We start from the raw sequence: 54,709 nt of genomic DNA on the forward strand, positions 1-54,709 counted from the left end.
GTGCACGGCCATCTGGTCGCCGTCGAAGTCTGCGTTGAACGCGGCGCAGACCAGCGGGTGAAGCTGGATCGCCTTGCCCTCGATCAGCACCGGCTCGAACGCCTGGATGCCGAGACGATGCAGCGTCGGCGCGCGGTTCAGCATCACGGGATGTTCGCGGATCACCTCGTCGAGAATATCCCAGACTTCTTTACGCTCTTTCTCGACCCATTTCTTGGCCTGTTTGAGCGTCATGGAGAGGCCCTTGGCGTCGAGACGGGCGTAGATGAATGGCTTGAACAGTTCGAGCGCCATCTTCTTCGGCAGGCCGCACTGGTGCAGCTTGAGTTCCGGACCCGTCACGATGACCGAGCGGCCCGAATAGTCGACGCGCTTGCCCAGCAGGTTCTGGCGGAAGCGGCCCTGCTTACCCTTGAGCATGTCGGACAGCGATTTCAGCGGGCGCTTGTTGGCGCCCGTGATCGTGCGGCCGCGGCGGCCGTTATCGAACAGCGCATCGACCGATTCCTGGAGCATGCGCTTTTCATTACGGACGATGATGTCCGGTGCGCGCAGTTCCATAAGCCTTTTCAGGCGATTGTTCCGGTTGATGACGCGGCGATAGAGATCGTTGAGGTCCGACGTCGCGAAGCGGCCGCCGTCCAGCGGCACCAGCGGGCGCAGCTCGGGCGGGATGACCGGCACGATGTCGAGGATCATCCATTCGGGGCGATTGCCCGATTCAATGAAGCTCTCGACGACCTTGAGGCGCTTGATGATCTTTTTCGGCTTCAGCGTCGATTTGGTCGTCGCCAGTTCCTCGAGCAGGTCTTCCTTTTCCCGCTCAAGATCGAGGTCCATCAGCATCATCTTGACGGCTTCCGCGCCGATCCCGGCGGAGAAGGCGTCTTCGCCATATTCGTCCTGCGCTTCGAGCAGCTCGTCCTCGGTCAGCAGCTGGAACTTCTCCAGCGCGGTCAGGCCGGGCTCGATGACGACATATTGCTCGAAATAGAGGATGCGCTCGAGCTGCTTGAGCTGCATGTCGAGCAGAAGCCCGATGCGCGAGGGCAGGGACTTCAGGAACCAGATATGCGCGACCGGCGCAGCAAGGTCGATATGGCCCATCCGCTCGCGGCGGACCTTGGAAACCGTCACCTCGACACCGCATTTCTCGCAGACGATGCCCTTATATTTCATGCGCTTATACTTGCCGCACAGGCACTCATAATCCTTGATCGGACCGAAGATGCGCGCGCAGAACAGGCCGTCGCGTTCCGGCTTGAACGTGCGGTAGTTGATCGTTTCCGGCTTCTTGATCTCGCCGAAAGACCAGCTGCGGATCTTTTCCGGCGACGCGAGGCCGATCTGGATCTCGTCGAAGGTTTCCGGCTTCTGTACCGGGTTATGGAAGTTGGTCAGTTCGTTCATGTCTGATCCTTGTCTGCCCCGGCCCGCCCGATCCGATCACCGGAGGGCAGGGGACTGATAATCGTGGTTACTCGGCGGCTTCGGAAAGTTCGTCTTCGTCATCCTCGTCGGACAGCGATTTGAGGTCCACGCTGAGGCCGAGGCTGCGCATTTCCTTGACGAGCACGTTGAAGCTCTCCGGCACGCCGGCCTCGAACGTATCATCGCCCTTGACGATCGCCTCATAGACCTTGGTCCGGCCGACGACATCGTCGGACTTCACCGTCAGCATTTCCTGCAAAGTATAGGCCGCACCATAGGCCTGGAGTGCCCAGACCTCCATCTCGCCGAAGCGCTGACCGCCGAACTGCGCCTTGCCGCCAAGCGGCTGCTGGGTAACGAGGCTGTACGGTCCGATCGAGCGGGCGTGGATCTTGTCGTCCACCAGGTGATGCAGCTTGAGCATATAAATATAGCCCACCGTCACCTTGCGGTCGAACTGGTCGCCCGTCCGGCCGTCATAGAGAACGACCTGGCCGCTCTGGTCGAGCCCGGCGAGATCGAGCATGTCGGAGACATCGCTCTCGCGCGCACCGTCGAACACCGGCGTACCCATCGGCACGCCATTGGTGAGCCGGCCCGCCATCTCGACGACGGTATCGTCGTCCAGCGCCTTGATGCTCGCATGATAAGGCTCGCCATAGGCGGTCTTCATCGCATCGCGGACCGCCGCCGGCGCCTTGCCGGCCTTGGCATCCGGGTTGGCATGCCGCCAGTCTTCCAGAGCGCCCCGGATTTGCCGGCCGAGGCCGCGCGCGGCCATGCCGAGATGGGTTTCGAAAATCTGCCCGACATTCATGCGGCTGGGCACGCCCAGTGGGTTGAGCACGATATCGACCGGCGTACCGTCTTCGAGGAACGGCATGTCTTCCTGCGGCAGAATGCGCGAAATCACGCCCTTGTTACCGTGGCGGCCGGCCATCTTGTCACCCGGCTGCAGCTTGCGCTTCACCGCGACGAAGACCTTGACCATCTTGAGTACGCCCGGCGGCAGCTCGTCGCCCCGCTCCAGCTTCTCGCGACGGTCCTCGAACTTGGCTTCGATCTTCTCGGCTGCCTCGTCATATTGCTGCTTGACGACTTCGAGCTCGCCCTGGCGCTTGTCTGTTTTCACCGCAAACTGCCACCATTCGTGCTTCTCGACCTCATCGAGCATCGCGACGGTGATCTTCGAGCCCTTGGTGACGCCCTTCGGCGTCGCGGTTGCCGTCTGACCCGTCAGCATGTCCTTGAGCCGGCCATAGGTGGCGCGGTTGAGGATCGCGCGTTCGTCGTCGGCATCCTTGCGGAGGCGTTCGATTTCCTCGCGTTCGATCGCCAGGGCACGCTCGTCCTTGTCGATGCCGTGGCGATTGAACACCCGGACTTCGACGACCGTCCCCGCGACGCCCGGCGGCAGGCGCAGCGACGTATCGCGGACATCGGACGCTTTCTCGCCGAAGATCGCACGGAGGAGCTTCTCTTCCGGCGTCATCGGGGATTCGCCCTTGGGCGTGATTTTGCCCGCAAGGATATCGCCCGGATGCACTTCGGCGCCGATATAGACGATGCCCGCCTCGTCGAGGTTGCGCAGCGCTTCCTCGCCGACATTCGGAATGTCGCGGGTAATGTCTTCCGGTCCGAGCTTGGTGTCGCGCGCCATGACTTCGAATTCCTCGATATGGATCGAGGTGAATTCGTCGTCTTTCACGATACGCTCGGAGATAAGGATCGAATCCTCATAGTTATAGCCGTTCCACGGCATGAACGCGACGAGCGTGTTCTTGCCGAGCGCCAGTTCGCCATATTCGGTCGACGGCCCGTCGGCGAGCACGTCGCCGGCTTCGACCGTCTCGCCGACCTTCACCAGCGGGCGCTGGTTGATGCAGGTATTCTGGTTCGAGCGCTGGAACTTCATCAGCGTATAGATATCGACGCCGCTTTCATTGGCATCGACCGCACCGGAGGCACGGATCACGATACGCGTCGCATCGACCTGATCGACGATGCCGCCGCGACGGGCGACAACGGCGGCGCCGGAATCCCGCGCCACGGTCGCTTCCATGCCAGTGCCGACCAGCGGCGCTTCGGCTTTCACCAGCGGCACGGCCTGGCGCTGCATGTTCGATCCCATAAGCGCGCGGTTCGCGTCATCATTCTCGAGGAACGGGATGAGCGAGGCGGCGACCGAAACGAGCTGCTTCGGCGACACGTCCATCAGCGTGATCGTATCGCGCGGTGCCATCAGGAATTCGCCGGCCTGACGCGAGGAGACGATTTCCTCGACAAAGCCGCCCTTGGCATCGAGATCGGCATTGGCCTGCGCGACCGTATGCTTCTGCTCTTCCATGGCCGAGAGATAGACGACCTCGTCGGTCACCTTGCCATTCTCGACCTTGCGGTACGGCGTTTCGATGAACCCGTATTTGTTGACGCGGCTGAACGAAGCGAGCGAGTTGATGAGGCCGATATTCGGGCCTTCGGGCGTTTCGATCGGGCAGATCCGGCCATAATGAGTCGGGTGCACGTCTCGGACTTCGAAGCCGGCGCGTTCGCGGGTAAGCCCGCCCGGACCAAGCGCCGAGACGCGGCGCTTATGGGTGACTTCGGACAGCGGGTTGGTCTGGTCCATGAACTGCGAGAGCTGCGACGAACCGAAGAATTCGCGCACGGCGGCCACGGCTGGCTTCGCGTTGATCAGGTCGTTCGGCATGACGGTTGAGACATCGACTGAGCTCATGCGTTCCTTGACCGCGCGCTCCATGCGCAAGAGGCCAACGCGATACTGGTTTTCCAGCAGTTCGCCGACCGAACGTACACGGCGATTGGCGAGGTTGTCGACATCGTCGACTTCGCCCTTGCCGTCTTTGAGGTCGACCAGTTCCTTGACTACGGCAAGGATGTCTTCCTTGCGCAGCGTTGTCAGGTCTTCCGGTGCATCGAGGTCGAGGCGCATATTGAGCTTCCAGCGGCCGACGCCCGACAGGTCGTAGCGTTCGGCGTCGAAGAACAGGCCTTCGAACAGCGCATCGGCGGTTTCGCGCGTCGGCGGTTCACCCGGGCGCATCACGCGATAGATATCGGCCAGCGCCTGGTCCGTATCCTCGGCCTTGTCGGCCTTCAGCGTGTTGCGGATCCACGGGCCGGTCGTGACATGATCGATGTCGAGCAGCACGAGCTCCTTGATTTTCGCGCCATCGAGCTTTTCGAGATTTTCTTCGGAAACCTCGTCGCCGGCCTCGATATAGATCTCGCCGGTCTTCTCGTTGATCAGGTCGAACGCGCTGTAACGGCCGAAAATCTCTTCGGTCGGGATCAGCAGGTTCTTGAGACCGTCTTTCTCGGCCTTCGTCGCCGTGCGCGGCGTGATTTTCTGCCCGGCGGCGAAGACGACTTCACCCGATTTCGCATCGACGATATCGAAGGCCGGCTTCTGGCCGCGCCAATTCTCGCTGACGAACGGGATTTCCCAGCCATCCTTGGCGCGCTTGTACGTTACCGTCTCGTAGAAATGCTGAAGGATTTCCTCGCTGGTCAGGCCAAGTGCGTGCAATAATGCCGTGACCGGCAGTTTGCGCTTCCGGTCGATGCGGACATTGACGATGTCCTTGGCGTCGAATTCGAAATCGAGCCAGGAGCCGCGATAGGGAATCACGCGCGCGGCGAAGAGAAACTTGCCCGAAGCGTGCGTTTTGCCACGGTCATGATCGAACAACACGCCCGGCGAGCGGTGCATCTGCGAAACGATGACGCGCTCGGTGCCGTTGATGAGGAAGGTGCCGTTCTCGGTCATGAGCGGCATATCGCCCATGTAAACATCCTGTTCTTTGATATCGAGGACGGAGCGGGTTTCGGTGTCGGGATCGACTTCGAAGACGATCAGGCGCAGCGTAACGCGCATCGGAGCGGCATAGGTGATGCCCCGCTGGCGGCATTCCTCGGTGTCATATTTCGGCGGTTCGAGTTCATAATGGACGAAATCGAGCTCGGCGGTGCCGGCGAAATCGCGGATCGGGAAGACCGAGCGGAGCGTTTTTTCAAGCCCCGAAACATAGTCGATCTCCGGGTTGGAGCGGAGAAACTGCTCGTAGCTGTCGCGCTGAACCTCAATGAGGTTCGGCATCTGGATCACTTCGTGAATGTCGCCGAAAATCTTGCGGATACGCTTCGTGCGGGTCTGCTGAGCCGCTTTCGCCTTGGTCGCCATGGAATATTTGCCTCGGTGTCTGCTCTAATCTCGCAGCGCGGAGACGACAAAAAGCCGCAAGACTCCCTGTCCTCGGAACCGGGGAATCTGCAGCTTTGAGCGTCTATGAAACCGAAGCCGATCCATTCTTGTGATGCGGCGCGCAAATTCGCATCATTGCTCGAACGGCAGCGGTGATAGCGAGGATATAGGAAGTGAGACTGGACGTGTCAATTTCGCGGGTGCCGGGCGCAACCGCCATTATCCGGTGAGAGGCCGCTATTGGATGATAAACGAGATCGGAATTGTTATTTCGGCGCGCGATCCTCGATAATCTGCAGGCAGCGGATCGACCCGCGTAATCCGCCGGGCAACGCGTTCGATCTCGTGATCGAGCCGCCAGTGGCCGGTCGATTGCACAAGTTCCCACTCGAGAATATCGCCTGCGCGCGCGATGACTATGCGCAGGCGGCCGACACCTTCTTCTCCGATCAACAACGAGCCTTGCGGGTAGACAAGGCGGCTTGAATAGAGCCGTGTCGAAATGCTGGTCAGCCGATTCTCGATTTCTGCCGTGCTGCGTCCTGGCGCTGGCGGTGGCGGATCGCGGCGTATGACAGGCCGTTCCGCGCCACGACCCGAGGAGAGGCGGTCACTGGCCTGCGTCCAGTTGGGCGGCGGCCTTGCATCGGGCGGTGTGGGCGGCGGCGCATCCGGGTCGCGTTCCGTGGCCACGGGCGGCTCCTCGGGCGTTTGTACGTCTTGCGGCACAGGCGGTGCTTCGAGCCGTTGCGGAGGCCCGCCTAGTGATACCACTATCCGTTCCGCCTCTTCCGTTTCTTCGCCGAGCGGCTCTTGCTGTGCGAGCGGCCAGCTCGCCAAAACCAGGATCAGCGTGGCGATGGCGAGCCCCAGCGCCCAGTGCCAATTGGCCGGAATCGGCGGCCGGGCCGGGCTGATCGCGCTGCTCCACGGGATGACGCTCATCCGCCGCCTCCGATCTCACCGCGACCTACTGTCAGCAGCACGATATATTCAGCGCCAGCCTCGCGAATCTCCTCCATGATTTCGATGATCGTCAGGGCGTCGGCGCCACCATCTGGCTTCAGCTGGATGAGGGCGCCGGGTCGCGACTCCAGCGCCGCGCGCACTGCGCCGGTCAGTTCATCACGTTCCAACGGGCGATCGTCCAGCGCGACCTCGCCATTTTCCCCGACCAGAACGACGAAATCCTGAATGTCGCCGCGTTCTTCGCTGGCCGAAGCCGGCGGCGCGACTGCAAATGGGTCTTCGGGTTCGATGGCACCGGCCAGCATGAAGAAAACGAGCAAGATGAAGACGACGTCGATCAGCGGTGTGATGTTGATGAGCTCTCGCTTGGGTCGGGCGCGTTCGAGCTTCATGGCTCAGGATTGCTCCTGTGGCCCGGTGAAACTGACCGCATAGGCGCCGGCGTCCCGCGCAAGCTGAAACACGTCGATGGCTTCCTGCATCGTAACGCCGGGTTCGGGACGGATGAGAAAGGTACGACCCGGGTCGACCGCGATCATCTCGGCCACATTGGCGGATATTTCCTCCAGGCTCGCCGGGTCACCATCATAGCTGAAGGTGCCATCGGCCTCGACGAGGATCACGATTGCGGCGGCGGTATCCTGCGTGACCTCGCGCTCCTGGGGCGTTTCGACGCCGATCAACCGGAACCGGGCAAAATTCGTCGTCAGCATGAAGAAGACGAGCAGTATGAAGACCACGTCGATCAGCGGGGTGACATTGAGCAGCGCCCCCTGATCGTGACGGTGGCGCAGCAGGTTCATGCCGGTGCCGGCTCAGGCTGTGGAGGATCGCCCGGTGCAGGCTGTTCCTCGACTGCATCGTATAGCGAGATCGTGAAAATCTGGGTCGCGGCGTCTTCCATGCGCTGGCCCTCGACATCGACCGTGCGCTGGAGCCAGGTGAAGAATACGGCTGCTGGTATCGCCACGGAGAGCCCTGCCGCGGTTGTCAGCAGCGCTTCCCAGATGCCGCCGGCCAGTACCGCCGGCTCGATGCGGTCGCCGACCGTCTCCATTTCCTGGAACGCTTCGATCATCCCGAGCACGGTGCCGAGCAGACCGAGCAGCGGTGCGATGGTGGCGATCAGGCTGAGCAAGGCGAGGCCGCGCTCCAAAGCATCGAGCTGCGCCTCGGCGACCCGGGCAGTCTCCTCGCGTACCACTTCGTTTGTCATTCTGGGATTGGCCCTGCCGCGCGCCGCGGCCGCCATTACCCGCGCGACCGGATTGCTTCGCGCTTCCAGCGCTTCGATCGCACCGGCGATATCATTCTGCTTGATCGCCTCGACCTGGTCCGCGACGAAACCGGCTCTGCCAACGCCGATACGCCAGAATTGTACGAATTTGACGAGCGTGACGCCCAGCGCGAGCACCGCCAGTATCGCAAGTATCACGATAATCGGGCCGCCGGCATCGAACAGCCTGGCAAGGGGCGAGGAAGGTGCGTCGGTTGCCGCAGCCAATGCAGGGCTGGCCACGCCGGCCAAACCCAACATGATCGACCATCTCAGAATACCGATAGCAAGTCTCCCCTGAAGAAGGACTTTGCCAGATATTCCGCGATTTACCAAGTTTCGCCACAAAAGTGTCATGCCGTTTACACAAATCGCGTCGGTAAACAGGCGAAATGCAACGCCGACCGAATGGGACTGAATCCATGGCGATGGATTTCTGTCGTCAGGAAGCCGGCTCTTCGAAAGACTCCCACGTCATGCCGGTCAGTATCCGGCTTGGCTCGTCATCCGGGCTGTCGAGCTGATCGGCAATATGGCGAATGATCCGGGATATCTTTTCGCCGCTCGGAACATGATTGGCGTGATCGAGTGCAATCGAGGCGCCGGCCAATTCCGCTTGCGCCGCCGCCTGCGCAAGCCTTTGCATATGATCGAACGGTACGACTTCGTCCGCGCGTCCATGGATCAGGAATACGGCCTCGTCCGCGCGATTAACGGCGGTCAGGCTATCATAGGGGTCAGGCACGAGTCCGCGGGCCCAGCCGGGCGCCATGTCCCGCGTCGACGTGAAGGTTCCGATCGTTATCAGCGCATCGAGCCGTTCGCGGCGGGAAAGATCGAAAGCGACCCCGCCGCCGAGACTATGCCCGATAACAATAACCGGCCGGCTTCCCGCCAATTCCTCGGCCAAAGCCAGGAACGCGTCGGCGTCATGCGCGATACCCTCTTGGGTCGGCGTGCCCGGGTTGCCGCTATAACCGCGATATTCGGCCGCCACGATGCCGAAACCGGCTTCCGCCAACGGCGCCAACCATCGCACTATGCCGCTGGCGCTCGCTGCATTGCCATGAAACAGCAATAGGACAGGCCGGTCGCGGCGCCCGGTCGCAACGATGCCCGAAAGCGTGAGACCGTCGGCCGTGTCGACCGTGATCAACTCCGTGCCGGCTGGAAGCCCTTCGAGCGTAAGCGGCGCTTGCGGCGGATGGTAGATGGCATCGCGGGCGAGGCTATCGCATCCGGCAACCGCCACCAGGGCACAGATCGCAATGGCCAACCGAAAGAACATCGCGCCCTGTTACCCGATCGATACCAGGCTGTCAGTCCAAGCGGGGTCTGGAAAGCGTTTCATCTGCCATTGTTGCGTTTGCCTTGACAGGCGGGCCGTGCTTACGCTCGTTTCCGGCCAAAGAGAGGGGTATCGGAATGACGCGTTGGTTGCGAAGCGGATTGGCCGTTTGTGCGGCGCTGCTGATGAGCATGGCGTCCACGCCTGCCACCGCTGAGCCCATCGCGCCCGCATGGATGGAGGAACCACAAGAAGCCGAAACCGCCCCGCGCGTCGTGGCCATCGGCGATGTGCATGGCGATCATGAAGCGTTTCGTGCGATCGTCGAAGCGGCGGGTCTGGTGAACGCAGACGGCGCGTGGATCGGCGGCGATGCGACCTTGCTTCAGGTCGGCGATGTGGCGAACCGCGGCCCCAATTCGATGCCCATCATCCACGATCTGATGCGGCTGCGGGACGAAGCTGCCGCCGCGGACGGCCGCGTGATCGTGCTGATCGGCAATCACGAAGCGATGAACGTGCTCGGTGATATCCGCTACGTTCATGAGAATGATTTCGCGGCTTTCCGCACCGAGGAATCGGATCGGGTGTTGCGCCGCTATTATCGTCACAATCAGGCGCGGATCGAACGCGCGTACCGGCGCCAGCAGCCGGCATTGTCCGAAGACCAGATAAGGCGGCTCTGGCTGCGCGAAACGCCGCTCGGCGCGGCGGAGTTGATCATGGCCTGGGGGCCGGAGGGCGAGATCGGCCAATGGCTGGCCGGCAATCCGGCGGTCGCGAAGATTGGCGATACGCTGTTCGTCCATGCCGGGATCAGCACGGACTATGCCGGGCTTTCCGTTGCCGATATCAATGCGCGCGTCGCGGAGGCCATCGCCGAGCGGGACGATTCCAACACCTCCATACTCAACGATCCCGATGGCCCGCTCTGGTATCGTGGTTATTTCCTGCGCGACGAGCGCGGTGAGATCGCACTCATTCCGCCCGAGGATGCGGAGCCGGAAATCGCGACCGTGCTGGCCGCCCATGACGTGTCGCGCATCGTGGTCGGCCATACGCCGTCCTTGGGCGGCATCCGGATGCTGCTAGACGGGCGGTTGATCGGGATCGATACCGGGATTTCAGACTATTATGGCGGGCCGCGGACCTATCTTGAGATTGTCGGCGATACCGTTACCGCGCATGTCGTAGGGGAAGGGGAGAGTCCGTAATGCCAATCTCGAGATTTTTCGGGGTTCTCGCGGCCCTCGGTATCGCCGTATTCGCCCAGCCTGCATCGGCGCAGCCGGCCGATCCGACACCGCTTTTCGCTTCGGATGAGATGATCCAGATTTCGATCCGCGGCGATCTGCGGCGGATCACGCGTGTCGATGAAGGCGGGCCTGCTACGCTGACGGTTCACGGTTCGGTGCCCGAGACGCACGAGATCCAGCTGTCGCCGCGTGGCGTATCGCGCCGTCACAACGGCATCTGCACCTTTCCGCCGCTGCGCGTCGAGCTCCCCGCCCGTCCGGAATCGGGACTGTTCCAGGAGCAGCGGCGGATCAAGCTCGTCACCCATTGCCAGCGGCGCAGCGCCCATCAGCAGCACGTGCTGCTCGAATATGCCGCCTACCGGCTCTACAATGCGATGACGGATCGCAGCTTCCGGGTACGGCTCGCGCAGATCGACTATTATCGCAGCGACGCGGACACGCCGACCGTTTCGCGCGTCGGTTTCTTTATCGAGGATGTCGACGATGCGGCGGAACGCAATGGGATGGTCGAGGTCGAAACGCCGAGCTTTCCCCCGTCGCAGCTCAGCCGCGCCGATATGGGGCGGATCGCGGTCTTTCAATATATGGTCGGCAATCTGGACTGGGCAGTACAGTCCGGCCCGCCCGGCGAGGATTGCTGCCACAATACGCGGCCCATCGGCATGACCGAAACGGCGACGAGCAATCTCGTCTCGCTGCCCTATGATTTCGATCAGACAGGGCTTGTGGACGCGCCCTACTCGGCCCCGCCGGCGCAAATCCGGGTCTCGAGCGTACGGACCCGCGTTTTCCGCGGCTTCTGTTTCCATAACGCCGAGACGCGCGCGGCAGCGGCCGAATTTCTTGCGGCTCGCCCGCGGCTTGAAGCCGTGCTGGCCTCGATCCCGCAATTAAGCGAGCGGCGGCGCGATCGGGCGACATCCTATCTCGCGGACTTCTTCGAGGACATTGCGACGCCCCAAGAAGTCGAGGACAATCTGATCGACGACTGCCTAACCTAACGGGAATGGGTAGATCGCAATCTGGCCCGGTTCGCCCTGCTGGCCCTCGTCCGCAATCACAAGCCGGTCCGATCCCACCACCGTAACGCCTTCGGATTGCGGGTGGTTTATCATGTTGAGCCGATGCCGGGCGACGATCCCGCCGTCCCGATCGAGTACCAGCATCGAACGTCCGCGCGCAGAAATAACGAGGATCTGCTCATAATCGGGCAGCCATTCGATGCCAGACGGCGCAAAGTCGATCCGCTCCGCGCGCAGCGCCTGCGCAAGTGGAATCTGCCGCCAGGGCGCGCCCACCGGTTCATGCGTTTCGGCGTCCCACTCATAGATGACCAGCGTTCCGCGCCGATCCCCTTCATACATATTTTTGCAGACGATCAGAAGATTGCCGGGGCGGGGCGAAAGCGACAGGCCTTCGACCTCGCAATGTTCGCCGATGCCCGTGTCATATTGGCGGTGGACGACGCGCGTCTGATCGCGGCCCGCGCGCAAGGCGCGGATCACGCCCTCGCTGTTGATAATCCAGATGCTGTCGCCATTGGCGGCAATCCCTTCGATATCGTCCTCGATCACCGGGTTGCCGAGTGCGAAGGAGCGTAGCACCTGCCCGTCCTCCAGCGATACCTCATGGATCACCGCGCTTTCGTCGTCATGCGCGAAGACGCTGTTAGGCGAAGCCACGGCAAGGCCTGAAATTTCGGCGAGCGCTTCCGGCATTGGCAGATAGCGCGCGTCATCTGTGTCCGGCGCACAGGCGGCCAGCAGGACAAAGAGGATCAGCACATATTTCATGATTCTGGCGAAGTATCGGCGGATTTGGCCGCTGCGGTATCGGTTTCGCCGGCATCGATATCAGGCGCGGTGGCCTTCTTTTTCTTCTTGCCCTTTTTCGCGGGAGCGTATTCCCCGCGGCGGCGCATATAGCGCTGCGTGCCGTCACGCGCGCCATAATCGTACATGTAAAGCACGAGGAAGCCGTAATTGAAGCCGATCGTCATCACGAAGGCGAGTTCGACCGCGCCGATGCCGGCCGCCAGACCCGTGCCGATCGAGAGGAGAATGAAGAGCGCATCGCCGGGGCTTTTGAGCGCGTTCCGGAACTGCACGCCCGCGGCAATGCCGGCCAGCGAGAAGGCGAGGGCGAGCGAATTATGGACGACGATAACGATCCCGGTCACAATCATCGGCAAGAGGATGATCGTCTGGATCAGCGACTGGTTATATTCGTCGCGCGTCCGGATCGCCATATAGGTCCAGCTGACGGGCAGGGCCGCGAGTAGCGCCGCACCGACCGCGATAATCAGCCAGACGAAACTGCCGAGCGCGCCCGTGCCCGTGGCGCCGATCTCGATCCCGTCGAATGGCCCTTCGACCGTTTGCGCGATCAGTTCCTCGACGCCGCCAATCGGGAGGTAATTGCGGATTTCGGGATTGAGCGCGAAGGCTATCAGCAACGCGAGCGCCACGCCGATATAATATTTGGTCAGCGCGTAGAAGAGCCTCGGAAACCGAATGCGCATACTAGCCCCTCACCTGTGCCCCAATGGTCATGACGGCTGCATATGCGCTCCGCCGCGCCACGAAAAGGGCGGATCAATCGCGCGGATGCCGCCCAGAAGCAATATTTATTGAAAAACAATAAATCTCTTGACGTTTATCGATAAATTCTTATTGAATATCGATATGCGAAGGAGAAAACACAATGTATGAGTCGGAAAATGCTCATGGTGAGAATGACGCGGTGCTCAAGATCGCCCGCGCCCTCATCATAATTGCGCAATGGGGTCTGATACTCGCTAGCGCCGCGCTGGTTATCATGATCCCCTGTCTATTCATCTTCTCCGGCCCGATCCTGGGGGCGGTGGGCGATCTGCTGGTGGAGCAGCCGGACATGCCGGCGATCTTCATGATGGCCGCGCTGCTCGTTATGTGCCTTGTCGTCGCGGGGCTCACCTATTTCGCGTTCAACCGGCTGCGGCGGATCGTAGAGTCGGTCAGGCAAGGCGATCCGTTCATCCCGATAAACGGCGTTCGGTTGCGCGGCATGGGGCTGGCGGTCCTCGCCATCCAGCTTTTCGGCTTTGCGGCCACGATGATCGCGACGGCGCTTGTCGCCTTGCTCGGCGAATGGAAGCCCAGCGCGGATGTGAACCTGGGCATGGAGTCCGGCATCTCGCTTTCGGGCATATTGCTCGGCCTGCTGTTGATTGTGCTGGCGCGGGTGTTCGATCGCGGGGCGGCTATGCGCGAAGACCTGGAAGGAACGGTCTGATGGCGATCACGATCAGGCTCGACGACCTGCTGCACGATCGCCGCATGACACTGACCGAATTGTCCGACCGGGTTGGGCTGACGCTGGCCAACCTGTCCATCCTCAAGACCGGCAAGGCCAAGGCGATCCGTTTTTCGACCCTGGAAGCGATCTGCCGCGAGCTTGGCTGCCAGCCGGGTGATCTCATGAGTTACGAAGGAGACAGATAATGACGCCGGACCGCATCGGCGGCCTTGCCGCCCTGTTCAACGCCGCCGCCTATCTGTTCGGTTTCGCGATATTTTTCGCCGTTCTGGACCGTAGCGGATATGAAGGGCTCGCCGGTAATCTCGCATTCGCGCTCGATAATCAGGCGGTCATGGCGCTGGCGATGGTGGCACTCTATCTCGCCTTCGGCGTGGCACTGACCATATTGGTGGTGACCTTGCACCGCTATCTGGCGCGCGGCTCCGGCACGGAATTGACGATGCAGATTGCGAGCGCGTTCGGCTTGATCTGGGCGGGGCTGGTATTGGCCAGCGGCATGACCGGGCTGGTCGGGCTGCAGACAGTCGCCTCGGTGGCAACGAACGATCCCGATGCGGCTGCGACGATCTGGTCCGCAGTCGGTATCGTCCAGTCCGCGCTGGGCGGCGGGATCGAGCTTGTCGGCGGGTTGTGGATGGTGCTGATCAGCATCGTCGGGCTGCAGACGGGCCTGCTGCCGCGCTGGCTCAACTGGCCGGGTATCGTGGTAGCGGTAGCGGGTATCGCCACATTCGTGCCGGGTCTAGGCGATCTCGCCGCGCTGTTCGGCCTCGGTCAGATCCTCTGGTTCGCCATGCTGGGCATGCTGATGCTCCGGCGTCCCGTAGCGGTGCCGCAGCACTAGCCCAGCCTGTCCGGCAGGCTGGATAAAAAGGGGGCGGCTCGGACAGGAGCCGCCCCTTTCTCGTTCGGAATATCCGAAGGGCCTATTTGAGTTCGACGGTGCCGCCGGCCTCTTCGATCTTACCCTTGATTTCTTCGGCTTCCGCCTTGTTGACGCCTTCCTTGACCGGCTTCGGCGCACCTTCGACGAGCGCCTTGGCGTCGCCGAGGCCGAGGCCGGTGATGGCGCGGACTTCCTTGATCACCTGGATCTTCTTGCCGCCGTCGCCGGTGAGAATGACGTCGAATTCGTCCTTCTCTTCAGCCGCTTCGCCACCGGCGTCGCCGCCGCCAGCCGGGCCGGCAACCGCGACAGCAGCCGCGGCCGAAACGCCCCATTTTTCTTCAAGCTTGGTCGCCAGTTCAGCGGCTTCCAGAACGGTCAGCTCGGAAAGGCTGTCCACGAGTTTATCAAGATCTGCCATTGTTAAGTCTCCAATTGGGGCGCTTCGCCCCGTCAGTTCAGTGTTGAGCTATTCGAAAATCAGGCTTCCGACGCGCCATAGGCGCCGAAAACGCGGGCCAGTTTGCTTGCCGGTGCATTTGCGAGCTGGGCGACCTTGGTCGCGGGTGCATTGAGCAGACCCACGATCTTGCCACGCAGTTCGTCGAGCGAGGGCAGGGCGGCCAGAGCCTTCACGCCGTCGAGATCGAGGACGGTTTCGCCCATCGCCCCACCAACGATTTCGAGCCGGTCATTCGCTTTCGCGAATTCGGCAACCACCTTGGTCGCCGCGACCGGATCGTCCGACCAGGCGAGCGCGGTCGGCCCGGCGAACAGATCGCTGATTGGGTCGTACTGCGTGTCCTTGATCGCAAGCTTGGCAAGCCTGTTTTTCGATACTTTGAAGCTGGCGCCGGCTTCGCGCATCTTCGTCCTCAGGTCGCTGGATTCAGCGACGGTGAGGCCGAGGTTGCGGGTCACGACGACCACGCCCGCCTCGGTGAAGGTGCGGTTCAGTTCAGCAACCGCCTCGGTCTTTTGAGCTCGATCCATATATCGCACTCCTTGTTCCAGCCGGCGGAACGTCCGCCGACCATGATGAACCGCGGAGCCGAGAAGGCCCGTTGGTTCGCTTACAATGTCCGAGGGGTCGGTTGCCCGAAGCGGCTGGCGCCGCAGCAGACCGGGAGCTCGCAATCGCACTCAAGCGCCCGTCAAAAACTTTCCCCGTCTTGGCTGGAAATTAAGCGGGCCAAATTGCCCGCACCAACTGTCTCGGACGGTATGACCGGATGCGTTGCCGCGCCCGGCCGGTTCCCGGCTCCGAAGAGCCGAGAAGCCCTTTATGCCCCGGCTTCGGCCGGGTCAACCTTCACGCCGGGGCCCATGGTCGAGCTGACGGCGATCTTTTTCACATATTTGCCTTTCGCGCCGGAAGGCTTGGCCTTCACGATGGCACCAACAAAGGCGTCGAAATTCTTCTTGAGGTCATCCTCGGAGAAGCTGGCCTTGCCGATCGTCGAGTGGACGATACCGGCCTTTTCGGCGCGGAATTCGACCTGGCCGCCCTTGGCGTCCTGAACGGCCTTCGCGACGTCCGGGGTCACCGTGCCGAGCTTCGGGTTCGGCATCAGGCCTTTCGGGCCCAGCACCTTCCCGAGACGGCCGACAACGCCCATCATGTCCGGCGTCGCAATGACGCGGTCATAGTTGAGATCGCCGCCCTGCATGGCTTCCATCAGGTCTTCGGCACCGACCGTATCGGCACCCGCTTCCTTGGCTTCCTCGGCCTTCGCATCCTTGGCGAACACGGCGACGCGAACATTCTTGCCCGTACCCGAAGGCAGCGAAACGACGCCGCGGACCATCTGGTCGGCGTGGCGCGGATCGACGGCGAGGTTCATCGCGATCTCGATCGTTTCGTCGAACTTCGAGGTCGCATTGCCCTTGACGATCTTCAGCGCTTCGTCGGATGCGTAGAGCTTGTCGCGATCGACGGTTTCGGCTTGTGCCTTCTGCTTTTTGGTCTGCTTCGCCATGATTTAGCCCTCCACCACTTCAAGGCCCATCGACGTGGCGGAGCCTTCGATGATCCTGGTTGCCGCTTCGATGTCGTTCGCGTTCAGATCGACCATCTTCGCTTCGGCGATTTCGGCGAGCTGCGAACGCTTGATCTGGCCGACAATCTCAGAGCCGACCGCGCCGGCGCCCTTTTTGATCTTGGCGGCCTTTTTCAGCATGTAGCTGGCGGGCGGCGTCTTCGTGACGAAGGTAAAGCTGCGATCTGCATAGACCGTGATCTTGGTCGGGATCGGCGCGCCTTTTTCCATCTCCTGCGTCGCGGCGTTGAACGCCTTGCAGAAATCCATGATGTTGACGCCGCGCTGGCCCAATGCGGGCCCGAGCGGCGGGGAGGGATTGGCCGTGCCCGCAGGAACCTGCAGGCTGATATAGCCGTCGATTTTCTTTGCCATTGTTCTAATCTCACCTTTTCTCTTGGCTTAGCGGTTCAAACGGCAGTGGCCCTGCCTCCCGCACCTTCCGGACCATCCGGAAACTCGTAAACTCCTATTTGACCAGTTCGACCTGCTCGAACTCCAGTTCGACCGGCGTTGCCCGGCCGAAGATCGACACCGACACCTTGACCCGTGCCCGGTCGAAATCGAGTTCTTCGACCACGCCGTTGAAGCTCGCGAACGGGCCGTCGAGCACCTTGATTTGGTCGCCGATCTCATAATCGACATTGATCTTCTGCTTCGGCGCCGCAGCGGCTTCCTCCTTGGTGTTGAGGATGCGCGCGGCTTCGGCTTCGCTGATCGGCTGCGGCTTGCCGCTAGACCCCAGAAAGCCCGTCACCTTCGGTGTATTCTTCACGAGGTGATAGACATCGTCGGTCATGTTGAGCTTGGCGAGCACATAGCCGGGGAAGAATTTCCGCTCGGTCTGCACTTTCTTCCCGCGCTTGACCTCGGTCACTTCCTCGGTCGGGACCTCGACTTCCTCGACGAGCTGCTCAAGGCCCATGCGCGTGGCTTCGGCCATGATGGCGTCCCGGACCTTGTTCTCGAAGCCCGAATAGGCGTGAATGATGTACCAGCGCGACATGGATGGAATACTTTCGTTCTAATCTTTTAGCTGACGAGGCCGATAAGGAAGCGGACGATCATGTTGAAGAAGGAGTCCACGCCCAGAAAGAACATGGCGAGGATGAAGGTCATGATCATCACCATGATACCGGTCTGGATCGTTTCCTGACGCGTCGGCCAGACGACCTTGGAGGTCTCGGCGCGAACCTGCCGAACGAATTCGCCTGGGCTAGTCTTTGCCACTGTTCTCTTCACCTCATCCAAAATCGTCACGTCAAAACCAAAAAAGCACACACGCCGCCATCGGCCCTTCCGGCCGACATCGGCATGAGTGTCAAAACTCTATCTCGGACCCGCAGGCTTGCCTTTCAAGGCGTGCCTGCCGGACCAATCGAAGACCGGATGGCAGGAGCGGAGGGGCTCGAACCCACGACCCTCGGTTTTGGAGACCGATGCTCTACCAGCTGAGCTACGCTCCTCCGAGTCCGAGAGAGGCGCGTTTAACGGGGCGGGGAGGGGGATGCAAGGATATTGTCGCCCAAAGCCGGGCCCTATCAGGCGACGGCCCGGCCGTCTTCGTCGCCGATTTTGGCCCGCACTTCGCCCGCGCGCATCGGATGATCGAGATAATAGCCCTGGACCTGGGAAACGCCGAGCCGTTCGGCAATCGCATATTGGCTGTCATTCTCGATGCCCTCGGCGATTGTCGCGATGCCGAGGCTGTCGGCCATTGCGATCACGGCGCGAATGATCGCGATGCTCGATTTGGAGCCATTTTCCGCATCGCGGATGAAGCGCTTGTCGATCTTGATCGAGTTGAAACTCGCCTTGCCGATAAAGCCGAGCGTCGAATAGCCCGAGCCGAAATCGTCGAGCGCCATCGTGACGCCGAGCGACCGCAGCTGTTCGAACGTCTTGATCGCCTGTTCGTTATCTTGGCCCAGAATGGCTTCTGTGGTCTCCAGTTCGAGCCTGTTCGGCGCGAGGCCGGACTGGGATAAGGCTGAAACGATCGCCCTGCTGAGCCGCGGATTGCGGAGCTGACCCGCCGACAGGTTGATCGCCAGCCGATATTGTTCGGGCCAGGTCATCGCATCGGTGCAGGCCTTGCGGAACACCCATTCGCCGATCGGATCGATAAGCCGCGTTTCTTCCGCGATCGGGATGAATTTGTCGGGCGAGATGCTCCCCAGCACGGGGTGCGTCCAGCGCAGCAGCGCCTCGAACCCCGCCACTTCGCCGGTCGCGAGGGTGACGACCGGCTGATAGGCGAGATGCAGCTCATCATTCTGTAAGGCGTCGCGCAATGCGCTTTCGATCGCGCGGCGCTCTTCGGCCTTCTGCAGCAGCGCGGGTTCGAAGGGCGAGTGCGTGCCGCGGCCGCTGCCCTTGGCGCGATACAGGGCGAGGTCCGCCTTGCGCAGCAGCGAGCCCGCCGATCCGCCGTCTTTCGGATAGATGGCCGAGCCGACGCTCGCGCCGATATGCAGCAGCTGATCGTCGACTTCATAGGCGGCGGACAATGCGATGATGATGTCCCGTGCCCGCCTGTCGAGAGCCTCCGAGGAACGGAAATCGGCGACAACCACGGCAAATTCGTCGCCGCCGAGGCGCCCGCACGCATCGCCGGGCTTCATGAGGGCGTTCAGCCGCTTGGCAACCTGTTCGAGCAGCTTGTCGCCGACCGGATGGCCGGCGGTATCGTTGATCGCCTTGAACCGGTCGAGATCGATCATCAGGAACGCGCAATATCTGTTGCGCGATGCCGCTTTGGCGATGCGCTCGCGAAGCAGTTCGTTGGTATGGGCGCGGTTGGGGAGGCCCGTCAGCGCGTCGAAATGCGCCATATGATGGATTTTCCGCTCGATCGCTTCGCGGTCGGTGACATCGGCGATTACACCCCGATAGCCGACGACATGCCGGTTCTCGCTGAGCCGCGGTGTCCCGGAGATTTTCCACCAGCGCTCGGTATCGCCGATCTGCAAGGGTACGAGATGGTCGCTGAAAGTCTGTCCGGCGCGCATTTTCTCAAGCAGTTCGGCGGCTTCTTCGAACAGCGCGCCCTGGGCCCAATTCTCGCCGGCGATCAGGCGCATCAGCGGCATGCCCTCGAGCTCCGAGAGGCTGAGGCCGGTTGCGGCCGTGAAGCGCGGCGAGGGATCGACGATGCATTTGCGCGCATCGATCTGCCACAGCCAGTCGCTTTCGGCGGAATTTTCCTGGCGCAGCATCAGCTTCACCACGTCGCGCTGTTCGGCGAGCGCAAGATCGTTGCGCAATCGACCTATGGCCGCCCGGCCGTGTACGAGGATCGTGAAGGCGAGGCACAGCATGTAGGAGAAGGTCAGTCCGGCGAGCAGGTTGAGGCCGAATTTGTAGAGCATTACGCTGAGGCTAATCCCGACCAGTCCGTTCAGCATGATCCCGGCCAGCGGGACGGTGCTGAGCATAAGGGCAGTCGCACCCATGATCGCGAGGCTGAAAGCGGCTATCGTGACGATCTGTTCGAGATTGCCATATTGCGCGAAGAAGAGCGGCGGGATCGACCAGAACAGGCCCAAGATCGTGCAATTCCCAGCCGCGCGCATGATGTCGATACGGCGCGCGCCGCCGGTTCGTGTCAGGTTGGCGATCCGGGCGGTGGCGACGGAGATAAGGCCGATGCCCAGAATCACGAGCCAGACGGCCATGATCTGCGATGGCACCGAACCCCAGAATAGCGTGGCGGAAGAGATGGTCGCGAGCACCACCGCGGCCATCGGCAGCAGTGAATTCTTGCTGAGTTCGCGGAGTTGGGCTGCGCGCACGAGCTTCCATTCGCCGTCCGGCGGTTCACGCAGTCCAAGGATTTCCAGCCAGCCGAGCTGACTGGTGTCGATTGTCGCCATACCGTCCCTCGGGAGACTGGATAGCGGCAGAACCCTTTCCGAATGCCGGACCGGAAGGGTTAAGAGCGGCTTTACCGCAATGTGATGGCCTAGCCTTTAGGCCGCGATATCATAGGGTTGGATTTCGCCTGAAAGATACAGGTTGCGCGCTTTTGCGCGGCTCAGCTTGCCCGAACTCGTGCGCGGCAATGTGCGTGGCGGAACCAGCTCGATCACGCAATTCATGCCGGTAATCGCGCGGACCTTGTCGCGGATCAGCCCGTGCAGCCTTGCCCGTTCGTTAAGATCGGACGTGCGGCACTGCACAAGAACGGCCGGAGTCTCCTCGCCACCAGGCTCGGTAATCGCGAAGGCGGCGATGTCGCCGGACTTGAAGCCGGGCAGCTGTTCGACCGCCCATTCGATATCCTGCGGCCAATGATTCTTGCCGTTGATAATGATCATGTCCTTGGCGCGGCCGACGACATAGAGATAGCCGTCCGACAGATAGCCCATATCGCCGGTGTCGAGCCAACCGTCCTTCATACAGGCATCGGTCGCTTCCTGGTCCCGGAAATAGCCGTCCATGACAGCTGGGCCCTGCACCCAGACCTGGCCGATCTGCTTGTCGCCCAAGACCGAACCGTCCTCTTCGCGGATTTCGATGGTCGTGTCGCGCACGGGCTTGCCGCAATTGACGATCGCCCGATAGCGTTTCGGTTCGTCATTATCCGCCACCGGCACGCCGGAGAGCGCGCTTTCCTCGACGAGATCGACGACGATGCCTTCGCCGGCCGGCATCAGCGTCACGGCGAGCGTTGCCTCGGCGAGCCCATAGCTCGGCACGAAACATTTGGGATCGAAGCCGGCTTCGGCAAATGCGTCGGTGAAATGCTGCATGACATCGGGCCTGATCATGTCCGCGCCGTTGCCCGCGAGCCGCCAGCGCGAGAGGTCAAAGCGGTCGGCGACATGCGACTGGCTGCCGATGCGGCGCGCGCAGATGTCGTACCCGAAGGTCGGCGAATAGCTGCAGGAGGTGCCCGGATTGCGGCTGATCAGATCGAGCCAGGCGAGCGGGCGGCGGGCGAAATCGGCGGTCTTCAGATAGTCGGTAGAAACCTGGTTCGCGACCATCGAGAGCATGCAGCCAACGAGGCCCATATCGTGATAGAAGGGCAGCCAGGAGATGCAGCGGTCTTCGTCACCGATCAGCATGCCATTGGCGTGCGAGCCGAGATTGTGGAGCAGCGCCTTGTGGCTGATGATGACGCCATGGGGAAAGCGGGTCGAGCCGCTCGAATATTGGAGATAGGCGACGTCGTCGGGGCTCGCTTTTGGAAATTCCGCATCCGGCGCCTCGCGCTCCGCAAAACTTTCCCAGTCGATGCCGGGCACCGAACAGGCGTCGGCCGCAGCTTTGGAAATTTCCGCGATCTCGGCCGGGTAGAGCAGCAGACTGGGCTCCGAACTGCGCAGTTGCACGGCGAGCTGATCGATATAGCCGTCCTTGCCGCCGAACGATGTGGGCAGGGGCAGCGGCACAGGGAGAGCACCGGCATAGACGGCGCCGAAGAAGAGCGCACAGAAATCGGGCTCGGTATCGGCGATCAGCGCGACCCGGTCTCCGGGTGTGATACCGAAGGCGATCAACCGCTTCGCGGCCGCGACGGCGTCTTTGCGCAATTCGGAATAGGGATAGGCACGGATCAGTTTGCCGCGCGGATCGTGAAAGTTGAAGCCGCGCTTGCCCTGCGCCGCATAGTCCAGCGCTTCGCCCATCGTGTCGAAATCGGCGAAACGCCGCGGCAATGCGTCATGAATCGGTGTCGGTTGGAGAGAATCAGTCATGATTTCCTTCAATTGCTGCCCGTGATGCGATGGGTCGTGCCGCCTGTTCTGCGGTCTCTGCGCCTCCCGATCGCCATTTTGTCGTTGTTAAAAATCGATCTAGCCGATCAGCCGCGTTCAAAATCCGGCTCCACTATGGCACAAAGATGGCGCATGAACGGTCGAACCCGCAAAAAACCCCGTCCACCGCTGGATCGTGAAAGCCTGGAGCAGCTCGCGCTCTTCTATGTCGGCCGCTACGCGACGACGCGCGCCAAGCTGCGCGCCTATCTCGGACGCAAATTGCGGGAACGCGGATGGGCAGAGGATCGCCAGCCGCCGGTAGAGGATCTGGCCGAAAAATTTGCCGAGTTAGGCTATGTCGACGATGCGGCTTTTGCGCAGTCCAAGGCGGCATCGCTGCTGCGGCGAGGCTATGGCGAACGGCGCGTCGAACAGGCGCTCTATGTCGCCGGGATCGAGGAAGTGGACGGTCAGGAGGCCCGCACGCTTGCCGAAACGCAGGCCTGGGACGCGGCCCTCGCATTTGTTCGGAAACGCCGGTTCGGGCCGTTCGCGGATGCGACGCTCGATCCGGACCGCAAGCGCAAGGCGCTCGCGGCCATGCTCCGCGCCGGACATCCTTACGCGCTGGCCCGCAAATTCATCGATGCGGACCCCGGCGATATCCCGGAAAAAGAGGCGGAGTTTTAGGGTGCAAGCGTGCCGTCCTTAAGACCCTTTCAACAGGGCCGAAATCTGTGTTAGCATCGTAACGACAGGGGACGATGCATGACATCCGATCGGAACGTAGCGGTGTATGATGCTGCGTCGGAGGGCGTGGCACACGATGCGACATATGAAGACGCATCGACGGGCAGTCGGCCGCGCGCTTCGGGGCATATCAAATGGTTCGACGGCACGCGCGGCTATGGTTTTCTCGTGCCCGATGATGGCGATGGCGACATCCTCGTCCACTTCTCGATTTTGCGGGATCATGGCCGACGGACATTGCCGGAAGGCGCGCGTATAGAATGCGTGTTCGTGCATGGCGATCGTGGCCGCCAGGCGACCGAGATTCTCTCGATCGATCTCGATCAATGCGAAGACTATGCCGAGCATTCGGAGACCAAGAGCAGCGCGGTAGACGAGGCGTTGCACGCGTCGGCCGGGGACTTTGAGCCTGTCACAGTAAAATGGTTTAACCGCCTGAAAGGTTATGGTTTTCTCATCCGCGAGGATGAGGATCGCGACGTGTTCGTACATATGGAAATCGTCCGCAGTTCGGGGCTGGGCGAAATTGATACCGGCGACCGTTTGCAGGCGCGGATAGCGGATGGGGGCAAGGGCCCCCTTGCCGTCGCGCTCGCGCATTGCGAATAGCTTGACATGACCCGCTTTTTCCAAAGCGCCCTGCTGGGCGCGCTACCAGCCTTGGCCCTGCTGGGGTGCCGCGCGGAATCACAAATGCCCGCCAATCCGCCGGCTGCAGACGCTGCCGTAGAGGCAGCAGAGCAGGACGCCGTCGAGACAATCCAGGTCACGGTCCGGTCCGCCACCGGGGACCATCTGTTCGATGTCGAAACCGCGATCACACCGGAAGAGCAAAGGCGCGGCCTGATGTTTCGCGAATCGCTGCCGGAAAATGGCGGCATGATCTTTCCGTTCGAATTTCCGCGCCTCGCGAGCTTCTGGATGCGCAACACGATGATCCCGCTCGACATGATCTTCATCCGCGCGGACGGCGTCATCACGAATATCGCGCGTGAGACCGAACCCTATACGCTCGATTCCTACTATTCGACCGAACCGGTGATCGCCGTGCTCGAAATCGATGGGGGCCGGGCGGCCGAACTCGGGATCGATGCAGGTGATTATGTAAGCTGGCCGGACGGACCCGCCCTGCCGGAATAACTTGCCCGAATAAGCGGCGAACGGACGCAAGAGGAGTTGGCGCGCCCGCCAAGAGGCGCTAAACGCGAAAACCGTTATGCGATTTCTGAAAATGATCTTCACCTGGTGGGAAGGCGCCACCATTGGCACCGCGCTCTATTCGGCGCGCAAGGGCCGCTTCGTCGCCGAAGATGGTGCGGGCAACCGCTATTATGAGAGCAAGAAGGGCCCGCGCCGCCGCTGGGTCATCTATGCCGGTGGCAATGATGCGAGCAATGTGCCGGCCGAATGGCATGGCTGGCTGCACCAGACGGTCGAAGATGTTCCCGATCAAAGCCTGCCGCCGGCCCGCCAGTGGGAGACGCCCTATACGCCCAACATGACGGGCACCGGCGCGGCCTATCGCCCGGCCGGCGCGCTTGAAAAAGGCCGCAACCGGGCGAGTGCCAGCGGCGACTACGAGGCCTGGAGCCCGAATTGAGCACCATGCGCAATCATCTGTTCGAGGCGCTGGTCGGCCTTGTCGTGGTCCTTCTGGCCGCTTGGCTGGTCTTCACCTTTGTCGGCCGGACCGCGAGCGGGGCTGGTAGCAATGCGATCGAAGTCACCGCCTATTTTCCGGATGTCGGCGGCATTAGCGTGGGCACCGATGTCCGCGTCGCGGGCCTCTCGATCGGCGAGGTGACCGATGTTGCGCTCAACCCCGAGGACTTCCAGGCCGAGGTGCGGATGGCGATCGATCCGTCGGCCAATCTCCCCAATGACAGCAGCGCGGCGATCACCAGCGAAGGCCTTTTGGGCGGCAGCTATATCGCGCTATTGCCGGGCGCATCGCCCGATCCGTTCGCGCAGGACGATGTCATCCTCGATACGCAGGGCGCGATCGATATGACGGGCCTTATCGGTTCGATGATCAACGATTCCGGCGGGTCCGACAGCATGGGTGATACCATGAGCGAGGATTTCGGGAGCGACGATTTCGGCGACACCATGAGCGACGACTTCGGCGATGAGGAATTCGGGGCCGAGGAAACGTCTCCATGATCCGCGCACTGCCCGTGGCCGCGTTGCTCGCGCTCGCGGCGTGCGGTTCCGGCGCGGAAACCGAGGAAGAAGCGCCGCCGCCCGAACTCACGCTCGATCAGTCGCGCAGCGGTGAAGCGGATGCGGAGACCACTAATGTCGACGATATCGAGGAGGTCGGCGAACTGCCGGTCGATCTCGCTGGGGTCACGCCGATGGAAGAGCGCGTCGCCGTGCTAGGTCTGCTTAACAAGCGCAACGGTACGTCGCGTGAGATCCGTTTGCAGCCGGGCGAATCAACGCGCGTCGGCGATGTTCTGATCCGGTTGCGCGCGTGCGAGCGGACTGCGGACTGGGAACCGCAGCGGCTGACCGGTGCGTTCGTCCAGCTGTTTGTGCGCGAAACCGATTTGCGGGGCGAGGACGAACGCTGGGTGCGCGTCTTTTCAGGCTGGCTGTACAAGGAGCGGCCGGCGCTCAATGTCGTCGAGCACCGGCTCTACGATGTCTGGCCCAGAGCCTGCGAGATGACATATCCCGATACCGCGCCGTCCGGCCCGACCTCTCCGGAAACTGTGCCTTCCAATGCGGATAGATCGGCGCCGGCTCCCGACGTGACCGAAGCGCCGAGCGAGGAAAGCGCGGAATCCAGCAACACCGCATAATCGGCTTTTGAAATCTCGATCGCGCCGAGCGATGCGAGATGATCGGTCATGAACTGGCAATCGAGCAGCGTGAACCCGCCATAGCGCATCCGCGCGACGAGGTGCGCGAGCGCGACCTTCGAGGCGTTCGACACGCGCGAGAACATGCTTTCGCCGAAAAAGGCGCCGCCGAGCCGCACGCCATATAGTCCGCCCACCAGCTTTTCGCTCTGCCAGCATTCGATCGAATGGGCATGGCCACGGCGGTGCAGTTCGCCATAGGCTGTCTGGATTTGCGGGTTGATCCAGGTATCGGGCCGGTCCGGGCGCGGTTCGGCGCAGCCGGCCACCACCCGGTCGAAGGCGGTATCGCGGGTAACGCGGAACCGGTCTGACCGGATCGTCTTGGCGAGCGAGCGCGATACGCGAAACCCGTCGAGCGGCAGTATCGCCCGCATCTTTGGTTCGACCCAAAAGACTTCGTCCGCATGCCGGCTGTCTGCCATTGGGAAGACGCCGACCGCATAGGCGCGCAACAGCATATTCGGATCGAGCAGGTTCACATGCGTATGATAACCCGTTCCCGCCCATCCGTCATCGGATTGCGATTGTAGCGGTGTTAGAGTTTCGCGATTTTGCGTTCGACGCCGCGCCATAATTTGGCGAAGGCCTGTCCGGCCGGAGACTGCGGCGCGAAGGCGCCGACCGGCGCGCGGCGGCTCGCCATCTGTTCGACGGCGCTGGCATAGGGGATGACGGGCCAGCTCTTTTCACGCTCGAGTGCGTCCTTGTGCAGGTTCCGACGCCGATCGACCATCGTGTAGACCGGCAGAATTGCTGTACGGCCTTTGTGATGGCGCTTGATATGGTCGACGACCGTGTCGAAGGCGCGCTGCGACAGAGGCGAGGGGATCACCGGCGCGATAACCAGATCGGCCGCGCGCAATATCTGGTCGCTGGTTTCCGACAGGCCTGGCGGGCAATCGAGAATAATCCGGTCATACTCCTTCGATACGCTGTCGATAATCTTGGCAAGCCGCTTCTTCTTGCCGAAGGTGAAAAACATCCGGTCGAGTTCGCGCAAAGAGGCGTCGGCGGCGAGCAGGTCCAGCCGTTCCACCGCTGTCGAGCGGATCAATTTGCGCGGTTTGATCTCCTGATCGTAGACGCCTTCGGCGCGCCGTTTCGGCTTCTTGCCATCCTGCAACAGGAATGTCGCGGCGGCCTGCTGGTCGAGGTCCCAGAGCAATGTCCGGCGGGAAGAGAGCATCGCCGCGCACCAGGCGAGATTGACCGCGAGCGTGGTTTTGCCGACGCCGCCTTTCAGGCTGTAAATTGCGATCGTGCACATGAGGATTATCTAACGGCCTCCGCTCCCGCAGCCAAATTCCTTTGGTTAAAGCCATCCCATTTTGGGACGACGCTATTCGGCGGCTTCCGCCATCTCCGAAACGTCTTCGGCATAAATCGTTTCGAGCCAGGCCCGGACATCGTCTGCGCTGCGATCGGGCGCTTCTTCCATCGGGATATGGCCGATATCGGGATAGGCGATCAGCGAGCTATCCGGGATATGTTGGTCGAACCATTCGCCGGCGGACAGCGGGACCAGCGTGTCCTCCGCGCCCCACATCAGCAAAGTCGGCATGGTCAGTGTCGCCATGGTTTCAGGGCTTGCGACCGTGCGATCGGCCCGCCCTCGGGCGAGGGTTGCTGCCCGGTTCCCGGGATAACGGATCAGGTCGTAATAGCGGTCGACCATCGCGTCGTCGATCATGTCCTGATTGCTGACGCTTTGGCGCAGCGAACGTTCGACCATCGAGCGCGGCGTGATCTTCTGCATCAGCGAGGAAATCACGGGCATCCGGGCGATGCGGAAACCGATCGGCACTTTTTGTGGACGGGCATCGGGCGCGCCCGACGCATCGACCAGCAGCAACCCGTCGAGCCGGTCGGGATGGGCGAGCGCATAGTTCCAGGACGTCCAGCCGCCCATCGAGTTCCCGCCAACGACGAACCGGGTGAGCCCGAGATTATCCGCGACACCAGCCAGCGTGTCGACAAAGCTTTCGGTGGAATAGTCGCCCTCCGGATGCGGGCCGGTTAGCCCATGGCCCGGCTGGTCATAGGTGACGACGCGATACTCGTCGGACAAGCGCTCGACCCAGGGTTCCCATGTGTGCAGCGATGCGCTGGAGCCGTGGACGAGCAAAATTACGGGCGCGTCGCGCGGTCCTTCGTCGCGAACGTGAACGGTCAGCCCGTTGTCGAGTTCGATGAATTGCGAGGCGTCATTCGCATATTGCGCGCGTAGCTCGTCGGCGTCGCGGTCGGGCGTCCAGAACCAGGCGATTGCGCCGGCAATAACGATAAGCAGGGTGAGCACGGTCCATTTGAGAAACTTCTTCATAGCCGCGCTCTCCCCCTATGATGCGGTTCAGATAATTTCTTTGACGAGATCCTGTGGCCGGCAGAGGCGAACGCCATTTTTCGTCTCGACGATCGGCCGGTTGATGAGGATCGGGTTTTTGACCATCGCATCGAGAATCTGATCGTCGGTCACATCCGGATCATTGAGCCCGAGTTCCTTGGCGATCGGTTCCTTGGCGCGCATGCCTTCGCGCGGCGTGATGCCGGCTTTCTTGTAAAGCTCCTTGAGCTTCTTCTTGGTCGGCGGTTCCTTGAGATACTCGATCACGCGGACCGCAATGGCCGGCGCCTTTTCCAGAATCTCCAGCGTCTTGCGAGACGTGCCACAGCGCGGGTTATGGTAGATAATGGCCTGCATCGAACGATTTACTCCTGTGACTTCGACAAGTTTTTCAGAACCGCCATCGCCTCGTCACGCCGTGCCCAGGGCACGAAAACATGATCGTGATGATATGCCGCCACTATATTGGAACTGATCCCCTGTTCGGCAAGCGCGCCCGCGATTCTCGCCGTCAAGCCGACGGCGTCGAGCGCGCTGTTAGCGCCGATCGTGATTTTTGCCCAGCCCCCTTCATGCTTGAGGCCGATGCCTTCCATGATCGAGCTCAGCGCGATCACGCTCGCGCCTTCCGCCTCGGCAAAGGTTGCGACGGGCACGAGACCCTGCGGCCAGCCCTCGCCCATCGGGATCGTGGCGAACCCATGCTCTTCCTCTGCGATCATCGGCTTCAGGTCGCGCAGCAGCGCGTCGAGATCGGTTTCGCCGGGCATTTACTGTGTGTCGGAGGCGGCGGCGTTGCGCTCCAGCCATTCCTCGAGCCATTTGATCGTATAATTGCCTTCCAGCACGTCGGGGTCTTCGAGCAAAGCCCGGTGCAGCGGCAGGGTCGTATCGACACCGTCGATCACCATTTCTTCGAGCGCCCTGCGGAGGCGGCGAATGCACTTGTTCCGACTCGTTCCGTAAACGATCAGCTTGGCGACCATCGAATCATAGTATGGCGGGATCGAATAGCCCGAATAGAGTCCGCTATCGACGCGGACATGCATGCCGCCGGCCGCGTGATAGTTCACGACCTTGCCGGGCGACGGCGCGAAGGTTTCCGGGTGCTCGGCATTGATGCGGCATTCGATGGCATGGCCGGTGAAGGTCACTTCATCCTGTGTCACCGATAGCGGCTGGCCGGCGGCGACGAGAATCTGCTCGCGGACGAGATCGAGGCCCGTGATCATCTCGGTCACCGGATGCTCGACCTGCAGGCGCGTGTTCATTTCGATGAAATAGAAACCGCCATCCTCGTAGAGAAATTCGATCGTGCCGGCCCCGCGATAGCCCATATCGGCCATGGCCCGGGCGCAGATATCGCCCATGCGCGTGCGTTCTTCGTCCGTGATCGTCGGGCCGGGCGCTTCTTCGAGCACTTTCTGATGCCGCCGCTGCAGCGAGCAATCGCGCTCGCCGAGATGGATCGCATTGCCCTTGCCATCGCCGAAAATCTGAAACTCGATATGGCGCGGATTGCCGAGGAATTTTTCAAGATAGACCGTATCGTCGCCGAACGCCGACTTCGCTTCGGACCCCGCCTGTTTCATCAGCGATTCGAGCTTGCCGGCTTCGGGTACGACCTTCATGCCGCGGCCGCCGCCGCCCGACGCGGCCTTCACGATCAGCGGATAGCCGATTTCATCGCCGATCTTCTTGGCCTCGCCAATCTCGCGGACGGCCCCGTCTGAGCCGGGCACCAGCGGCAGGCCGAGTTTGCCGGCTGTCTTCTTTGCCTCGACCTTGTCGCCCATGACGCGGATATGTTCGGGTTTCGGTCCGATCCAGATCACCTCATGCTCTTCGACGATCGTAGCGAATTTCTCATTTTCGGAGAGAAAGCCATAGCCCGGATGGATGGCGTCCGCACCGCTGATCTCGGCGGCCGAGATGATATTCGGGATGTTGAGATAGCTATCCGTCGCCGGGGGAGGGCCGATGCACACGGCTTCGTCGGCCAGCTTCACATGCTTGGCCTCGGCATCGGCCGTCGAATGCACGGCCACGGTCTTGATATCCATTTCGTGGCAGGCGCGATGGATGCGCAGCGCGATCTCGCCGCGATTGGCAATCAAAACCTTTTTGATCATCGGATCGTCCGCCTACTCGATGACGACGAGCGGCTGGTTGAATTCGACCGGCTCGGCATCCTCGACGAGCATGGCGCTGACCGTGCCGGATTTGTCCGCCGCGATCGGATTCATCACCTTCATCGCCTCGATGATCAGCAGCGTATCGCCCTTGGACACCGAATCGCCGACCTTGACGAAGGGATCAGCGCCGGGTTCGGGCGCCATATAGGCGGTGCCGACCATCGGTGATTTGAGCGCATCGGCATGCTCCTCTGCGGCAGGCGCGGCTTCCGCCGGGGCCGAGGGGCTGGGCGCCGCCGGGGCGGGCGCGGGAGCCGGCGCGGCGACCGGCGCAGGCGCAGCGACAACGCCGCCGCCTGCCTTGCGCGCGACGCGGATGCTCCGCTCGCCGTCCTCGACTTCGATTTCGGTGAGATTGACGTCGTCCAGCAGCTCGGCGAGCTGGCGCACCAGTTCGGTGTCGACATTCATGGTGCCCTTACCGGCGCCTTTGTCGGTGCTCATTGCAAACCCTTTGTCCCTGTTGCCGGCCGTCGCCGACATATACGCCAGCGCTTTTACTCAAAGCTGTAGGGCCGCGTCCAGCGCCAGCAGATAGGAAAGTGCCCCGAAACCGGAAATCGTGCCATGCGCGGCCTGGCCGACCAAGCTTCTGTGCCGAAACGGTTCGCGCGCATGCGGGTTCGACAGATGGACTTCGATCACCGGAACCGAAACCGCCTTTATCGCATCGTGGAGCGTGACCGACGTGTGGGTAAAACCGGCTGCATTCAACAGGATAGCCTTGGCATCTTCGGACTGGGCCTCATGAATCCAGTCGATCAGATGCCCTTCATGGTTGGACTGGCGGACTTCGATATCGGCACCGGCCGCCTGCGCTTTGTCCTCCAGCCGCCCGGCGATATCGTCGAGCGTATCGGAGCCATAGATTTCCGGCTCGCGCATGCCGAGCAGGTTGAGATTGGGCCCGTTCAGGACATAGATCACGGGTTTGTCGGCCATGGCGCTGCCTTCCGGTTGCGGCGATGCGGGGCGGACACCTATATGCGCCCCGGATCGCAACGCAAAGGCAGGATGCAGCAATGACCAGCGACGGCACGATTTCGATTCGCGTGAATGGCGAGCATCGGCGCATCCATGCGGGCCTGACGCTCGCCGCGCTTGCGAGCGAGGAACTGGGACTCGATCCGACGAAAGTGGCCGTCGAGCGCAACCTCGAAGTCGTCCCCCGCTCGACGCTTGGCGATGTGCTGGTCGAGGATGGCGACGAGCTCGAGATCGTGCATTTTGTGGGTGGAGGGGATTCCGCCGAAGACAGTTGGACCGTAGCCGGACAGAGCTTCACCTCGCGCCTGATCGTCGGCACGGGCAAATATAGGGATTTCGAGGAGAACGCGGCGGCGCTCGAAGCGTCGGGGGCGGAGATCATTACCGTCGCCGTGCGCCGGGTGAACGTATCCGATCCCAAGGCGCCGATGCTGACGGACTTTATCGATCCCAAACACTACACCTACCTCCCCAATACCGCCGGTTGCTTCACCGCCGAGGAGGCGATCCGGACTTTGCGGCTGGCGCGCGAGGCGGGCGGCTGGGATCTTGTGAAGCTCGAAGTGCTCGGCGAGGCGAAGACGCTCTATCCCGATATGCGCGAGACGCTGCGCGCGACCGAGACGCTGGCGAATGAAGGCTTCAAGCCGATGGTCTATTGCGTCGACGATCCGATTGCCGCGAAGCAGCTCGAAGAAGCTGGGGCGGTGGCGGTGATGCCTCTGGGCGCGCCGATCGGTTCGGGGCTGGGCATCCAGAACCGCGTCACGATCCGGCTGATTGTGGAGGGCGCGAGCGTGCCCGTGCTCGTCGATGCCGGGGTCGGCACGGCGTCCGACGCGGCGGTTGCGATGGAGCTGGGCTGCGACGGTGTGCTCATGAACACGGCGATTGCGGAAGCCAAGGAGCCCGTCCGCATGGCCCGCGCGATGAAGCTCGCCGTGGAAGCGGGTCGCGAAGCGTATCTGGCGGGGCGGATGGCTACCCGCAAATATGCCGACCCCTCGAGCCCTTTGGCGGGTTTGATCTAAGCCAGCGAACCGTTCGTCGAAAACGGCGGCTGTGCCGCTTTACTCGCGCGCGCTTTTCAGGCCTTACGACACTCGTCGGAGACACCTGGTTTCTACTGCCCCTGTAGCTAAACCGGGTCGCATCGGGCCATCGCCGAACCCCTTCGGCGGTGGCCCTTTCCGGTTCACGCCCCGCGAATCAGGATTTTGCGGAATCCCTGACAGCCGCAACCGTCCTCCCGCCCGCCGCCAGCTGGTCCTCGACGTCAATCTTGAGATGCAATAATCGCACGCCGCTCTCGGCCTTCGCGCGTTCCAGCGCGGGCGCGAATTCGGCCGTGGTCTCGACCGTCTCCGTCCAGCCGCCATAGGCTTTGGCGAGCGCGGCGAAATCCGGATTGCTCAGCGACGTACCCGATAGCCGCTCGGGATATTCACGCTCCTGGTGCATGCGGATCGTGCCATAGCTGCCATTGTCGATGACGATCACGATCATTTCGGCGCCATGCTGGACGGCGGTCGCGAGTTCCTGCCCGTTCATCAGGAAATCGCCATCCCCGGCGATAGCGAGCACCTGCCGGTCGGGATGGCGCAACGCGGCAGCGACGGCGGCGGGGACACCATAGCCCATGGCACCAGCGGTCGGCGCGAGCTGGCAGACCGGGCCGCTGTAGCGCCAATAGCGGTGCCACCAGCCTGAGAAATTGCCCGCGCCGTTGCAGATGATGCTGTCCGCGGGGAGCGTTTCGCGCGCCGCTTTCACGCATTGGGCGACGTCTAGCGTCAGATCGTTATTGGGTTCGACCCTGTTCCACGCCTCCCACTCGGCATGCGCTTCCTTGCCGCAGTCGAAATCGATAATATCATGCTCCCAGAGCGAGGCTTCCTCGGAGAATTCGCGCATGTCCGCGCAGATGGCGAGATCGGTGCGGTAGACGCGGCCCAGCTCTTCTGGATCGGGATGGACATGGATCAGCGTCTGATCGGGATGGTCGGGCGCGATCAGCGTATAGCCGTCGGTCGTCGCCTCGCCGAGCCGCGCGCCGACAACGAGCAGCAGATCGGCGTTGCGGATGCGCTCGAGCAGCTTGGGGTTCGGACCATAGCCGAGATTGCCGGCCCAGACCGGGCTCTCGTTGGGGATCGCGTCCTGCCGCCGGAACCCGCAGGCGACGGGCAGGCCGATATCCTCGGCGAATTCGCGGAAATAATGGGATGCGCCCGCGCACCAGTCGGCGCCGCCGATGATCGCGACGGGCGCAGCGGCATCGCGGAGCAGCCCCATCATCACTTCCATCGCTTCGGGGTCGGGATGCTGGGCCGGGCGAATGACCTTGGGGCGATCCACGGCCTCGACCGTATCGCGCAGCATGTCCTCGGGCAGCGCCAGCACGACCGGGCCCGGGCGCCCGTTCATCGCGACCGAATAGGCGCGCGCGACATATTCGGGGATGCGCGCCGCGTCGTCGATCTTCGCCGCCCATTTGCAGAGCGGCCCGAACATCGCCGGAAAGTCGATTTCCTGAAACGCTTCGCGATCCTTGTCGCCGCGTCCGACATCGCCGATGAAATAGATCATCGGCACCGAATCCTGCATCGCCACATGAACGCCGATCGAGCCATTAGTCGCGCCCGGCCCGCGGGTGACGAAGGCGATTCCCGGATGGCCTGTCATGGCCCCGTCGGCGGCAGCCATGAAGGAGACGCCGCCCTCCTGTCGGCAGACGACAAGGTCGATCTCATCAGTATCGTGCAGCGCGTCAAGCACCGCGAGATAGCTTTCGCCGGGCACGCAGAAGATCCGGTCGCAGCCCTGCGCGACGAGGTTGTCGACGAGGATACGGCCGCCGGTTCGTTGGGTCATGACTTAGCTTTCTGGTTCTTCGTCATTGCGAGCGTAGCGAAGCAATCCAGAGCCGCAAGCGCTGTCGTTAACCGCTCTAGATTGCTTCGTCGCTGCGCTCCTCGCAATGACGGATATTGTATCCGGGTAGGCCATCACGCCTGATGCACCGCCTTGGTGACCATATAGGCCTCCAGCCCCTCGGGGCCGTCCTCGCTGCCGAAGCCCGATTCCTTCACCCCGCCGAACGGCGCATCGACCGCGCTGATGCCGACCGTGTTGATACCGACCATGCCGCTTTCGATCGCATCGCCGAGGATCATCGCCTGGCGGCCATTCTCGGTGAAAGCGAAAGCGGCGAGCCCATAGGGGAGGCGGTTCGCCTGTTCGATCGCTTCGTCGAGCGTCTCGAAGGGCCGCATCATCGCCACCGGGCCGAACGGTTCGTTGGACATGATCTGTGCGTCGAGCGGGACGTCCGCGATAACGGTCGGGCGGAAGAAAAAGCCGCTCTCGCCCAGCACATCGCCCCCGGTCGTGATCCGCGCGCCCTTGTCGGCCGCATCGGCGATCAACGCGCCAACCGCTTCAGGGCGGCGCTCATTGGCGAGCGGCCCCATCTCGGTTGCGTTATCCAGTCCGTTGCCGACGGTGAGCTTTTCCGTGCGTTGCGTGAATTCCGCGACGAACCGGTCATAAATGCCGTTTTGCACATAGAAGCGCGTCGGGCTGACGCAGACCTGACCGGCATTGCGGAACTTTTGCGGGACGATGATGTCGAGCGTGCGCTCCAGATCGCAATCGTCGAAGATCAGCACCGGCGCGTGGCCGCCCAGCTCCATTGTCGTGCGTTTCACACCGTCCGCCGCCAGCTTCATCAGATGCTTGCCGACCGGCACCGAGCCGGTGAAGCTGATCTTGCGGATGATCGGCGAGGCGATCAGGTGGGTGCTGACTTCGTCCGGCACGCCGAATATCATCTGCGCGACATGCCCAGGCACGCCGGCATCCAGCACGCATTTCATGATTTCGATTGCGCAGGCCGGGGTCTCCTCAGGCGGTTTGCAGATGATCGAGCAACCCGCGGCCAGAGCCGGGGCCAGCTTGCGCGCCATCAAGAAGAGCGGGAAGTTCCACGGGCTGAAAGCGGCGACCGGGCCGACCGGCTGTTTGATGACGATCGAACGCTGGCCGGTCGAGCGAACGAGCACCCGGCCATACGCGCGCTTCGCTTCTTCGGCGAAATAGTCGAACAGCGCCGCTGCTCCCACCACCTCGCCCATCGATTCTCTGACGGGCTTGCCCTGTTCCATCGTGAGGATAGGTGCGATGGTCTCCGCCCGCTCGCGCAGCAGGTCGGCGATCTTATGGAGGATCACACCGCGTTCATCGGCATTCTTCATCTTCCACTCGCGAAAGCCGAGTTCGGCGGCGGCCAAGGCGCGATCGAGATCATCGGCCGTCGCGAGCGGCAGCATGGCCAGCGTCGCGCCGGTCGCCGGGTTGACGACGTCCTGCGTCCGGCGGTCGCCGGTTTCGATCCATTCGCCGTCGATCTGGAAGTGGAGTTTTTGGGGGTATTCGGCAGTCATTTGTTGCGTCCCTTCATACCGTTCGTCATGCTGAACTTGTTTCAGCATCCACTCATCATTCTGAAACTTAGGCGCAGGCTGAAAAGTGGACCCTGAAACAAGTTCAGGGTGACGGCATGGGAAGGTGTTAGCGTGTCGCGGCGTGGAGAGGAACCGATACCGTGCGACTTCACGCTGTCCTACAAGACCCGCTACGCGCTATGATGGCCCGTATGATCGACCCCCACCGCCTATCCGGTCGCCCGATGCCGTTCCGGAAAGTCACACTCCGCGTCGCGATGGGCGTCCGAAATCGGCGCTTTTCCAACGTGGAACCCCGAAAGTCACAGCGGGCAACGAGGGCGTTCCATGTCAACCGGTGTCAACCAAATCATGAAGCGGTGCGAACAGGAGAAGATGTGTCATGAGCGATTTTGAACTGGTAACCGACGGATTGCGATTCCCCGAAGGCCCGGTGGCGATGGACGATGGCAGCATCGTGCTCGTCGAGATCGCCGAGGGGCGGATCACGCGGGTGCAGCCCGACGGCACGAAAGAAACGGTCGCCGAGCCCGGCGGCGGGCCGAACGGCGCGGCGATCGGCCCGGACGGTAAGCTCTATGTCTGCAACAATGGGGGCTTCGAATATATCGAAAGCGACGGCATGCTCGCGCCACATGGCATCGCGAACGACTATTCGGGCGGGCGGATCGAGCGCGTCGACCTCGAAACAGGCGCAATCGAAACGCTCTACAAGTCCGGCGATTTCGATTGCGTGCTGCGAGGCCCGAACGACATCGTGTTCGATGCGCATGGCGGCTTCTGGTTCACCGATCATGGCAAGGTGAACTACGAAACCCGCTGCCACGACATTGTCGGCATCTTCTATGCCAAGGCTGATGGCAGCCATCTCGAAGAGGTGATCTTCCCATCCAACAATCCGAACGGCGTCGGGCTCTCGCCGGATGGCAAGACGCTCTACGCGGCCGAAACCTATACCTGCCGGTTGATGAGCTTCAACATCACCGAGCCGGGCAAAGTCGCACCCGATGCCGGCCCGGGCGGGCCCGGCATCCCTCTTTATCGCCCGGCCGGCTATAAATTCTTCGACAGTATGGCCGTCGATGGCGACGGCAATATCTGCATCGCGACGATCGGCGAATGCGGCATTTCGGTCGTCGCTCCCGATGGGTCGTTGGTCGAATTCGTCGCGACCGACGATATCTTTACGACCAATGTCTGTTTTGGCGGGCCGGACATGCGGACGGCCTGGCTGACGCTATCGGGGACGGGTCGGCTGGTGAAGATGGAATGGCCGCGCCCGGGCCTGAGGCTGGAGCATAACGCCTGATAACAGGCAGACCGGTCTGGGGAGAGAATGATGAAATTGCAGGGAGTTACGAGCGTCACTTTACTCGCGCTTGCAGCCGCGTTGCCGGCGCAGGCGCAGAATGTGGCCGTCATGGATGCGGCGACGGCGCAGGCCGTGTTGAACGGATGCGTCGCGCATGCCGAAGCGAATGGCCAGAGCCAAGGCATCGTGGTCGTCGATGCAGGCGGGCATATCATGGCCGCGCTGCGCATGGACGGAAACGGGCCGGGTACCGTCGCCTTTGCCGAGGAGAAGGCCTATGCGGCGGCGACTTGGGGTTTCTCGACCGCTGGCATGGAGGAAGGCGCGCGCAATACACCGGGCTTCGCGGACGCGCCGGGCGTGGTGACGGTGGGCGGCGGCGTGCCGATTTACGATGCGGCCGGCCAGCATAGGCTCGGCGCGATCGGCGTCTCCGGCGAACCGCCCGAAGACGATATCACCTGCGCCGAAGCCGGGATCGCCGCGGCCGGGTTGCAGCCGCGCCGTATCCGGCAATAACCGGGTCGCGCAATTCGCCGCATCGCTGCGCTAATCGTTTGACCGCCGCGATTCATCGCCTCTAAGGACCGCGCAGATTTTCTGCGAGGCATGCGATGAACAAGACGGCGGTCATCTGGGATTTCGGCGGCGTGATCACCTCCTCGCCCTTCGACGCATTCAACCGGATGGAAGAAGAGCGCGGTATCCCGGTGAACAGTGTCCGCCGGATCAACGCGGCCGACCCCGACAACAACGCCTGGGCCAAGTTCGAACGGTCGGAGATCAATGCCACGCAGTTCGACGAACTGTTCGCCGCCGAAGCGCGCGCAGTTGGCGTCGACCTGCGCGGCAGCGATGTGCTCGCCTGCCTGTCCGGCGATATCCGCCCGCGCATGGTGGCCGCGCTCGATACGCTGAAGTCGCGGGGTTACAAGCTCGGCTGCATCACCAATAATGTGCCGGCGGGGAAGGGCGCGGGCATGGCGGGGAGCGAGAAGAAGGCCGCTGCCATCGCCGATATCATGACGCGCTTCGATCATATCCTGGAAAGCTCGAAGGTCGGCGTGCGCAAACCTGATCCGCGCATTTACGAGATGATGTGCGAGGCACTGTCCGTCGATCCGGCGGCGTGCGTCTATCTCGACGATCTCGGGATCAACTGTAAGCCCGCCGCCGCGCTCGGCATGGCGGCGATCAAGGTGACGGGCGAAGACCAAGCCCTCGCTGACCTGACTGCCGCGCTGGAACTGGACGAGGGCCTGTTGTGAGCGCCTGGCGGGCGGTCGCTGCCTGGGCAGCCATCGCCCTTTTGGTGCTGGGCAGTCCGGCACGGGCGGACGACGGGCATCTGCTGATCGTCGGTGGCGGCCTCTCCTTCGATAACGAGGACGTGTACCGTGCGCTGATCGACAACCGGCCTGCGGACAGCCCCGGCATCGCGATTATCGCCGCCGCTTCGACCTATGCCGCGAGCAGCGCGTCCACCTTCGCTGGCGAGCTCATGCATTATGGCGTCGCGCCCGAAGACATCGCAATCGTCCGGCTGGCGGTCGTCGATGACCCGGATACGCCCGATATCGATGAAAGCGGCTGGGCGACCAATGCGGCCGATCCCGAAGAGATTGCCAAAATCGAAAATGCCGGGGCGATCTGGCTGGCCGGTGGCGATCAGGCGCGGCTGAACCGCGCGCTTGTCGAACCGGGCGGCGGCGATACGCCGATGCTGGCCGCCATCCGTGCGCGGCTGGACGACGGCGCGATTGTCGGCGGAACCAGCGCCGGGGCGGCGGCGATGAGCAGCCCGATGATCGCCCGGGGCGATGCATTCGGCGCGTTGTTCGGCGATATCGGCGACGCGGTGTCCGACGATGACGAGAATCTTGCCATGATCCCGGGGCTGCGCCTGTTCTCGCCCTTCATCCTCGACCAGCATTTCGGCGAGCGGGGCAGGATGGGCAGGCTCGTACGCGCCGTCATGACCCAACCCGGCCCGGCGCGCATCGGTATCGGCATCGACGAGGATACGGCCCTGCTCGTCGATCTGGCGGAGAACGACGCGCAGGTGATCGGCATAGGCGCGGTCACGATGATTGACGGGCGCGGGGCGCGTGTCAGCGGCGGCACGATCTCGGCTATCGGGCTTTCGCGGCTCCATGAAGGCGATCGACTGAACCTCACCGACCTCGCCATTACATCCGCGCCCTCTCGCAGTGCTGTCGAACGTGGTCAGGCAGTGTTCGGCGGCCTCTGGCCGAGTGTTGAATTGGTGCGGGCGCTCGAAACCGAAAGACGCACGATCGACATCTCCGAGTTTCGTCCACGCAATGCCGCCCGTTTCGAAATTCGGATCGTCGAGGGCAAGCGCACCGCGCGTTTCATCTTCGCCGCCGATGGCGATACGCGCGCCTGGCGGAGCGCGTCCGACGATGGCTGGAACGGCACACTGACCGGCGCACGCCTGTCGCTCGAAAGCGAAGACGCGACGCCCTGACGCATACTCGCTAGTGCATCATAAAGACCGGTACGGGCGAGCGCTTGATGAAGTGCCGCGAGACGCCGCCGAACAGAGTCTGGCGGATGCGGCTGTGTCCATAAGCGCCCATCACCATATAGTCGGCTTCGCGGTCGAGCAGCAGGTCGTGCATGGCGTCCGCGACCTTGTCGCGGCGGTCGCGCAGCACAAGCTCGGTCGTGATGCCGTGGCGTGACAGATAGGCGCAGGCGGCGGCGGCCGGAAAATCCTTCGGGTCCTCGCCGATCGTCACGACTTCTACCGTGCTCGCCACCTGCAGCATCGGGATTGCGGCCCGCATCGCGTTGGCGGCCGGCGCTGAGCCGTTCCAGGCGACGATTGCCTTGCCCGCGCAATCGAGCGCCTTGCTTGTCTGCGGCACGGCAAGGATCGGGCATTCGGCTTCCATAACGAGATAGGTGACACTGGAGGCGAGATCGTCATCATTGTCGCCGGCCGGTTCGCTGAGCACGGCGACATCGGCGATGCGGGACTGGGCGACCAGCACATCCTCGGGCGCGCCCTCCGCCGAGACGAAATCCCAAGGCACGTCCTCGTTGCGCATTTCCTCGGTAAGCATCGCCTTTTTGTCATTGGCTTCGGCGAGCGCCGCTTCGCGTTGTTCGGCGACATAATAGGAGCCGCCGAACGGATCGAGCGCGACATAGTCGCTCACCGGTATGCCGTGCAGAAAAGTGATATGGCCGTTGGACGCGCGGCCGAGATCAAGCGCCGCCTGCAGGCGCGACTCAAAACCATCCTGGTCGTTCACGGGCAGCAAAATGGATCGCATGGTGATTCTCCAAAGTCAGAATGAAAGCATATTACGATCCTAACCGTTTGCCGCATGGACGCATTGATCAAGGTCAAACGAGTGGCGTCCGAGGGGACAGTTGCAGGATTTGCCGCCGGGCTGACGGTTACGGCAATTGACCCGACTCACGGCGCCCGCCTAATGGGCGAAACGCTTTCACGCCCAGCGGAGACCTTCATGCAGAAAATCTATCTCGATGCCGCCGCCGCGCTCGACGGGCTGCTGTTCGACGGCATGCATATTTGCGCGGGCGGGTTCGGCCTGTGCGGCATTCCCGAACGGCTGATCGACGCGATCCGCGATGCGGGGACCAAGGATCTGACCATCGCCTCGAACAATGCGGGCATCGACGGGGAGGGGCTCGGCAAGCTGCTACGGACGAAGCAGGTCAAGAAGATGATTTCGTCGTACGTTGGCGAAAACAAGGAGTTCGAACGGCAGTTCCTCGCCGAGGAGCTGGAGGTCGAATTCTGCCCGCAGGGCACGCTCGCCGAGCGATGCCGCGCGGGCGGCGCGGGCATCCCCGGCTTCTATACGAAAACCGGCGTCGGGACGGTCGTTGCCGAGGGCAAGGAGGTGAAGCAGTTCGACGGAGAAGATTACATCCTCGAACGCGGCATCTTCGCCGACCTGTGTATCATCAAGGGCTGGAAAGCCGACAAGAGCGGCAATCTCGTCTTCCGCAAGACGGCGCGCAACTTCAACCAGCCGATGGCGACGGCGGGCAAGATTTGCGTCGCCGAAGTCGAGGAAATCGTCGAGATCGGCGAACTCGATCCGGACTGCATCCACCTGCCGGGTATATACGTCAAGCGCCTGATCGACGGATCGCCCTATGACAAGAAGATCGAGTTCGAGACCACTCGCGACAGGGAGGCAGCGTGATTCGGGCAACGGCCGGCTGTCTGGCTGCGCTCGCGCTTGCCGCTTGCGCGACGACGCCTGTTGCGGAACCGCAAATGGCGTCTGACGATGCGCCGGATACCATGCAGTGGCTCTATGGTTCGGGCGAAGCGGCCGGGGTTTCGATCCAAGCGTGGCGTGCGCTGGTCGACTACGCCGTAGCCCGGTCGCGCGAGCGCCGAATTCCGCAGTCGGTGGCGATGGGTATTGGCGGCGAAGTGGCAGAGCCGCAAAGTTGTGCAATTGGCGATAGCTGGAAACCGCTCGCTGTAGTGTTCGACGTCGACGAGACCGTTATCCTGAACCTTGGCTATGAATATTTTCTCGCCCAAGGCGAAAGCTTTTCGCCAGAGACGTGGCGGCTCTGGGAAGAAACCGGCGCGGGCCATGTCCAGCCCGTTCCCGGCGCCGTCGCCGGTCTGCGTCGCTTGCGGGAGGCGGGCATCACCCCGGTCTTCAACACCAATCGCCAATTCAGCCCCCAGGGCGCGGCGCGCGCGATTGCGAACGCCGGGCTCGGTGAAGCGATCCATCGAGACACATTGTTCCTGCGCGGCGACGACGGCGTCGATAGCAGTGACAAGGACGGACGGCGCGCCCTGATCGCCGAACGCTATTGCGTCATCGCGCTTGCCGGAGACAATCTCGGTGACTTTGCTGATGTCTTCAACGACGATGAACTCCCGGGGGCCGAGCGCCGCGAACTGGCAGTTCAAGGAGATCTGGCACAGCTTTGGGGCAATGGCTGGTTCGTTCTTCCCAATCCGGTTTATGGCGATTCGCTTCAGGGCACGGTGGATGAGGTGTTTCCCGAAGGCACGCGTTGGTCACCTGATACCGCGCCTGCAATCATGAACGAAGGCAATTGATATGACCGAAGCACAGGCCAGCACAGGCTGGGACCGCAATCAGATGGCCGCACGGGCGGCGCAGGAGCTGGAAGACGGCTATTATGTCAATCTCGGCATCGGCATCCCCACGCTCGTCGCCAACCATATCCCGGACGGGGTCGAGGTTACGCTCCAGTCTGAGAATGGCATGCTCGGTATCGGACCGTTCCCCTATCCCGACGAGGTGGACGCCGACCTCATCAATGCCGGCAAGCAGACGATCAGCGCCTTGCCGTCTTCGAGCTATTTTGGCTCGTCGGATAGTTTCGCGATGATCCGCGGCGGGCATATCGATCTCACCGTGCTTGGTGCGATGGAGGTTGCGGAAAATGGCGATATCGCCAACTGGATGATCCCGGGCAAGATGATCAAGGGCATGGGCGGGGCGATGGACCTTGTCGCGGGCGTCAAGAAGATCATCGTCGTGATGGATCACAATTCGAAAGCCGGCGATCCGAAATTCATTCCCGAATGCACGCTGCCGCTGACCGGCACCAATGTTGTCGACATGATCATCACCAATCTCGGCGTCTTCCACCGCCCCGATCATGACAGCCCGTTCGAGCTTATCGAACTGGCGCCGGACGTGACGGTCGAGGAAGTCGGCGAGAAGACGACGGCGCATTATGTCGAGCCTGTCGGGTAGGCCGCCTGACGCTCTCGCTCAAGCAGGACAATTTCATGATCAAACTCCACCATCTCCGCTTTTCGCGCTCGACGCGTATCATCTGGCTGCTCGAAGAGCTTGGCCTGCAATATGAGATGGAGGAGCATCACCGGCATCCGGAAACCAACCGCTCGCAGGAGGATCTGTTCGCCGTCCATCCACTCGGCAAGGCGCCTACCGTGGAGATTGACGGGCATGTCATGGTCGAATCCGGCGCGATCATCGAATATATCATCGAAACGCGCGGGGAGGGCGAGCTTGCGCCGACTTCGAACGCCGATCGCGCGCCCTACCTCGAATGGCTGCAATTCGCCGAAGGGACGCTCGCCATGCCGATCCTGCTGACGTTGCTCGGGCCACGCTTCGGCGGGCTGGGCGATATTCTCGGCGGGTTCGTCGGCGGCGAGGTGACCAAGCTGCTCGACTATATCGACGCGCATCTGGAGGGCCGCGAATTTCTCGTTGGCGACACGCTGACCGGGGCCGACATCAATCTCGAATATCTGCTCGAACTGTCCAACCTCGTCGGCCTGCTCGACGAGCGGCCGAACGCCAAGGCCTATCTCGAGCGGCTGATGAACCGCGACGCGTATAAGAAAGCGATCGAAATCGGCGGACCGCTGGTCGATCTGCCGGGTTGATGTCGCGGCCCTAGCGGCTGCGGCCGCGCGCGGTGACCGGCCAGATATCGATCACGGTATCGCCGTCAACGACATGATAGGCGTCGTGCAGATTCACGGTCGGGTCGCAATGCGGCACCTGCAGCGTCACCATGGACCCGTGTTCGAACGCATGATTTGCGGCCAGCAAGCCGCCATGCTCGTCGCCCATGAAGATAAAGCCCGTGCCTTCGGGCGCGCCGTCCATCACGACGGGCGTGCCGCCATCGGTCGATAGCGCCTTGAAGCCTGCATCGACGGTCGCCATCCCCGACGTGTTGCAGCTGACGATCCGCGCGTCGACGAGCAAAGCGGGTTCGAAATTCTCTGCGTCGTCAAAGAGTTGGCAGGCGCCATATTCATTGTCCATGAAGACATAGGAGCCGACCTGCAGCTCGTTCAGCACGCCGAGCTCGGCATCGATCTCATGCGTTCCCGTCCCGCCGCCGCTGACGATCTCGGGCGCAAAACCCGCATCGGTCAGCTGCTCCAAGATGCTGCGCAGATACTCGGTACGCTCGATGATCGCGGCGCGGCGTTCCTCATAGGACTGGATGTGCTGCTGGAGTCCGCAATAGAATTGGACGCCGCGAAAGCGCAGCGACGAATGTTTGGCGATCTCCCGCGCCAGATCGACGGTCGCTTCGGGCGAGGCGACGCCGGTGCGATGAATGCCGGGATCGATATCGATGAGCAGATCGAGCGGTGCTTCTGCGTCGAATGCGGCTGCTAGCGCTCGGACATTATCGGGATGATCGACGACGACCATTAGCGCGTCGGCTTCCCGATGCAGTTTGGCGAGCCGCGCGATTGCGGGCGCAGACACGACCGGCGAAGTGATCAGAATGCTCGGAACGGATCCTGCCGCCGCCAGCGCCTCGGCCTCGCCGAGCTTGGCGCAGCAGATACCGCGTGCGCCTGCGGCGATCTGAAGTTGCGCGATATCGATGCTCTTGTGTGTCTTCGCGTGCGGACGGAGGGCGAGGCCCTTGTCGGCCGCAAAGGCCGCCATGCGGGCGATGTTGCGCTGCATCGCCGCCTTGTCGACGACAAGCGCCGGGGTGTTCAGCGATTTGCGGCTCCCTTGCTGGCCGATCAGATCGCTATTTTCGTTTTCGACGGTCATGCGCCTTCGCCGCCCAGCCCGAAAAGCGCGGTGAGATGGTCGTTCGCAAATTTCCCGCCGGGGTCGGCTGCGCGCACTGCGGCCCGGAAATTCTCGAGCTTCGGATAGAGCGCCGCCACATCGTCGCGCATCAGCGTGTGCCGCTTCGCCCAGTGCGGGCGGCCGCCATGCGCGTGAAAGATCGGCTCGGCCTCGGCGAACAGGTCGCGCCATTGCATTTCGGCATATTGGTGCATGGAGATGGAGGCGCAGGGTCCGGCATTGAACGGGCTCATCCAGATATCGTCGCCTGCGACCAATCGATATTCGAACGGAAAGCTTACGGGCAGCTTCTTCTTCCGGATCCAGCCGATCACGTCGTCGAGCGCGGCGAAGCCGTTCTCGCGTGGCAGTTGATGCTCCATCTCCTCGAACCGGACAGTCCGGTCTGACGGAAATATCCGATAGGCCGGTCCGCGGCGTTCGGCCGGCTTAATCGCCTTCATCATCTGGCGCTGCAGCGAGGCGGTGAGCTTGGGCATGCGCCGCACCGTCTTGCAGTATAGCGCAAAAGCTTTTTCATCCATATCCGTCTGCTTGTCCGGCACTTCGCAAGGGTCGCAAATGTCCAGCGTCTTGAAGATGACATCGTCGGAATAGGGGAAGATCCAGAATTCGGCGTGACGATGGCGCGCCGCGAGTTTGTCCCACCGTTCGGCGATGGCGTCCAGATGTACGACGCGAATGGTCTCGGCCAGATAATAGGCCGGGACGAGATCAATCCGGACCGCGAGGGCGATGCCGAGCAGGCCGAGCGATACCCGCTGCGCCTCGAAGAGTTCCGGATTCTGCTCCGTATCGCATTCGATGACGCTGCCATCGGCGAGCATCAGGCGAAAAGCGCTGGCGATCGTCGCCAGGCTGCCCAGCTCCGCGCCCGTGCCGTGCGTGCCGGTCGAAATCGCCCCAGCCAGCGATTGCGGGTTCACGTCACCCTGATTGGGGAGCGAATAGCCGTGCTGCCAAAGCTCCGCGGTCAGCTTGGCGAGGCTCCATCCGGCGGGCGCCCAGGCCGTAGCACCATCGGATGCGATGTCGAGCGCGCCCTCCATCGCATCGAGCCGGACCAGCGCGCCATCCGTCTCGCACAGCGGCATAAAGCTGTGCCCGGCACCGGTGACGCGGACCCGGTCGTTGCTCGCTACGATGCGCGCAAGCTCGTCTTCGTCGCGCGGCTCTGCGATCTCGCTCGGGGTGGTGCGCACGCTGCCGGACCAGTTTTGCCAGCTCGTTTCGCCCATTGCTCCCCCTTTCCAATCGCCGATCGCTCGTGCCCGAAACCTGTGTACATGGAATGATCGTCTCGGTCAGATAGAAAATTGCCATTCGCAGTATTGCTGCTTTTGCGCTATTGCGCCGCCGATGGGAGATCGCTTTCAAATCTATCTGATCAAGCCGACGCGCTATCACGACGATGGCTATCCGCTGCAATGGTGGCGCTCGATCGTGCCGTCCAATTCGCTCGCTTGCATGGCGGGGATCGTCGAGGATGCCCTGGAGCGTGGCGCGCTTGGCGATGTGGAGGCCGATGTCCATACGCTCGACGAGATCCATTCCAAGGTCGATCCCAAGCGCATCGCCCGCGATATCAGGCGCGCGGGCGGCAAAGGCTTTATCGGGCTGGTCGGCGTCCAGTCCAACCAGTTTCCGCGCACAATGGAGATGGCGAAAGAATTTATCGCGGCGGGCCTGCCGGTCTGTATCGGCGGCTTCCACGTCTCGGGTTGCATGTCGATGCTCAAGGAGCTGCCGCCCGAACTGGTCGAAGCGCAGGAAATGGGCATCAGCTTTTTCGGCGGCGAGGCCGAGGATGGGCGGATCGACGAGGTGCTGCAGGATGCGCTCGCGGGCGAATTGAAGCCGATCTACGATTGGCTAAAGGACACGCCCAATATCGCCGGCGCGCCGATCCCGTTTCTCCCGCGCGAGCAGGTCGAGCATAACACGAACGGCTTTTCGAGCTTCGATCTCGGGCGCGGCTGCCCGTTCGAATGTTCCTTTTGCACGATCATCAATGTGCAGGGCCGCAAAAGCCGATTCCGCACGGCGGACGATCTCGAAAAGATCATCCGCGTCAATGCCGCCGAGGGCATCACGCGCTTCGTGCTCACGGACGATAATTTTGCGCGCAACAAGAATTGGGAGAGCTTCGCCGACCGGCTGATCCAGCTGCGCGAAGAGGGCTTCCCGATCAAGCTCGTCATCCAGGTCGATACGCTCGCCCATCGCATCCCGAACTTCATCGAGAAATGTGTGAAGATGGGCGTGAACGAGATTTTCGTCGGCCTCGAAAATATCAATGCCGACAATCTGGAGGCCGCGAAAAAGCGCCAGAACCGGGTCGAGGAATATCGCGAGATGTTCCTGATGTGGAAGCAGCATCCGGTCTATATCATCTGCGGCTATATCATCGGCTTCCCGAACGACAGCTATGAGAGCATTCAGCAGGATATCGCGACGCTGAAGCGCGAGCTGCCGATCGACTCCATCTATCTCAACTATTTAACCCCGCTTCCTGGCAGCGAAGATCATAAGCTAATGTATGAGGCGGGCGAGTGGATGGACCCCGATCTCAACAAATATGATCTCAACCACCGCGTGACGCATCACGGCAAGATGTCAGACGAGGAGTGGGAAAGGGCCTATGTCGATGCGCATCGCAGCTTCTACAGCTGGGAGCATATGGAGACGGTGATCCGGCGGATGGCGGCGCTGGGATCGAACCAGAAGAAAATGACCGTCAATCGCCTCACCGCCTATCGTGAGGCGGTGCGGATTACCGGCGTTGCGAAATTTGAATCCGGCTATATGCGCATCTATCGGCGCAAGCAGCGGCGGCCGGGTTTCAGAATCGAAAATCCGCTGATCTTCTATCCCAAATATTTCGCGAAGAATCTCTATATCACCATCGCCGTGGCCAAGACCTATTTCCGGCTGCGGCGGATGATGAAGCGGATCATCACCGATCCCGCGCGCTTCGACTACACGGACGATGCGATCACCAATGATAAGCGCGAGGTCGATGTCCTGCTCACCGATACGCGCGCATCGGAAAATGCCGAAATCCGCCGCCAGCACCGCGAAGAGCTGAAGGAAAGCGCGGCCGCCTGACCGCGCCGCCCGCTAGAAGCTGACGAACGCGCCGATCATGAACTGTTCGGGGTCATAGGCGCCGCTGGTTTCGCGGTGCCGATATTCGGCGCGGATGCCGACATCGGTGCCGATCATGTAACGCGCGCCGAGGCCGTAAATGATCCCGTCCATCGAATCGTCGCGTTCGAACTGCGTGCCCGTCGCGACATCGGTGACGGTGACATCGACCTGCTCGCCGCCATAACCGGCAATGCCATAGGCTGCGAGGCCGGGCAGCGGAGCCAGGCCGAGGCGGGCAGTCGCGCTCCAGTTGAAACGTGCCTGCGTCGTCACTTCACGGTCGGTCGTGCCATCGCGCACCAGCGCTGTCGTTTCTCCTGTCGAATCGCCGATCGTCGCTTCGACGGCCATATAGCCGAGCGGGAAGGCGGGCAGCTCCACCCCGATAAAGGCACCATAGTCGACGCCATTGCTCTCGTCGCTGGCGACGATCGTTCCGGTTTCGCCGAACCGGCTGGCGCTGCGTTCGCCCGTGCCGACTTCGAGGCCCATATAGATATCCGGTACGAAGGGGATGCTCTGCGCCTGTGCGGGGATGGCGCCCAGCGGCACGGCGGTGAGGGCGATGACTGATGCTATTTTTCTCATAATGCGATCCTACTCGATACTATCTGTGCCCCACGTGCTTCGCTTTCGGCCGGAAAAACGGCGAAAGACAGGGAAACGGCGCGCTTTCGCGACGAACCGAATCAGCTTTGCGCCGGACCGAATCCGTTTGCCGTGCGACGCGGCAAAGAAATCCTTCTTTTGCAGCCTCGCGAAATCGCGTTAGGGATGCGCGCATGACTCGGCCCCGCACGCTGTACGAGAAGATCTGGGATGCGCATGTCGTCGAACGGCGCGACGACGGGACGTGCATCGTCTTTATCGACCGCCATCTCGTCCATGAGGTAACGAGCCCGCAGGCGTTCGAAGGGCTACGGGCGGCCGGGCGGACAGTGCGCCGACCTGACCTAACCCTGGCAGTGCCCGATCACAACCTGCCGACCACCCCGCGCCGCGACGCCTCTGGCAACCGCATTCCGATCGCCGATCCGATGTCGGCGAAGCAGCTCGAAGCGCTCGAAGCCAATGCGCCCGCCTTCGGTATCCGCTATATCGACGATGCCGCGCCCGAACAGGGCATCGTCCATGTCGTCGGGCCCGAACAGGGCTATACGCTGCCGGGCTGTACGCTCGTATGCGGGGATAGCCATACGGCCGCCCATGGCGCGCTCGGCGCGCTTGCCTTCGGGATCGGCACGAGCGAGGTCGAGCATGTGCTGGCGACGCAGACATTGCTGCTCAAGCAATCCAAAAGGATGGAAATCCGGGTGGAGGGCGATCTCGGCTTCGGCGTTTCGCCCAAGGATGTCGTGCTTGCGATCATCGGCAAGATCGGCGCTGCGGGCGGCACGGGCCATGTCATCGAATATACCGGATCGACGATCCGCGATATGAGCATCGAGGGGCGGCTCACTGTTTCCAATATGTCGATTGAGGCGGGCGCGCGCGCCGGGCTGATCGCACCGGACGAGAAGACGTTCGATTATCTCAAGGGCCGGCCGATGGCGCCGAGCGGCGCGGACTGGGATGCTGCGATGGACTGGTGGCGATCGCTGCCGACGGACGACGGTGCGCACTATGATACGCGCGTCGCGCTCGACGCAGCGGATATCGCGCCGAACGTTACCTGGGGCACAAGCCCCGAGGACGTCGTGCCGATCACGGGCAGTGTGCCCGATCCCGAAAGCTTCGCCGAAGAATCGAAGCGCGCTGCTGCGGCCAAATCGCTCGACTATATGGGCCTGACGCCGGGCCAGCGGATGGAGGACGTCGCGGTCGACAATATCTTTATCGGCAGCTGCACCAACAGCCGGATCGAGGATCTGCGCGCGGCGGCCGAGGTCGCCAAGGGCCGCAGGATAGCCGACGGGATCAAACAGGCGCTCGTTGTGCCGGGTTCGGGGCTCGTAAAAGCGCAGGCCGAAGCGGAGGGCCTCGATCGCATCTTTGTCGAAGCCGGTTTCGAATGGCGCGAGCCCGGCTGTTCCATGTGTCTGGGCATGAACCCGGACAAAGTGCCGTCAGGCCAGCGCTGCGCCTCCACCTCCAACCGTAATTTCGTCGGCCGGCAAGGGCCGGGCGCGCGCACGCATCTGGTGTCCCCCGCGATGGCAGCGGCCGCGGCGGTGACGGGCAAGCTTACCGATATCAGGGAGATGATGGGCTAATGGAGCCGTTCAAACAGGTCGAGGGCCGCGCCTATCCGTTCGGCCGGAAGAATGTCGATACCGACGTCATCATCCCGGCGGAGTTTCTGAAGACGATCAGCCGGGAAGGGCTGGGCGAAGGCGCGTTCAAGGTCGTGCGCGCCGAGGAGGGCAACGTATTTGACGATCCCGAATATACCGGCGCGCCGATCCTGATCGCGGGCGACAATTTCGGCTGTGGATCGAGCCGCGAGCATGCGGCATGGGCGCTCGACGATATGGGCGTGCGCGTCGTTATCGCGCCGAGCTTTTCGGATATCTTCTCAAGTAACGCCTTCAAGAACGGCATCTTGACCGTCGAACTGCCGCAAGAGGCGATCGACCGGCTGATGGAAGTCGCCGCGACCGATCCGATCACCGTCGATCTCGACAATCAGGTCGTGACGACGCCATTCCAGGATCGCCTAGAGTTTCCCATCGATCCCTTCCGCAAATCCTGCCTGCTCGCCGGGCTCGACGAGATCGGCTTGACGCTGGAAAGCAGCGACGCGATCAGCGCCTATGAACAGAAGATCACGGCGGACAAGCCGTGGCTCAAACCGGAGATATCTGCATGAAAGCCTTGCTGTCCTACGAAACCGGCGGCCCCGAAACGCTCAAGATCGGCGAGATCGATACGCCGGAGGTGAAACCGGGTCATGTCCGGGTCGCGGTCAAGGCCTGTGCGATCAACTATCCCGACGTGCTTATCATTATCGACCAGTATCAGTTCAAACCCGAGCGGCCCTTTGCGCCGGGTGGTGAAGTGTCGGGCGTGATCGATGCGGTGGGCGAGGGCGTTACGGATTTCGCCGTCGGAGACCGGGTGCTGGCGATGTGCGGCAATGGCGGTCTGTCCGAATACATCGTCACGCCGGCGACCAGCGCGTTCAAACTGCCCGATGAAGTGAGTTTCGAAGACGGATCGGCGATGATCCTGACCTATGGCACGACGATCCACGCCTTGCAGGATCGTGGTGAACTCAAGGAGGGCGAGAACCTGCTTGTGCTCGGCGCCGCCGGCGGCGTGGGCATGGCGGCCGTCGAGATCGGCAAGGCGATGGGCGCGCGTGTCATCGGCGCCGTGTCGAGCGACGAAAAGGCCCAGGCCGTGCGCGATATCGGCGCGGATGAGACGATCATCTATGATCGCGGCCCGCTCGATCGCGATGCGCAGAAAGCGCTGTCCGCGCAGTTCAAGGAGCTGGCCGGGCCGGAAGGCATGCACGTCATCTACGACGCGGTCGGCGGCGACTATTGCGAGCCCGCGCTACGCTCGATCGCATGGGAAGGGCGCTATCTGGTGATCGGTTTCCCGGCCGGCATTCCGAAGCTGCCGCTGAACCTCACGCTGCTGAAGTCATGCGATGTGCGCGGCGTATTCTGGGGCGCGTTCGCCGCCCGCGATCCGCAGCATAACCGCGACAATATCGCGACTTTGTTCGACTGGTGGAAAGCGGGCAAGATCGCGCCGCGCGTCACCGAAGTCTTTCCGTTCGAAAAGGGCGGGGAGGCGATCGCGAAGATGGGCGCACGCAAGGCGATCGGGAAATTGGTCGTCAAAATCGCCGATTGACCGGAGACCGTTGCACCGCAGCCTTGGCCTTCCTATCTGCGAATCTGTAGTTTTATCGTCGGGGAGAGACGTACATGGCCGATTTCAAGGATCGGAAAAAAGGTTTCGAAAACAAGTTCGCGCATGACCAGGAAATGGAGTTCCGAATTACTGCGCGGCGGAACCGGCTGGTTGGCGAATGGGCGGCGGGCCTGATGGGCCTGACCGCCGAGGAAACCGACGCGTACGCAAAAGCCGTGGTTCAGGCCGATTTTGAGGAATCTGGCGACGATGATGTGGTCCGCAAGGTGGTGGGCGACCTTGTGGCCGCCGGCCATGAAATTGATGATACGTCGGTCCGGACTAAGTTTGAAGAAATGACGGTCGAAGCGCGCCGCCAGCTTATCGAAGCCACAGACTAGCGAGGAGCGACGCTGTATGCCGATGGCCGCCGCCGATATCGAAGCCATGATCCGGGACGCAATTCCCGATGCCCAGATCGAGATCACCGATCTTGCCGGCGATGGCGATCATTATGCGGCCAGAGTCGTGTCCGAAAGTTTCCGGGGGGTATCGCGCGTCAAACAGCATCAGGCGGTCTATGCGGCGCTGAAAGGCCGTATGGGCGGAGAGCTTCACGCCCTCCAGCTCACGACTGCCACACCCGAATAGGAGTATGTGAAACATGTCCGAAGCAAGCCATGCGGCCGCTCAGGCCAGAATCGACGAAACCGTCAAAGGCAATGATGTCGTCTTGTTCATGAAGGGCTCGCCGCTCTTCCCGCAATGCGGCTTTTCTAGCCGCGCTGTAGCGATCCTCGAACATTGCGGCGTGACCTTCGAGAGCGTCGACGTGTTGCAGGACATGGAAGTCCGCCAGGGCATCAAGGAATATTCGGACTGGCCGACCATTCCGCAGCTTTACATCAAAGGCGAATTTGTCGGCGGTTCGGACATCATGATGGAAATGTACGAAGCCGGCGAGCTCCAGTCGCTGATGCAGGAAAAGGGCGTCAAAGCGGCCGCGGCCGAGTAACGCCCTTCGCCTGGGGCATAATCCGCTAGGCCGTTGCGAGCCGTTGCCGGCCGATTGCGCGGACGCCCATGATCTGCAGGATCACGAAGCCGAGCACGCCGGCCGCCTGAGCGAGGATGAGCGCGCGGCCCTCGGACGTGAGCGCCGCATATTCGAGTTCGAACACCACGATGCTCGCGATAATCCAGTCGATATTGAGGAATATCGCCAGCCAGCAGATCAGCACGGGCGGCTGCGCGCGCGTGCCGAGCCAACCCCAGATCAGCGCCGCACCGAGACATATCCAGCCCGCCGCTGTCACGATACCGGTTCCTAGACCGGTATCGGCGGCGATCATCTGCGTTGCGAACACGCAGCCGGCAAAGGTCAACGCGCAAACTATGGCGTCGGCCAGAAATACTTTCTTCGCAAAATCGACAGTCATGTCATCCTCCTGTCTGTTGGATGCCGTGCATCTTCCGCCTGTCGTGGCGCCAAGTCGATTACCTTACGGGTAATGGAATTGCGTCGTCGCCCGTCCTAATCTGCATGCAGACAGAGACGAGGAGCGAGCCAATGGCGACGATGGCGGTGGGACAGCAGATCCGGCAATGGCGGGAACGGCGGCGGTTGAGCCAGATGCAATTGGCGCTGGAAGCCGATATCTCGCCGCGGCATTTGAGCTTCATCGAAACCGGGCGCTCTCAGCCCAGCACCGGCACTATCGACCGGCTCGCCGAGCGGCTCGAGGTGCCCTATCGCGCGCGCAACGGCATGCTGACCGCAGCCGGCTTCGCGCCGCGCCATGGCGAGCGGACGCTCGACGATCCGGCGATGGCGCTCGCGCGCCAGTCCGTTCAGCATATCCTGAAGGGCCATGAGCCCTATCCGGCGATTGCCGTCGACCGGCACTGGAATATCGTCGCGACCAACGATGCGATCAGCTTCTTCACCGAGCAGATCGGTAGTGCGCTGCTCGAGCCGCCGATGAACGCGATCAAACTCGCCCTGCATCCGGACGGGCTCGCCCCGCAGGTCGTCAATATCGATGAATGGCATGCCCATGTTCTCGAACAGCTCGATCAGCAGATCGCCGCGACAGCGGACGAGGGGCTGATCGCGCTGCGCGCGGAAGTCGCCGCTTATCCGCATGAAAGCGACTATGATCCGCCGCCGGCCGATCCCGACCGCATCTGGGTGCCGCTGATCCTCGACACGACGGTCGGGCGGCTGTCCTTTATCGGCACGATCACGATTTTCGGCACGCCGGTCGATATCACGTTGTCGGAGTTGGCGATCGAGGCCTTCTTCCCGGCCGATGAGAAAACGGCGGAAATCCTGCACAAAAACTGGACGCGCTGAGGCGCCGCCGCTCGTATTCCTGATTTTGGGGTATGAGGGGACGGGTTAGTGCGAGACCAGTGAAGCCGACTAACCCGTCCCTCATCGGGGGTATGTGGGTATGGAACGCCCTATACTATGCACCGGCCGTGCCAGTTTTGGCGCAATGGCGGAAATCGGCGGTTTCGATGGTGTGCGGTCCGTTAACCATTTCCCGGACTGTAAGAGATTTCGACAATCGGTCCTCTCGCATCGACTAACCACGACATCTGTCGTTTACACGGTGCGCTGCTGATATTACGAACGCTGTCGTAAGGTTCAGGAGAAACGACATGACATATCCTTCCCAATTGCGCCGCGCGGCGGGTGTTCTGGCCATTGGTGCCGGGCTCGCCGTGGCGATGACCGGGATCAGCGGCTCGGCCGCGGCTCAGCCGGACGCCGATCGCTATCCTACGGCTGAAGAAATCGAAGCGATGGTGCCGAGCGCGGAGGAAAT

59 protein-coding genes, 1 tRNA gene and 2 pseudogenes (1 of these 62 cut by a window edge) are annotated in these 54,709 nt (G+C 62.1%); 29 read left to right on the top strand and 33 right to left on the bottom strand.

All coding sequences use genetic code 11. The features are described 5' to 3' along the window. The 7 genes and pseudogenes from Q0974_RS00005 to Q0974_RS00035 form a co-directional block, all read right to left on the bottom strand. Window positions 1-1,410, bottom strand: a pseudogene (locus tag Q0974_RS00005) (DNA-directed RNA polymerase subunit beta'); the annotation flags it as partial. A gap of 67 nt (window positions 1,411-1,477) precedes the next feature. After that, complete coding sequence (gene rpoB / locus Q0974_RS00010; RefSeq protein ID WP_299321237.1) at window positions 1,478-5,635, bottom strand: DNA-directed RNA polymerase subunit beta; 4,158 nt, start codon at window positions 5,633-5,635, stop codon at window positions 1,478-1,480. 258 nt (window positions 5,636-5,893) lie between these two features. Next, window positions 5,894-6,601 (bottom strand): TonB family protein, encoded by a 708-nt coding sequence (locus Q0974_RS00015; protein ID WP_299321239.1) that lies wholly within the window; start codon window positions 6,599-6,601, stop codon window positions 5,894-5,896. Next, a complete protein-coding gene (locus Q0974_RS00020; RefSeq protein WP_299321240.1) occupies window positions 6,598-7,017 on the bottom strand; it encodes a biopolymer transporter ExbD in 420 nt (139 codons plus the stop codon). Before Q0974_RS00020 ends, Q0974_RS00015 begins: the two co-directional genes overlap by 4 nt. Window positions 7,018-7,020: 3 nt before the next feature. Further along, on the bottom strand, window positions 7,021-7,428 hold the full coding sequence (locus tag Q0974_RS00025) for a biopolymer transporter ExbD (protein WP_299321242.1): 408 nt from the start codon (window positions 7,426-7,428) through the stop codon (window positions 7,021-7,023). Continuing rightward, on the bottom strand, window positions 7,425-8,162 hold the full coding sequence (locus tag Q0974_RS00030; protein ID WP_299321243.1) for a MotA/TolQ/ExbB proton channel family protein: 738 nt from the start codon (window positions 8,160-8,162) through the stop codon (window positions 7,425-7,427). Before Q0974_RS00030 ends, Q0974_RS00025 begins: the two co-directional genes overlap by 4 nt. Window positions 8,163-8,343: 181 nt before the next feature. Next, on the bottom strand, window positions 8,344-9,189 hold the full coding sequence (locus Q0974_RS00035) for an alpha/beta fold hydrolase (RefSeq protein ID WP_299321245.1): 846 nt from the start codon (window positions 9,187-9,189) through the stop codon (window positions 8,344-8,346). A gap of 137 nt (window positions 9,190-9,326) precedes the next feature. On the opposite strand from Q0974_RS00035, the gene Q0974_RS00040 reads away from it, so the two are divergent. Then, window positions 9,327-10,403: a metallophosphoesterase gene (locus Q0974_RS00040; RefSeq protein ID WP_299321246.1), complete on the top strand. Its 1,077-nt coding sequence runs from the start codon at window positions 9,327-9,329 to the stop codon at window positions 10,401-10,403. Next, window positions 10,403-11,449 (top strand): hypothetical protein, encoded by a 1,047-nt coding sequence (locus Q0974_RS00045; RefSeq protein WP_299321248.1) that lies wholly within the window; start codon window positions 10,403-10,405, stop codon window positions 11,447-11,449. The genes Q0974_RS00040 and Q0974_RS00045 overlap by 1 nt, the downstream gene beginning before the upstream one ends. On the opposite strand, the gene Q0974_RS00050 is transcribed toward Q0974_RS00045, so the two are convergent. After that, on the bottom strand, window positions 11,441-12,241 hold the full coding sequence (locus tag Q0974_RS00050; protein WP_299321250.1) for an SdiA-regulated domain-containing protein: 801 nt from the start codon (window positions 12,239-12,241) through the stop codon (window positions 11,441-11,443). The genes Q0974_RS00045 and Q0974_RS00050 overlap by 9 nt on opposite strands. Then, the gene (locus Q0974_RS00055) at window positions 12,238-12,969 is read right to left on the bottom strand and encodes a hypothetical protein (RefSeq protein WP_299321251.1); all 732 of its coding nucleotides are present in this window, start codon (window positions 12,967-12,969) and stop codon (window positions 12,238-12,240) included. The genes Q0974_RS00050 and Q0974_RS00055 overlap by 4 nt, the downstream gene beginning before the upstream one ends. 182 nt (window positions 12,970-13,151) lie before the next feature. On the opposite strand from Q0974_RS00055, the gene Q0974_RS00060 reads away from it, so the two are divergent. The 3 genes from Q0974_RS00060 to Q0974_RS00070 are packed head-to-tail and all read left to right on the top strand — an operon-like array spanning window position 13,152 to window position 14,592. Then, complete coding sequence (locus Q0974_RS00060; RefSeq protein ID WP_299321253.1) at window positions 13,152-13,721, top strand: DUF2975 domain-containing protein; 570 nt, start codon at window positions 13,152-13,154, stop codon at window positions 13,719-13,721. After that, on the top strand, window positions 13,721-13,930 hold the full coding sequence (locus Q0974_RS00065; RefSeq protein ID WP_299321254.1) for a helix-turn-helix transcriptional regulator: 210 nt from the start codon (window positions 13,721-13,723) through the stop codon (window positions 13,928-13,930). The genes Q0974_RS00060 and Q0974_RS00065 overlap by 1 nt, the downstream gene beginning before the upstream one ends. Then, entirely contained in the window at window positions 13,930-14,592 is a 663-nt protein-coding gene (locus Q0974_RS00070; protein WP_299321256.1) for a hypothetical protein, read from the top strand. The genes Q0974_RS00065 and Q0974_RS00070 overlap by 1 nt, the downstream gene beginning before the upstream one ends. An 82-nt stretch (window positions 14,593-14,674) precedes the next feature. Here Q0974_RS00070 and rplL read toward each other — a convergent pair whose 3' ends face one another. The 9 genes from rplL to Q0974_RS00115 all read right to left on the bottom strand — a co-directional run bounded on the left by rplL (window position 14,675) and on the right by Q0974_RS00115 (window position 22,378). After that, the gene (gene rplL / locus Q0974_RS00075) at window positions 14,675-15,055 is read right to left on the bottom strand and encodes a 50S ribosomal protein L7/L12 (protein ID WP_299321257.1); all 381 of its coding nucleotides are present in this window, start codon (window positions 15,053-15,055) and stop codon (window positions 14,675-14,677) included. A gap of 59 nt (window positions 15,056-15,114) precedes the next feature. Beyond that, complete coding sequence (rplJ, locus tag Q0974_RS00080) at window positions 15,115-15,627, bottom strand: 50S ribosomal protein L10 (RefSeq protein WP_299321259.1); 513 nt, start codon at window positions 15,625-15,627, stop codon at window positions 15,115-15,117. Window positions 15,628-15,917: 290 nt separating this feature from the next. Further along, a complete protein-coding gene (gene rplA, locus Q0974_RS00085) occupies window positions 15,918-16,613 on the bottom strand; it encodes a 50S ribosomal protein L1 (RefSeq protein ID WP_299321260.1) in 696 nt (231 codons plus the stop codon). 3 nt (window positions 16,614-16,616) lie between these two features. After that, window positions 16,617-17,048 (bottom strand): 50S ribosomal protein L11, encoded by a 432-nt coding sequence (gene rplK, locus Q0974_RS00090; RefSeq protein ID WP_299321262.1) that lies wholly within the window; start codon window positions 17,046-17,048, stop codon window positions 16,617-16,619. Between the two features lie 94 nt (window positions 17,049-17,142). Next, a complete protein-coding gene (gene nusG / locus Q0974_RS00095; RefSeq protein ID WP_176869031.1) occupies window positions 17,143-17,679 on the bottom strand; it encodes a transcription termination/antitermination protein NusG in 537 nt (178 codons plus the stop codon). A gap of 26 nt (window positions 17,680-17,705) precedes the next feature. Next, window positions 17,706-17,903, bottom strand: coding sequence for a preprotein translocase subunit SecE (secE, locus tag Q0974_RS00100; protein WP_299321264.1), 198 nt, complete (start codon window positions 17,901-17,903; stop codon window positions 17,706-17,708). Window positions 17,904-18,063: 160 nt separating this feature from the next. Then, a tRNA-Trp gene (locus Q0974_RS00105) sits at window positions 18,064-18,139 on the bottom strand. Between the two features lie 75 nt (window positions 18,140-18,214). Next, window positions 18,215-20,548, bottom strand: a complete 2,334-nt coding sequence (locus tag Q0974_RS00110) for an EAL domain-containing protein (protein ID WP_299321266.1) — start codon at window positions 20,546-20,548, stop codon at window positions 18,215-18,217. A gap of 96 nt (window positions 20,549-20,644) precedes the next feature. Further along, the gene (locus tag Q0974_RS00115) at window positions 20,645-22,378 is read right to left on the bottom strand and encodes a fatty acyl-AMP ligase (RefSeq protein ID WP_299321268.1); all 1,734 of its coding nucleotides are present in this window, start codon (window positions 22,376-22,378) and stop codon (window positions 20,645-20,647) included. Between the two features lie 153 nt (window positions 22,379-22,531). Here Q0974_RS00115 and Q0974_RS00120 point away from each other — a divergent pair, with 153 nt between their 5' ends. The 6 genes and pseudogenes from Q0974_RS00120 to Q0974_RS00145 form a co-directional block, all read left to right on the top strand. Further along, window positions 22,532-23,071 (top strand): RecX family transcriptional regulator, encoded by a 540-nt coding sequence (locus tag Q0974_RS00120; protein WP_299321269.1) that lies wholly within the window; start codon window positions 22,532-22,534, stop codon window positions 23,069-23,071. A gap of 78 nt (window positions 23,072-23,149) precedes the next feature. After that, window positions 23,150-23,740 carry a cold shock protein gene (locus tag Q0974_RS00125; protein ID WP_299321271.1) on the top strand — a complete coding sequence of 197 codons (591 nt, stop codon included), beginning with the start codon at window positions 23,150-23,152 and terminating at the stop codon, window positions 23,738-23,740. A gap of 6 nt (window positions 23,741-23,746) precedes the next feature. Further along, window positions 23,747-24,271 (top strand): DUF192 domain-containing protein, encoded by a 525-nt coding sequence (locus tag Q0974_RS00130; RefSeq protein WP_299321272.1) that lies wholly within the window; start codon window positions 23,747-23,749, stop codon window positions 24,269-24,271. A gap of 76 nt (window positions 24,272-24,347) precedes the next feature. Next, entirely contained in the window at window positions 24,348-24,731 is a 384-nt protein-coding gene (locus Q0974_RS00135; RefSeq protein WP_299321274.1) for an NADH:ubiquinone oxidoreductase subunit NDUFA12, read from the top strand. Between the two features lie 5 nt (window positions 24,732-24,736). Then, entirely contained in the window at window positions 24,737-25,294 is a 558-nt protein-coding gene (mlaD, locus tag Q0974_RS00140) for an outer membrane lipid asymmetry maintenance protein MlaD (protein ID WP_299321275.1), read from the top strand. A 194-nt stretch (window positions 25,295-25,488) separates the two neighbouring features. After that, window positions 25,489-25,737 (top strand): annotated as a pseudogene (locus tag Q0974_RS00145) (DUF2155 domain-containing protein); the annotation flags it as partial. Window positions 25,738-25,772: 35 nt separating this feature from the next. On the opposite strand, the gene aat reads toward Q0974_RS00145, so the two are convergent. The 8 genes from aat to aroQ all read right to left on the bottom strand — a co-directional run bounded on the left by aat (window position 25,773) and on the right by aroQ (window position 31,482). Continuing rightward, a complete protein-coding gene (gene aat / locus Q0974_RS00150; protein WP_299321373.1) occupies window positions 25,773-26,480 on the bottom strand; it encodes a leucyl/phenylalanyl-tRNA--protein transferase in 708 nt (235 codons plus the stop codon). A 56-nt stretch (window positions 26,481-26,536) separates the two neighbouring features. Further along, the gene (locus tag Q0974_RS00155) at window positions 26,537-27,268 is read right to left on the bottom strand and encodes a ParA family protein (RefSeq protein WP_299321277.1); all 732 of its coding nucleotides are present in this window, start codon (window positions 27,266-27,268) and stop codon (window positions 26,537-26,539) included. Window positions 27,269-27,340: 72 nt separating this feature from the next. Beyond that, complete coding sequence (locus tag Q0974_RS00160; protein ID WP_299321278.1) at window positions 27,341-28,324, bottom strand: alpha/beta hydrolase; 984 nt, start codon at window positions 28,322-28,324, stop codon at window positions 27,341-27,343. A gap of 27 nt (window positions 28,325-28,351) precedes the next feature. Beyond that, complete coding sequence (gene arsC, locus Q0974_RS00165; protein ID WP_299321280.1) at window positions 28,352-28,702, bottom strand: arsenate reductase (glutaredoxin); 351 nt, start codon at window positions 28,700-28,702, stop codon at window positions 28,352-28,354. 8 nt (window positions 28,703-28,710) lie between these two features. Beyond that, the gene (locus tag Q0974_RS00170) at window positions 28,711-29,115 is read right to left on the bottom strand and encodes an ACT domain-containing protein (protein ID WP_299321282.1); all 405 of its coding nucleotides are present in this window, start codon (window positions 29,113-29,115) and stop codon (window positions 28,711-28,713) included. Next, complete coding sequence (gene accC / locus Q0974_RS00175) at window positions 29,116-30,477, bottom strand: acetyl-CoA carboxylase biotin carboxylase subunit (RefSeq protein ID WP_299321283.1); 1,362 nt, start codon at window positions 30,475-30,477, stop codon at window positions 29,116-29,118. 12 nt (window positions 30,478-30,489) lie between these two features. Further along, a complete protein-coding gene (gene accB / locus Q0974_RS00180; protein ID WP_299321285.1) occupies window positions 30,490-30,984 on the bottom strand; it encodes an acetyl-CoA carboxylase biotin carboxyl carrier protein in 495 nt (164 codons plus the stop codon). Between the two features lie 57 nt (window positions 30,985-31,041). Next, window positions 31,042-31,482 carry a type II 3-dehydroquinate dehydratase gene (gene aroQ / locus Q0974_RS00185; RefSeq protein ID WP_299321286.1) on the bottom strand — a complete coding sequence of 147 codons (441 nt, stop codon included), beginning with the start codon at window positions 31,480-31,482 and terminating at the stop codon, window positions 31,042-31,044. A gap of 80 nt (window positions 31,483-31,562) precedes the next feature. Between aroQ and thiS the strand changes: the two genes are divergently transcribed. After that, window positions 31,563-32,558, top strand: coding sequence for a sulfur carrier protein ThiS (thiS, locus tag Q0974_RS00190; protein WP_299321288.1), 996 nt, complete (start codon window positions 31,563-31,565; stop codon window positions 32,556-32,558). Window positions 32,559-32,736: 178 nt separating this feature from the next. On the opposite strand, the gene Q0974_RS00195 is transcribed toward thiS, so the two are convergent. Then, window positions 32,737-34,401 (bottom strand): thiamine pyrophosphate-binding protein, encoded by a 1,665-nt coding sequence (locus Q0974_RS00195; protein WP_299321289.1) that lies wholly within the window; start codon window positions 34,399-34,401, stop codon window positions 32,737-32,739. A 134-nt stretch (window positions 34,402-34,535) separates the two neighbouring features. Further along, on the bottom strand, window positions 34,536-35,972 hold the full coding sequence (locus Q0974_RS00200) for an NAD-dependent succinate-semialdehyde dehydrogenase (protein WP_299321291.1): 1,437 nt from the start codon (window positions 35,970-35,972) through the stop codon (window positions 34,536-34,538). A gap of 403 nt (window positions 35,973-36,375) precedes the next feature. Here Q0974_RS00200 and Q0974_RS00205 point away from each other — a divergent pair, with 403 nt between their 5' ends. The 4 genes from Q0974_RS00205 to Q0974_RS00220 all read left to right on the top strand — a co-directional run bounded on the left by Q0974_RS00205 (window position 36,376) and on the right by Q0974_RS00220 (window position 39,796). Further along, window positions 36,376-37,302: an SMP-30/gluconolactonase/LRE family protein gene (locus tag Q0974_RS00205; RefSeq protein ID WP_299321292.1), complete on the top strand. Its 927-nt coding sequence runs from the start codon at window positions 36,376-36,378 to the stop codon at window positions 37,300-37,302. Between the two features lie 27 nt (window positions 37,303-37,329). Next, window positions 37,330-37,824, top strand: a complete 495-nt coding sequence (locus Q0974_RS00210) for a heme-binding protein (protein ID WP_299321293.1) — start codon at window positions 37,330-37,332, stop codon at window positions 37,822-37,824. A gap of 95 nt (window positions 37,825-37,919) precedes the next feature. Continuing rightward, window positions 37,920-38,573: an HAD-IA family hydrolase gene (locus Q0974_RS00215; RefSeq protein ID WP_299321294.1), complete on the top strand. Its 654-nt coding sequence runs from the start codon at window positions 37,920-37,922 to the stop codon at window positions 38,571-38,573. Further along, window positions 38,570-39,796, top strand: coding sequence for a cyanophycinase (locus Q0974_RS00220; RefSeq protein WP_299321295.1), 1,227 nt, complete (start codon window positions 38,570-38,572; stop codon window positions 39,794-39,796). Before Q0974_RS00215 ends, Q0974_RS00220 begins: the two co-directional genes overlap by 4 nt. A 10-nt stretch (window positions 39,797-39,806) precedes the next feature. On the opposite strand, the gene Q0974_RS00225 is transcribed toward Q0974_RS00220, so the two are convergent. After that, the gene (locus Q0974_RS00225; RefSeq protein ID WP_299321296.1) at window positions 39,807-40,610 is read right to left on the bottom strand and encodes a universal stress protein; all 804 of its coding nucleotides are present in this window, start codon (window positions 40,608-40,610) and stop codon (window positions 39,807-39,809) included. Between the two features lie 198 nt (window positions 40,611-40,808). On the opposite strand from Q0974_RS00225, the gene Q0974_RS00230 reads away from it, so the two are divergent. The 4 genes from Q0974_RS00230 to Q0974_RS00245 are packed head-to-tail and all read left to right on the top strand — an operon-like array spanning window position 40,809 to window position 43,732. Further along, window positions 40,809-41,516 (top strand): CoA transferase subunit A, encoded by a 708-nt coding sequence (locus tag Q0974_RS00230; RefSeq protein WP_299321374.1) that lies wholly within the window; start codon window positions 40,809-40,811, stop codon window positions 41,514-41,516. After that, window positions 41,513-42,403, top strand: a complete 891-nt coding sequence (locus Q0974_RS00235; RefSeq protein ID WP_299321297.1) for an HAD family acid phosphatase — start codon at window positions 41,513-41,515, stop codon at window positions 42,401-42,403. The genes Q0974_RS00230 and Q0974_RS00235 overlap by 4 nt, the downstream gene beginning before the upstream one ends. A 1-nt stretch (window position 42,404) precedes the next feature. Continuing rightward, window positions 42,405-43,070 carry a 3-oxoacid CoA-transferase subunit B gene (locus Q0974_RS00240; RefSeq protein WP_299321298.1) on the top strand — a complete coding sequence of 222 codons (666 nt, stop codon included), beginning with the start codon at window positions 42,405-42,407 and terminating at the stop codon, window positions 43,068-43,070. A gap of 35 nt (window positions 43,071-43,105) precedes the next feature. Then, complete coding sequence (locus Q0974_RS00245; RefSeq protein WP_299321299.1) at window positions 43,106-43,732, top strand: glutathione S-transferase family protein; 627 nt, start codon at window positions 43,106-43,108, stop codon at window positions 43,730-43,732. 10 nt (window positions 43,733-43,742) lie between these two features. Here the strand turns inward: Q0974_RS00245 and Q0974_RS00250 are convergent, their stop codons facing one another. Next, complete coding sequence (locus Q0974_RS00250) at window positions 43,743-44,876, bottom strand: DSD1 family PLP-dependent enzyme (RefSeq protein ID WP_299321300.1); 1,134 nt, start codon at window positions 44,874-44,876, stop codon at window positions 43,743-43,745. Further along, window positions 44,873-46,156, bottom strand: coding sequence for a D-arabinono-1,4-lactone oxidase (locus tag Q0974_RS00255; protein WP_299321301.1), 1,284 nt, complete (start codon window positions 46,154-46,156; stop codon window positions 44,873-44,875). Before Q0974_RS00255 ends, Q0974_RS00250 begins: the two co-directional genes overlap by 4 nt. A gap of 121 nt (window positions 46,157-46,277) precedes the next feature. Here Q0974_RS00255 and Q0974_RS00260 point away from each other — a divergent pair, with 121 nt between their 5' ends. Beyond that, complete coding sequence (locus tag Q0974_RS00260) at window positions 46,278-48,026, top strand: radical SAM protein (RefSeq protein ID WP_299321302.1); 1,749 nt, start codon at window positions 46,278-46,280, stop codon at window positions 48,024-48,026. 12 nt (window positions 48,027-48,038) lie between these two features. Here Q0974_RS00260 and Q0974_RS00265 read toward each other — a convergent pair whose 3' ends face one another. Then, window positions 48,039-48,656 carry an outer membrane beta-barrel protein gene (locus tag Q0974_RS00265; protein WP_299321303.1) on the bottom strand — a complete coding sequence of 206 codons (618 nt, stop codon included), beginning with the start codon at window positions 48,654-48,656 and terminating at the stop codon, window positions 48,039-48,041. A 194-nt stretch (window positions 48,657-48,850) separates the two neighbouring features. Here Q0974_RS00265 and leuC point away from each other — a divergent pair, with 194 nt between their 5' ends. From leuC to grxD, 6 genes are all read left to right on the top strand, one after another. Then, the gene (leuC, locus tag Q0974_RS00270) at window positions 48,851-50,281 is read left to right on the top strand and encodes a 3-isopropylmalate dehydratase large subunit (RefSeq protein ID WP_299321304.1); all 1,431 of its coding nucleotides are present in this window, start codon (window positions 48,851-48,853) and stop codon (window positions 50,279-50,281) included. Continuing rightward, window positions 50,281-50,877 (top strand): 3-isopropylmalate dehydratase small subunit, encoded by a 597-nt coding sequence (gene leuD, locus Q0974_RS00275; RefSeq protein WP_299321305.1) that lies wholly within the window; start codon window positions 50,281-50,283, stop codon window positions 50,875-50,877. Before leuC ends, leuD begins: the two co-directional genes overlap by 1 nt. Continuing rightward, window positions 50,874-51,875: an NADPH:quinone oxidoreductase family protein gene (locus Q0974_RS00280; protein WP_299321306.1), complete on the top strand. Its 1,002-nt coding sequence runs from the start codon at window positions 50,874-50,876 to the stop codon at window positions 51,873-51,875. The genes leuD and Q0974_RS00280 overlap by 4 nt, the downstream gene beginning before the upstream one ends. Before the next feature lie 74 nt (window positions 51,876-51,949). Continuing rightward, a complete protein-coding gene (locus Q0974_RS00285) occupies window positions 51,950-52,276 on the top strand; it encodes a DUF1476 domain-containing protein (RefSeq protein WP_299321307.1) in 327 nt (108 codons plus the stop codon). A gap of 16 nt (window positions 52,277-52,292) precedes the next feature. Next, window positions 52,293-52,526 carry a BolA family protein gene (locus tag Q0974_RS00290; protein ID WP_299321308.1) on the top strand — a complete coding sequence of 78 codons (234 nt, stop codon included), beginning with the start codon at window positions 52,293-52,295 and terminating at the stop codon, window positions 52,524-52,526. Between the two features lie 13 nt (window positions 52,527-52,539). Continuing rightward, window positions 52,540-52,890, top strand: coding sequence for a Grx4 family monothiol glutaredoxin (gene grxD / locus Q0974_RS00295; RefSeq protein ID WP_299321309.1), 351 nt, complete (start codon window positions 52,540-52,542; stop codon window positions 52,888-52,890). A 25-nt stretch (window positions 52,891-52,915) separates the two neighbouring features. Here the strand turns inward: grxD and Q0974_RS00300 are convergent, their stop codons facing one another. Then, a complete protein-coding gene (locus Q0974_RS00300; RefSeq protein WP_299321310.1) occupies window positions 52,916-53,314 on the bottom strand; it encodes a hypothetical protein in 399 nt (132 codons plus the stop codon). A gap of 131 nt (window positions 53,315-53,445) precedes the next feature. On the opposite strand from Q0974_RS00300, the gene Q0974_RS00305 reads away from it, so the two are divergent. Both Q0974_RS00305 and Q0974_RS00310 read left to right on the top strand, forming a co-directional pair. Next, the gene (locus Q0974_RS00305) at window positions 53,446-54,231 is read left to right on the top strand and encodes a helix-turn-helix transcriptional regulator (RefSeq protein WP_299321311.1); all 786 of its coding nucleotides are present in this window, start codon (window positions 53,446-53,448) and stop codon (window positions 54,229-54,231) included. A gap of 311 nt (window positions 54,232-54,542) precedes the next feature. Then, window positions 54,543-54,709, top strand: partial view of a hypothetical protein gene (locus Q0974_RS00310; protein WP_299321312.1) — the 5' end (the start) only. 364 nt of this gene lie beyond the right edge of the window; only the first 167 of its 531 coding nucleotides appear in the window; it begins with the start codon at window positions 54,543-54,545; the stop codon falls past the right edge of the window.

Origin of the sequence: Parasphingopyxis sp. (assembly GCF_028279465.1) — a bacterium.
Taxonomy (GTDB): domain Bacteria; phylum Pseudomonadota; class Alphaproteobacteria; order Sphingomonadales; family Sphingomonadaceae; genus Parasphingopyxis.

Coding starts and splice junctions, on each gene's coding strand:
- Q0974_RS00050 (WP_299321250.1), bottom strand. CDS start 12,241: ATGAAATATGTGCTGATCCTCTTTGTCCTGCTGGCCGCCTGTGCGCCG.
- leuD (WP_299321305.1), top strand. CDS start 50,281: ATGGAGCCGTTCAAACAGGTCGAGGGCCGCGCCTATCCGTTCGGCCGG.
- rplL (WP_299321257.1), bottom strand. CDS start 15,055: ATGGCAGATCTTGATAAACTCGTGGACAGCCTTTCCGAGCTGACCGTT.
- Q0974_RS00285 (WP_299321307.1), top strand. CDS start 51,950: ATGGCCGATTTCAAGGATCGGAAAAAAGGTTTCGAAAACAAGTTCGCG.
- Q0974_RS00240 (WP_299321298.1), top strand. CDS start 42,405: ATGACCGAAGCACAGGCCAGCACAGGCTGGGACCGCAATCAGATGGCC.
- Q0974_RS00210 (WP_299321293.1), top strand. CDS start 37,330: ATGATGAAATTGCAGGGAGTTACGAGCGTCACTTTACTCGCGCTTGCA.
- aroQ (WP_299321286.1), bottom strand. CDS start 31,482: ATGGCCGACAAACCCGTGATCTATGTCCTGAACGGGCCCAATCTCAAC.
- accC (WP_299321283.1), bottom strand. CDS start 30,477: ATGATCAAAAAGGTTTTGATTGCCAATCGCGGCGAGATCGCGCTGCGC.
- arsC (WP_299321280.1), bottom strand. CDS start 28,702: ATGCAGGCCATTATCTACCATAACCCGCGCTGTGGCACGTCTCGCAAG.
- Q0974_RS00070 (WP_299321256.1), top strand. CDS start 13,930: ATGACGCCGGACCGCATCGGCGGCCTTGCCGCCCTGTTCAACGCCGCC.
- Q0974_RS00040 (WP_299321246.1), top strand. CDS start 9,327: ATGACGCGTTGGTTGCGAAGCGGATTGGCCGTTTGTGCGGCGCTGCTG.
- Q0974_RS00045 (WP_299321248.1), top strand. CDS start 10,403: ATGCCAATCTCGAGATTTTTCGGGGTTCTCGCGGCCCTCGGTATCGCC.
- Q0974_RS00305 (WP_299321311.1), top strand. CDS start 53,446: ATGGCGACGATGGCGGTGGGACAGCAGATCCGGCAATGGCGGGAACGG.
- Q0974_RS00115 (WP_299321268.1), bottom strand. CDS start 22,378: ATGACTGATTCTCTCCAACCGACACCGATTCATGACGCATTGCCGCGG.
- Q0974_RS00265 (WP_299321303.1), bottom strand. CDS start 48,656: ATGAGAAAAATAGCATCAGTCATCGCCCTCACCGCCGTGCCGCTGGGC.
- Q0974_RS00160 (WP_299321278.1), bottom strand. CDS start 28,324: ATGAAGAAGTTTCTCAAATGGACCGTGCTCACCCTGCTTATCGTTATT.
- rplA (WP_299321260.1), bottom strand. CDS start 16,613: ATGGCGAAGCAGACCAAAAAGCAGAAGGCACAAGCCGAAACCGTCGAT.
- Q0974_RS00195 (WP_299321289.1), bottom strand. CDS start 34,401: ATGACCCAACGAACCGGCGGCCGTATCCTCGTCGACAACCTCGTCGCG.
- Q0974_RS00200 (WP_299321291.1), bottom strand. CDS start 35,972: ATGACTGCCGAATACCCCCAAAAACTCCACTTCCAGATCGACGGCGAA.
- rplJ (WP_299321259.1), bottom strand. CDS start 15,627: ATGGATCGAGCTCAAAAGACCGAGGCGGTTGCTGAACTGAACCGCACC.
- Q0974_RS00255 (WP_299321301.1), bottom strand. CDS start 46,156: ATGGGCGAAACGAGCTGGCAAAACTGGTCCGGCAGCGTGCGCACCACC.
- Q0974_RS00015 (WP_299321239.1), bottom strand. CDS start 6,601: ATGAGCGTCATCCCGTGGAGCAGCGCGATCAGCCCGGCCCGGCCGCCG.
- Q0974_RS00025 (WP_299321242.1), bottom strand. CDS start 7,428: ATGAACCTGCTGCGCCACCGTCACGATCAGGGGGCGCTGCTCAATGTC.
- Q0974_RS00035 (WP_299321245.1), bottom strand. CDS start 9,189: ATGTTCTTTCGGTTGGCCATTGCGATCTGTGCCCTGGTGGCGGTTGCC.
- Q0974_RS00205 (WP_299321292.1), top strand. CDS start 36,376: ATGAGCGATTTTGAACTGGTAACCGACGGATTGCGATTCCCCGAAGGC.
- Q0974_RS00245 (WP_299321299.1), top strand. CDS start 43,106: ATGATCAAACTCCACCATCTCCGCTTTTCGCGCTCGACGCGTATCATC.
- nusG (WP_176869031.1), bottom strand. CDS start 17,679: ATGTCGCGCTGGTACATCATTCACGCCTATTCGGGCTTCGAGAACAAG.
- Q0974_RS00290 (WP_299321308.1), top strand. CDS start 52,293: ATGCCGATGGCCGCCGCCGATATCGAAGCCATGATCCGGGACGCAATT.
- Q0974_RS00135 (WP_299321274.1), top strand. CDS start 24,348: ATGCGATTTCTGAAAATGATCTTCACCTGGTGGGAAGGCGCCACCATT.
- grxD (WP_299321309.1), top strand. CDS start 52,540: ATGTCCGAAGCAAGCCATGCGGCCGCTCAGGCCAGAATCGACGAAACC.
- Q0974_RS00065 (WP_299321254.1), top strand. CDS start 13,721: ATGGCGATCACGATCAGGCTCGACGACCTGCTGCACGATCGCCGCATG.
- Q0974_RS00020 (WP_299321240.1), bottom strand. CDS start 7,017: ATGAAGCTCGAACGCGCCCGACCCAAGCGAGAGCTCATCAACATCACA.
- Q0974_RS00280 (WP_299321306.1), top strand. CDS start 50,874: ATGAAAGCCTTGCTGTCCTACGAAACCGGCGGCCCCGAAACGCTCAAG.
- Q0974_RS00130 (WP_299321272.1), top strand. CDS start 23,747: ATGACCCGCTTTTTCCAAAGCGCCCTGCTGGGCGCGCTACCAGCCTTG.
- Q0974_RS00060 (WP_299321253.1), top strand. CDS start 13,152: ATGTATGAGTCGGAAAATGCTCATGGTGAGAATGACGCGGTGCTCAAG.
- accB (WP_299321285.1), bottom strand. CDS start 30,984: ATGAGCACCGACAAAGGCGCCGGTAAGGGCACCATGAATGTCGACACC.
- thiS (WP_299321288.1), top strand. CDS start 31,563: ATGACCAGCGACGGCACGATTTCGATTCGCGTGAATGGCGAGCATCGG.
- Q0974_RS00260 (WP_299321302.1), top strand. CDS start 46,278: ATGGGAGATCGCTTTCAAATCTATCTGATCAAGCCGACGCGCTATCAC.
- Q0974_RS00225 (WP_299321296.1), bottom strand. CDS start 40,610: ATGCGATCCATTTTGCTGCCCGTGAACGACCAGGATGGTTTTGAGTCG.
- Q0974_RS00030 (WP_299321243.1), bottom strand. CDS start 8,162: ATGTTGGGTTTGGCCGGCGTGGCCAGCCCTGCATTGGCTGCGGCAACC.
- leuC (WP_299321304.1), top strand. CDS start 48,851: ATGACTCGGCCCCGCACGCTGTACGAGAAGATCTGGGATGCGCATGTC.
- Q0974_RS00120 (WP_299321269.1), top strand. CDS start 22,532: ATGAACGGTCGAACCCGCAAAAAACCCCGTCCACCGCTGGATCGTGAA.
- Q0974_RS00300 (WP_299321310.1), bottom strand. CDS start 53,314: ATGACTGTCGATTTTGCGAAGAAAGTATTTCTGGCCGACGCCATAGTT.
- Q0974_RS00170 (WP_299321282.1), bottom strand. CDS start 29,115: ATGCCCGGCGAAACCGATCTCGACGCGCTGCTGCGCGACCTGAAGCCG.
- Q0974_RS00155 (WP_299321277.1), bottom strand. CDS start 27,268: ATGTGCACGATCGCAATTTACAGCCTGAAAGGCGGCGTCGGCAAAACC.
- Q0974_RS00055 (WP_299321251.1), bottom strand. CDS start 12,969: ATGCGCATTCGGTTTCCGAGGCTCTTCTACGCGCTGACCAAATATTAT.
- mlaD (WP_299321275.1), top strand. CDS start 24,737: ATGCGCAATCATCTGTTCGAGGCGCTGGTCGGCCTTGTCGTGGTCCTT.
- rpoB (WP_299321237.1), bottom strand. CDS start 5,635: ATGGCGACCAAGGCGAAAGCGGCTCAGCAGACCCGCACGAAGCGTATC.
- Q0974_RS00230 (WP_299321374.1), top strand. CDS start 40,809: ATGCAGAAAATCTATCTCGATGCCGCCGCCGCGCTCGACGGGCTGCTG.
- rplK (WP_299321262.1), bottom strand. CDS start 17,048: ATGGCAAAGAAAATCGACGGCTATATCAGCCTGCAGGTTCCTGCGGGC.
- Q0974_RS00125 (WP_299321271.1), top strand. CDS start 23,150: ATGACATCCGATCGGAACGTAGCGGTGTATGATGCTGCGTCGGAGGGC.
- Q0974_RS00215 (WP_299321294.1), top strand. CDS start 37,920: ATGAACAAGACGGCGGTCATCTGGGATTTCGGCGGCGTGATCACCTCC.
- Q0974_RS00110 (WP_299321266.1), bottom strand. CDS start 20,548: ATGGCGACAATCGACACCAGTCAGCTCGGCTGGCTGGAAATCCTTGGA.
- Q0974_RS00250 (WP_299321300.1), bottom strand. CDS start 44,876: ATGACCGTCGAAAACGAAAATAGCGATCTGATCGGCCAGCAAGGGAGC.